General features: G+C 45.4%; 52 protein-coding genes (2 of these 52 only partly in view). 23 read left to right on the top strand and 29 right to left on the bottom strand.

Annotated elements, in window-relative coordinates; translation table 11 throughout:
- A protein-coding gene (locus MD536_RS13035) for a coiled-coil domain-containing protein (protein WP_239600565.1) crosses the window boundary here: on the bottom strand, positions 1–668 show its 5' portion. Its footprint begins 397 nt before the window's first position; only the first 668 of its 1,065 coding nucleotides appear in the window; the start codon lies at positions 666–668; the stop codon falls past the left edge of the window.
- Positions 669–831: 163 nt separating this feature from the next.
- Complete coding sequence (gene pyrH, locus MD536_RS13030) at positions 832–1,557, bottom strand: UMP kinase (protein ID WP_239600563.1); 726 nt, start codon at positions 1,555–1,557, stop codon at positions 832–834.
- 52 nt (positions 1,558–1,609) lie between these two features.
- Between pyrH and MD536_RS13025 the strand changes: the two genes are divergently transcribed.
- Both MD536_RS13025 and MD536_RS13020 read left to right on the top strand, forming a co-directional pair.
- On the top strand, positions 1,610–2,425 hold the full coding sequence (locus MD536_RS13025) for an ABC transporter ATP-binding protein (protein ID WP_239600558.1): 816 nt from the start codon (positions 1,610–1,612) through the stop codon (positions 2,423–2,425).
- Positions 2,418–4,094: a hypothetical protein gene (locus MD536_RS13020; protein ID WP_239600556.1), complete on the top strand. Its 1,677-nt coding sequence runs from the start codon at positions 2,418–2,420 to the stop codon at positions 4,092–4,094. Before MD536_RS13025 ends, MD536_RS13020 begins: the two co-directional genes overlap by 8 nt.
- A gap of 58 nt (positions 4,095–4,152) precedes the next feature.
- Here the strand turns inward: MD536_RS13020 and tsf are convergent, their stop codons facing one another.
- The 4 genes from tsf to rplM are packed head-to-tail and all read right to left on the bottom strand — an operon-like array spanning position 4,153 to position 6,784.
- Positions 4,153–4,989 carry a translation elongation factor Ts gene (gene tsf, locus MD536_RS13015; protein WP_239600555.1) on the bottom strand — a complete coding sequence of 279 codons (837 nt, stop codon included), beginning with the start codon at positions 4,987–4,989 and terminating at the stop codon, positions 4,153–4,155.
- 28 nt (positions 4,990–5,017) lie between these two features.
- A complete protein-coding gene (gene rpsB, locus MD536_RS13010) occupies positions 5,018–5,878 on the bottom strand; it encodes a 30S ribosomal protein S2 (RefSeq protein WP_239600553.1) in 861 nt (286 codons plus the stop codon).
- Positions 5,879–5,920: 42 nt separating this feature from the next.
- Entirely contained in the window at positions 5,921–6,310 is a 390-nt protein-coding gene (gene rpsI / locus MD536_RS13005) for a 30S ribosomal protein S9 (protein WP_239600551.1), read from the bottom strand.
- A gap of 30 nt (positions 6,311–6,340) precedes the next feature.
- Positions 6,341–6,784, bottom strand: a complete 444-nt coding sequence (gene rplM, locus MD536_RS13000; protein ID WP_234866746.1) for a 50S ribosomal protein L13 — start codon at positions 6,782–6,784, stop codon at positions 6,341–6,343.
- A 174-nt stretch (positions 6,785–6,958) separates the two neighbouring features.
- Here rplM and MD536_RS12995 point away from each other — a divergent pair, with 174 nt between their 5' ends.
- On the top strand, positions 6,959–7,564 hold the full coding sequence (locus tag MD536_RS12995) for an HD domain-containing protein (RefSeq protein ID WP_239600543.1): 606 nt from the start codon (positions 6,959–6,961) through the stop codon (positions 7,562–7,564).
- 39 nt (positions 7,565–7,603) lie between these two features.
- Here MD536_RS12995 and MD536_RS12990 read toward each other — a convergent pair whose 3' ends face one another.
- From MD536_RS12990 to MD536_RS12965, 6 genes are all read right to left on the bottom strand, one after another.
- Positions 7,604–8,752: a SusE domain-containing protein gene (locus MD536_RS12990; RefSeq protein WP_239600541.1), complete on the bottom strand. Its 1,149-nt coding sequence runs from the start codon at positions 8,750–8,752 to the stop codon at positions 7,604–7,606.
- Between the two features lie 26 nt (positions 8,753–8,778).
- Positions 8,779–9,603: a SusE domain-containing protein gene (locus tag MD536_RS12985; RefSeq protein ID WP_239600535.1), complete on the bottom strand. Its 825-nt coding sequence runs from the start codon at positions 9,601–9,603 to the stop codon at positions 8,779–8,781.
- A 22-nt stretch (positions 9,604–9,625) separates the two neighbouring features.
- Entirely contained in the window at positions 9,626–11,227 is a 1,602-nt protein-coding gene (locus MD536_RS12980; protein ID WP_239600534.1) for a RagB/SusD family nutrient uptake outer membrane protein, read from the bottom strand.
- 18 nt (positions 11,228–11,245) lie between these two features.
- Positions 11,246–14,212 carry a SusC/RagA family TonB-linked outer membrane protein gene (locus tag MD536_RS12975; RefSeq protein WP_239600532.1) on the bottom strand — a complete coding sequence of 989 codons (2,967 nt, stop codon included), beginning with the start codon at positions 14,210–14,212 and terminating at the stop codon, positions 11,246–11,248.
- 234 nt (positions 14,213–14,446) lie between these two features.
- On the bottom strand, positions 14,447–15,151 hold the full coding sequence (locus MD536_RS12970) for an NUDIX hydrolase (RefSeq protein WP_239600523.1): 705 nt from the start codon (positions 15,149–15,151) through the stop codon (positions 14,447–14,449).
- A 10-nt stretch (positions 15,152–15,161) separates the two neighbouring features.
- Entirely contained in the window at positions 15,162–18,059 is a 2,898-nt protein-coding gene (locus MD536_RS12965) for an alpha-amylase family glycosyl hydrolase (protein ID WP_239600518.1), read from the bottom strand.
- Positions 18,060–18,129: 70 nt separating this feature from the next.
- Here MD536_RS12965 and ligA point away from each other — a divergent pair, with 70 nt between their 5' ends.
- The 4 genes from ligA to MD536_RS12945 are packed head-to-tail and all read left to right on the top strand — an operon-like array spanning position 18,130 to position 23,400.
- On the top strand, positions 18,130–20,223 hold the full coding sequence (gene ligA, locus MD536_RS12960) for an NAD-dependent DNA ligase LigA (protein WP_239600516.1): 2,094 nt from the start codon (positions 18,130–18,132) through the stop codon (positions 20,221–20,223).
- Positions 20,224–20,276: 53 nt separating this feature from the next.
- Complete coding sequence (locus MD536_RS12955; RefSeq protein WP_234866737.1) at positions 20,277–20,840, top strand: NUMOD4 domain-containing protein; 564 nt, start codon at positions 20,277–20,279, stop codon at positions 20,838–20,840.
- A gap of 48 nt (positions 20,841–20,888) precedes the next feature.
- Positions 20,889–22,730 (top strand): UbiD family decarboxylase, encoded by a 1,842-nt coding sequence (locus MD536_RS12950; protein WP_239600515.1) that lies wholly within the window; start codon positions 20,889–20,891, stop codon positions 22,728–22,730.
- A gap of 4 nt (positions 22,731–22,734) precedes the next feature.
- The gene (locus MD536_RS12945; RefSeq protein WP_239600513.1) at positions 22,735–23,400 is read left to right on the top strand and encodes a DUF2461 domain-containing protein; all 666 of its coding nucleotides are present in this window, start codon (positions 22,735–22,737) and stop codon (positions 23,398–23,400) included.
- A gap of 49 nt (positions 23,401–23,449) precedes the next feature.
- Here MD536_RS12945 and MD536_RS12940 read toward each other — a convergent pair whose 3' ends face one another.
- The gene (locus MD536_RS12940; RefSeq protein WP_239600511.1) at positions 23,450–24,445 is read right to left on the bottom strand and encodes an aspartate-semialdehyde dehydrogenase; all 996 of its coding nucleotides are present in this window, start codon (positions 24,443–24,445) and stop codon (positions 23,450–23,452) included.
- A gap of 231 nt (positions 24,446–24,676) precedes the next feature.
- Here MD536_RS12940 and MD536_RS12935 point away from each other — a divergent pair, with 231 nt between their 5' ends.
- Positions 24,677–26,377, top strand: coding sequence for a lamin tail domain-containing protein (locus tag MD536_RS12935; protein WP_239600480.1), 1,701 nt, complete (start codon positions 24,677–24,679; stop codon positions 26,375–26,377).
- Between the two features lie 13 nt (positions 26,378–26,390).
- On the opposite strand, the gene MD536_RS12930 is transcribed toward MD536_RS12935, so the two are convergent.
- Complete coding sequence (locus MD536_RS12930; RefSeq protein ID WP_239600478.1) at positions 26,391–27,317, bottom strand: PfkB family carbohydrate kinase; 927 nt, start codon at positions 27,315–27,317, stop codon at positions 26,391–26,393.
- Between the two features lie 151 nt (positions 27,318–27,468).
- Here MD536_RS12930 and MD536_RS12925 point away from each other — a divergent pair, with 151 nt between their 5' ends.
- From MD536_RS12925 to MD536_RS12870, 12 genes are all read left to right on the top strand, one after another.
- Complete coding sequence (locus MD536_RS12925; RefSeq protein ID WP_239600473.1) at positions 27,469–28,059, top strand: TetR/AcrR family transcriptional regulator; 591 nt, start codon at positions 27,469–27,471, stop codon at positions 28,057–28,059.
- A gap of 2 nt (positions 28,060–28,061) precedes the next feature.
- A complete protein-coding gene (paaE, locus tag MD536_RS12920; protein ID WP_239600471.1) occupies positions 28,062–29,138 on the top strand; it encodes a 1,2-phenylacetyl-CoA epoxidase subunit PaaE in 1,077 nt (358 codons plus the stop codon).
- A gap of 52 nt (positions 29,139–29,190) precedes the next feature.
- The gene (gene paaA, locus MD536_RS12915; protein ID WP_239600464.1) at positions 29,191–30,147 is read left to right on the top strand and encodes a 1,2-phenylacetyl-CoA epoxidase subunit PaaA; all 957 of its coding nucleotides are present in this window, start codon (positions 29,191–29,193) and stop codon (positions 30,145–30,147) included.
- Positions 30,144–30,506 (top strand): 1,2-phenylacetyl-CoA epoxidase subunit PaaB, encoded by a 363-nt coding sequence (gene paaB / locus MD536_RS12910; protein WP_369075805.1) that lies wholly within the window; start codon positions 30,144–30,146, stop codon positions 30,504–30,506. The genes paaA and paaB overlap by 4 nt, the downstream gene beginning before the upstream one ends.
- A 122-nt stretch (positions 30,507–30,628) precedes the next feature.
- Entirely contained in the window at positions 30,629–31,426 is a 798-nt protein-coding gene (paaC, locus tag MD536_RS12905) for a 1,2-phenylacetyl-CoA epoxidase subunit PaaC (protein WP_239600460.1), read from the top strand.
- Between the two features lie 39 nt (positions 31,427–31,465).
- Entirely contained in the window at positions 31,466–31,954 is a 489-nt protein-coding gene (gene paaD, locus MD536_RS12900; RefSeq protein WP_239600453.1) for a 1,2-phenylacetyl-CoA epoxidase subunit PaaD, read from the top strand.
- Between the two features lie 44 nt (positions 31,955–31,998).
- Positions 31,999–32,775, top strand: coding sequence for an enoyl-CoA hydratase-related protein (locus MD536_RS12895; RefSeq protein ID WP_239600447.1), 777 nt, complete (start codon positions 31,999–32,001; stop codon positions 32,773–32,775).
- Between the two features lies 1 nt (position 32,776).
- Positions 32,777–33,193 carry a hydroxyphenylacetyl-CoA thioesterase PaaI gene (gene paaI, locus MD536_RS12890; protein WP_239600440.1) on the top strand — a complete coding sequence of 139 codons (417 nt, stop codon included), beginning with the start codon at positions 32,777–32,779 and terminating at the stop codon, positions 33,191–33,193.
- A gap of 6 nt (positions 33,194–33,199) precedes the next feature.
- Positions 33,200–33,790, top strand: coding sequence for an acyltransferase (locus MD536_RS12885; RefSeq protein WP_239600435.1), 591 nt, complete (start codon positions 33,200–33,202; stop codon positions 33,788–33,790).
- Between the two features lie 30 nt (positions 33,791–33,820).
- Positions 33,821–34,825 carry a GTPase ObgE gene (obgE, locus tag MD536_RS12880; RefSeq protein ID WP_239600433.1) on the top strand — a complete coding sequence of 335 codons (1,005 nt, stop codon included), beginning with the start codon at positions 33,821–33,823 and terminating at the stop codon, positions 34,823–34,825.
- 10 nt (positions 34,826–34,835) lie between these two features.
- Positions 34,836–37,262, top strand: coding sequence for a hypothetical protein (locus tag MD536_RS12875; protein WP_239600428.1), 2,427 nt, complete (start codon positions 34,836–34,838; stop codon positions 37,260–37,262).
- Positions 37,263–37,296: 34 nt separating this feature from the next.
- Positions 37,297–37,680, top strand: coding sequence for a hypothetical protein (locus tag MD536_RS12870; protein ID WP_239600426.1), 384 nt, complete (start codon positions 37,297–37,299; stop codon positions 37,678–37,680).
- Here the strand turns inward: MD536_RS12870 and MD536_RS12865 are convergent.
- On the bottom strand, positions 37,677–38,282 hold the full coding sequence (locus tag MD536_RS12865) for a DNA-3-methyladenine glycosylase family protein (protein ID WP_239600420.1): 606 nt from the start codon (positions 38,280–38,282) through the stop codon (positions 37,677–37,679). The two genes, MD536_RS12870 and MD536_RS12865, sit on opposite strands and share 4 nt — an antisense overlap.
- A gap of 28 nt (positions 38,283–38,310) precedes the next feature.
- Between MD536_RS12865 and mnmC2 the strand changes: the two genes are divergently transcribed.
- Positions 38,311–38,985, top strand: coding sequence for a tRNA (5-methylaminomethyl-2-thiouridine)(34)-methyltransferase MnmC2 (mnmC2, locus tag MD536_RS12860; protein WP_239600414.1), 675 nt, complete (start codon positions 38,311–38,313; stop codon positions 38,983–38,985).
- Here the strand turns inward: mnmC2 and MD536_RS12855 are convergent.
- The 5 genes from MD536_RS12855 to MD536_RS12835 form a co-directional block, all read right to left on the bottom strand.
- Positions 38,982–39,686: a hypothetical protein gene (locus MD536_RS12855; RefSeq protein ID WP_239600412.1), complete on the bottom strand. Its 705-nt coding sequence runs from the start codon at positions 39,684–39,686 to the stop codon at positions 38,982–38,984. The genes mnmC2 and MD536_RS12855 overlap by 4 nt on opposite strands.
- 10 nt (positions 39,687–39,696) lie before the next feature.
- Positions 39,697–40,419, bottom strand: a complete 723-nt coding sequence (locus MD536_RS12850; protein ID WP_239600410.1) for a LytR/AlgR family response regulator transcription factor — start codon at positions 40,417–40,419, stop codon at positions 39,697–39,699.
- 8 nt (positions 40,420–40,427) lie between these two features.
- Positions 40,428–41,447: a sensor histidine kinase gene (locus tag MD536_RS12845; protein WP_239600404.1), complete on the bottom strand. Its 1,020-nt coding sequence runs from the start codon at positions 41,445–41,447 to the stop codon at positions 40,428–40,430.
- A gap of 87 nt (positions 41,448–41,534) precedes the next feature.
- Positions 41,535–42,476: a fasciclin domain-containing protein gene (locus tag MD536_RS12840; RefSeq protein WP_239600400.1), complete on the bottom strand. Its 942-nt coding sequence runs from the start codon at positions 42,474–42,476 to the stop codon at positions 41,535–41,537.
- Positions 42,477–42,586: 110 nt separating this feature from the next.
- On the bottom strand, positions 42,587–43,564 hold the full coding sequence (locus tag MD536_RS12835; protein ID WP_239600398.1) for a fasciclin domain-containing protein: 978 nt from the start codon (positions 43,562–43,564) through the stop codon (positions 42,587–42,589).
- Between the two features lie 136 nt (positions 43,565–43,700).
- On the opposite strand from MD536_RS12835, the gene MD536_RS12830 reads away from it, so the two are divergent.
- Positions 43,701–44,492, top strand: coding sequence for a M90 family metallopeptidase (locus MD536_RS12830; RefSeq protein ID WP_239600395.1), 792 nt, complete (start codon positions 43,701–43,703; stop codon positions 44,490–44,492).
- On the opposite strand, the gene MD536_RS12825 is transcribed toward MD536_RS12830, so the two are convergent.
- The 4 genes from MD536_RS12825 to MD536_RS12810 form a co-directional block, all read right to left on the bottom strand.
- A complete protein-coding gene (locus MD536_RS12825) occupies positions 44,449–45,048 on the bottom strand; it encodes a LutC/YkgG family protein (RefSeq protein WP_239600393.1) in 600 nt (199 codons plus the stop codon). The genes MD536_RS12830 and MD536_RS12825 overlap by 44 nt on opposite strands.
- Positions 45,045–46,415, bottom strand: a complete 1,371-nt coding sequence (locus tag MD536_RS12820) for a lactate utilization protein B (RefSeq protein WP_239600358.1) — start codon at positions 46,413–46,415, stop codon at positions 45,045–45,047. The genes MD536_RS12825 and MD536_RS12820 overlap by 4 nt, the downstream gene beginning before the upstream one ends.
- Positions 46,408–47,151, bottom strand: a complete 744-nt coding sequence (locus MD536_RS12815; RefSeq protein WP_239600356.1) for a (Fe-S)-binding protein — start codon at positions 47,149–47,151, stop codon at positions 46,408–46,410. Before MD536_RS12815 ends, MD536_RS12820 begins: the two co-directional genes overlap by 8 nt.
- Positions 47,152–47,641: 490 nt before the next feature.
- The gene (locus MD536_RS12810; protein ID WP_239600348.1) at positions 47,642–48,421 is read right to left on the bottom strand and encodes an oxygenase MpaB family protein; all 780 of its coding nucleotides are present in this window, start codon (positions 48,419–48,421) and stop codon (positions 47,642–47,644) included.
- Between the two features lie 74 nt (positions 48,422–48,495).
- On the opposite strand from MD536_RS12810, the gene MD536_RS12805 reads away from it, so the two are divergent.
- The gene (locus tag MD536_RS12805; RefSeq protein WP_239600346.1) at positions 48,496–50,871 is read left to right on the top strand and encodes a S9 family peptidase; all 2,376 of its coding nucleotides are present in this window, start codon (positions 48,496–48,498) and stop codon (positions 50,869–50,871) included.
- Here the strand turns inward: MD536_RS12805 and MD536_RS12800 are convergent.
- From MD536_RS12800 to MD536_RS12780, 5 genes are all read right to left on the bottom strand, one after another.
- Entirely contained in the window at positions 50,851–52,167 is a 1,317-nt protein-coding gene (locus MD536_RS12800; protein WP_239600344.1) for an FGGY-family carbohydrate kinase, read from the bottom strand. The two genes, MD536_RS12805 and MD536_RS12800, sit on opposite strands and share 21 nt — an antisense overlap.
- Before the next feature lie 9 nt (positions 52,168–52,176).
- Positions 52,177–53,451, bottom strand: a complete 1,275-nt coding sequence (locus MD536_RS12795; RefSeq protein WP_239600342.1) for a sugar isomerase — start codon at positions 53,449–53,451, stop codon at positions 52,177–52,179.
- 41 nt (positions 53,452–53,492) lie between these two features.
- A complete protein-coding gene (locus tag MD536_RS12790) occupies positions 53,493–55,613 on the bottom strand; it encodes a bifunctional aldolase/short-chain dehydrogenase (protein WP_239600336.1) in 2,121 nt (706 codons plus the stop codon).
- Positions 55,614–55,635: 22 nt separating this feature from the next.
- Positions 55,636–56,718 carry an L-rhamnose/proton symporter RhaT gene (rhaT, locus tag MD536_RS12785; protein WP_239600334.1) on the bottom strand — a complete coding sequence of 361 codons (1,083 nt, stop codon included), beginning with the start codon at positions 56,716–56,718 and terminating at the stop codon, positions 55,636–55,638.
- An 85-nt stretch (positions 56,719–56,803) separates the two neighbouring features.
- A protein-coding gene (locus tag MD536_RS12780; RefSeq protein WP_239600332.1) for a TonB-dependent receptor crosses the window boundary here: on the bottom strand, positions 56,804–57,671 show its final stretch. Its footprint extends 1,499 nt past the window's final position; 868 of the gene's 2,367 nt are visible here — the last part of the coding sequence; its start codon lies off the right edge, out of view — the gene reads right to left on this strand; the stop codon is at positions 56,804–56,806.

Genomic DNA, 57,671 nt, shown 5'->3' with positions numbered 1-57,671 from the left:
TAATCTGCGTAGACTTTTTCCAGTCGCTGTTGCATTTCCTCACCCAGGCGGTTCTGCTGACGCAGTCCGCGTATCTCTTGTTCTTTCTCTACGAGGCTCACGCGCATTTCACTCACCTGGCGATTCAGTGTTTCATTTTGTAAATTCAGCTCCTGGTGTTTGAGTTCCATCGCCTTGAGCTGATCTATTTGTCCGAGTAACTGTGTGATATGCTGATTGTACTGCTGAACGTGCTGTTGTGTTTCGCGCAGCTGCCCAAGGTAATCCAGTTGATTTTCTTCTTTTGGTGCGGCAGCTTGTGAAAGTGTAGCCTGGGTTTCCAGTAACTCTTCCCGCTCAGCCCGAAGTGATTCAATTTCTAAGGAAAGAAACTCTTCGTTTTCCTTCACCTTATTTAATTCATGCTGATACCTGGCAAGGTCCTGTTGTTGTTTCTGAATTCTCTTTTCCAGTTCTTCCGTATCGTTGAAATATTTCAGCTTCCATTCATCCGCCTCCTGTAAGGCAGACCCGGGGCCTGTTTCGCCGATCTGAAGTTTGGTATTTCTACGTGAGGTAATAAATAAATGAATAGCAAACCCAAGCGCGATAGCGCCCAGCTGGAAAATAATGATTTCAGCTATTCCCACGGAAATGTCGGTTACCAATAAATTCAATAACGTCCTCATAATGGTCGGAGTTTTTCGGAGTACATCCTAATTCGTGGGCTTCCAGAGGATCTTGAGACGCGGGATTAAAAAACCACCCTTGTCAGGTGGTTTTTCAGTATGCAAAATAGCATGCTTCCTTCAATTATGCAAGCCGGGCGCGGCTTTCGAGTAAAACTACGTATTAACCCTTAACCAGGGTGCCTACTCCCTCACCCATTACCACCCGCATCAGGTTGCCCGGTTTGTTCATATCAAACACGATGATCGGCAGGTTGTTCTCCATACAGAGCGTAAAAGCTGTCATGTCCATCACTTTAAGATTTTTACTAATACACTCTTTAAAAGTGATGCTGTCAAATTTGGTAGCGGTAGGATCTTTTTCAGGGTCGGCTGTATAAATGCCATCCACGCGGGTGCCTTTCAGGATCACATCCGCCTTTATTTCAATTGCCCGCAGAGAGCCGGCTGTGTCGGTGGTGAAATAGGGGTTACCGGTTCCGGCACCAAAAATCACGATCCGGTGTTTTTCCAGGTGGCGGATGGCGCGTCTGCGGATATAGGGTTCCGCAATCTGCTCCATTTTAATAGCACTTTGAAGACGGGTGAAAAGGCCTTCTTTTTCCAATCCGGCCTGGAGGGCCATCCCATTGATGACCGTAGCCAGCATGCCCATATAGTCGCCATGAGCGCGTTCAATACCGGTTTCCGCTTCATTCATACCACGATAGATATTACCACCTCCAATTACCAGGGCCACTTCTACTCCGGCTGCAGCAACCGCTTTAACTTCTTTGGCATACTGGGCGATGATGGCTGAATTCAGGGGCTCGTAACCATTGGTGCCGGCCTCCCCCATCAGGGCTTCGCCCGATAGTTTCAATAGGATTCTTTTGTACTTGGGTTGCATGTGCGCTCTTTTTACAGTGTGGTGCAAAGAAAGGAATTTTTATCTTTCCGAAATGACGGAAACAGGTAATGAATCAGTGAACCCCGTGATCAGGATCAGCGGGTTGAGCAAGTCGTATGGCGCCAAACAGGTATTGAACAATATTGATTTAGCCATTTACCCCGGACAAGTGATCGGTTACATAGGCCCGAATGGTGCGGGGAAAAGTACTACGGTTAAAATTTTATGCGGACTCATTTCCGATTTTGAAGGCGAGGTACTGGTAAATGGAGTGAATATTCAGCAGGATCCGGTAGCGGTGAAAAAAATGATCGGATATGTTCCTGAACTTGCAGAGCTGTACGAAGTTTTGACACCGTTGGAATTCCTGGAATTGATGGCAGGACTGTACCAATTGGATCCGGCAGTAAGCCGGCCGCGGATGGAAAAAATGTTACAGGCATTCGGACTTGGAGCAAATTTGCAGCAGCGGATGGACAGTTTCAGCAAGGGCATGCGGCAGAAAGTATTACTCATCGCAGGTATACTTCACGATCCGTCGATTATCATATTAGATGAACCACTTAGTGGATTGGATGCCAACAGTGTAATCATCGTGAAAGAACTGATCAGCCGGCTTGCAAAAGAAGGGAAAACCATTTTTTACTGTAGCCATATGATGGATGTGGTGGAGAAAGTGAGCGACCGGATAGTGCTCATCAACCAGGGCAGCATACTGGCCGATGGCAGTTTCGAATCACTGCAGCAACAAATGGGAGCAGGCAGCCTGGAACGGATTTTCTCACAACTAACGGCAACGGATAATCTAAGTGATACTGCTTCTGAACTGATAGGTGCTTTTCGCAAAGAGGGAGGTACGCATGAATAAGATCAGTGCCTTTTTTTTCTGGCTGGCAATGTTGCCTGCTAAGTTATATGAGCAAATGGGAGCCAACAGGGCACAACTGGCTATGATCCTGCGTTACAAGCTGATTATGGATGATCGCCGGCCCAATACCTTTCAGCAAACACAGGTCAACCGCAAGAAAGAAGGGGTGAGCAGGGCCACTTATGGCACCATGCTGATTGCGTTGTTTATGGGGCTGCTGAACCTGATTGCATTTGCCATGGGGGCGGATGATATCACCTATTTTACCATTTACTTTTCCTTTTTCCTATTCCTGTTATCGGCTACCCTGATCAGTGATTTTACCTCGGTATTGATTGACCCGCGGGACACCCAGATATTGTTACCTAAACCGGTAAATGACCGAACCTTCTTACTGGCCCGGATCCTGCATATTATGGTGCATCTATTCAGGGTGATTGTACCGATGCTGCTTCCTGCAATTGTTTACCTGGCAATTGATTACAATTTAGCAGTGGTAACCAGGTTTTTGATTTCAGCTGCACTGGCCAGCCTGATGGCTATCTTTTTTATCAATGCTTTGTACCTGTTGATCATTCGTGTTACCACCCCGGAGCGATTTAAATCCATCATTGCCTGGTTCCAGATCGGGTTTATGATCCTGATATACGGAGCCTACCAGGTAATGCCCAGAGCCACTGCGATGGAGAACCTGCAGCAGTTTACGGTATCGGATTACAATTATGTGCGGTTCCTGCCACCCTACTGGTTTGCAGCTTCGGTTGTGCATGCCTGGTGGTGGCTACTGGTTAGTGCGATAGTCAGTCTGCTGAGCGTTTGGGTCGTAATCCGGTATTTGGCTCCACGGTTTAACCAAAAACTGGCGATGCTGGGAGGCAGTTCAGAAACTTTGGTATCGCAGAAAAAAAGCACGGGCACATTAACTAGCGAAACTGGTTATGTGAAACGACTCGCGGGAATACTAACACGTGGAACGGTAGAGCGCGCAGGTTTTTTATTTACCTGGAAATGGGCTTTGCGAAATCGGGGATTCCGGATGCGTGTGTACCCCGCAATAGGATACATACTGGTTTGGTTTGTGATCAGTATTTACCGGAATGTATTTCAGCTGGGAGAATCAGGTGAAAATGTTTTAAAGGGGAGTGCTGCAGGATTACTCGGAATTATTTACCTGAGTTGTTTCATTTTTATCAGCGCTATTCAACAGATAAGCCAGGCTGATGAATACAAAGCCTCCTGGATCTTTTACAGTGCACCGGTTTCAGCACCCGGGCCGATCCTGCTTGGCATGTTGAAAGCCTTATTGGCGCAATTCTTTCTGCCGCTGGCTATAGTAGTTACGGGACTTGGATTTGCCTGGCAGGGCTGGGTAGTATTGCCAAATCTGTTATTGGGATTCTCCAATATTCTGTTGATATCGGGATTCTTACTATTAATTAATTATAAAAAACTACCCGCTTCTCTTCCTTCAAATAAAGCAGATGGTACCGGGAATTTTTTGCGTGGTTTACTCATGCTTGTTTTCAATGGAGTATTCGGAGTGGCGCATTATTTCGTTTATGGATTTCCGATAGTAGTCCTGATTTCTGTGATATTGAGTGGTGCAGCGATTTGGTTGGTTTATCAGCGAATTGCCAGAATTTCCTGGGTTGAAGTTGCTACAAATTAAAAGGGGCTGTATGGAATTAACCGTACAGCCCCTTTAGAATTTATAAACCGAAGTTGGATTAACCTAAAGCTACGCGCTTGAATTCGGTAACCACTACATCACCTGCTTTTTTCAGGTAATCACCTACACTCATACCACCATCTTTAACGAAGGCCTGTGCAGAGAGGGTATTTTCCTTGAAGAAAGCTCCCAGTTTACCTGCAGCGATCTTTTCGATCATTTCTGCCGGTTTACCAGCCATTTTTGGATCAGCAGCAACCTGCTCGGTAATGATCGCCTTCTCACGGGCAACGATATCAGCAGGAACCGCATCAGCATCAACGGCTACGGGGTTCATGGCCGCGATCTGCATAGCTACATCCTTACCAGCCTCAGCAGCTTCCTTGTTCAAACCTACCAGTACACCCATACGGTTAGCGCCATGGATATAAGAGGCAACATAAGGAGCATCCACGCGCTCAAACTTGGAAATACCAATTTTTTCGCCGATAGAAGCCAGTTTGTCGTTTACGAGATCAGCTATTTTCTGACCATTGATTGCCACTTCATTCAGTTCTTCTGCAGATTTAACATTGTTCTCGATCGCTGCATCCATGATGCTTTGAGCGAAGGCAACGAAATCAGCATTCTTACTAACGAAATCAGTTTCACAACTAACGCAAACAGCGATACCTGTTTTGTTATCGGCAGTAGTTTTTGCCAATACCACACCTTCTTTCGCTTCACGATCGCTACGCAGGGCAGCTACTTTCGCGCCTTTCTTACGTAACCAGTCGATCGCTGCTTCAAAATCACCATTGTTTTCGGTCAGTGCCTTACGACAATCCATCATACCTGCACCGGTTGCCTGGCGTAGTTTATTGATATCCGCAGCTGTAATTGTTACAGTAGACATTGTATAGAAGTTTTATATTGTGAATATCTTATCTCGCTCCGGTCCGCTTTGGACTATTTGGAACACGACGCTTGGGAGCGTTGGTTCCACGAGTGCGGCCACCACGGGCTGCTTCAGCCTGTGCTTCTGCTTCCAGGCGAGCTGCACGTCTCTCGTTCTCATCGCTGCTTTCTTCCACATCAGAATCTTTTGCTTCCTGTCTTTCAGCAAGACCTTCAGCAATAGCTGCTGTGATGTATTCAACGATAATAGCAATTGACTTAGTAGCGTCATCGTTCGCAGGGATCGGGAAGTCAACTTTATTCGGATCGCAGTTGGTATCTACCATACCGAAAGTATTGATGCCCAGGCGCTTTGCCTCCGCTAATGCGATGTGCTCATGACCGATGTCGATGATGAACAAAGCAGCTGGTACACGGCCCAGTTGAGCGATACCACCCAGCACTTTTTCCATCTTCTCTTTATCGCGGGTCAGTGTCAGACGCTCTTTCTTGGTGATGTTGTCAAGCGTTCCGTCGCCCAGCATTTTTTCGATGCTCTGCATTTTCTTCACACTCTTACGAACTGTGTTGAAGTTGGTGAGCATACCACCCAGCCAACGCTCAGTAACATAAGGCATGTTCACACGCTGAGCGCATTGGGTAACGATTTCTTTCGCTTGTTTCTTCGTACCTACGAACATGATCTTCTTACCGCTGCGGGCAATCTGCTTCAGAGCAGCTGCTGCTTCCTGCAAACTTTCAGTAGTCTTGTTCAGGTCGATGATATGGATACCTTTCTTCTCTGCGAAGATGTAAGGCAACATTTTAGGATTCCACTTCTTCTTCAGGTGACCGAAGTGAACACCTGCATCGAGAAGTTGCTGTTGTAAGGATGTATTATTTTCCATCGTAGTCTTATTAAAATTTGTTTGAAGGTTGAAGCAGACAGATTAACGTTTGCTGAACTGGTAGCTTCTACGTGCTTTTTTACGACCTGGTTTTTTACGTTCAACACCACGGGGATCGCGGGTCAGAAAACCTGCAGCCTTAAGAGTTGGACGATATTCCGCATTTACTTCCAGCAGTGCACGGGCAATACCGAGTTTAGCAGCTTCCGCCTGACCTTTCACACCACCACCGGTAGCGTTGATTACCACATCAAACTTGTCAAGGGCTTCAATCGCCTTCAACGGAGCTTCTACCTGGTTTTGCAGGTAAACCAGTGGAAAATATACTTTATAGTCTTTATCGTTTACTGTGATTTTGCCTTCGCCTTTACTGAGGAATACACGAGTTACTGCTTCCTTACGACGGCCTAATCCATTTTTTTGCTTTTCCATCTATTTGGAATTTGAGATAATGATTGGTGATTAGAATTTCAGTTCTTTGGGTTGCTGAGCTGCATGCGGATGCGTGTCTCCGGCATAAACAAACAGCTTCTTGTACATTTTGCGACCCAGGCGATTTTTCGGTAACATACCTTTTACAGCACGCTCGATGATTACTTCCGGACGACGCTTCAACAGGTCTTTCGCAACTTCTTCTTTCCGGCCACCAGGATAGCCACTGAAGTTCTCATACACTTTCTGATCCAGCTTCTGTCCTGTAAACTGAATTTTATCAGCATTGATAACAATGATGAAATCTCCGCAATCTACATGGGGAGTGAAATACGCTTTGTTCTTACCACGAAGTACGGCCGCGATTTTGGCACACATGCGTCCTACGGTTTGATTGGTACCATCTACAACGTACCAGTTACGCTGTACGGTAGCCTCGTTCGCATGCTTGGTGGTGAAATGTAATTTGCTCATTTAAACTTAATTTAGTCCGTTACCGCCATCCCGGTAACTGGAATGATGAAATAATTCGGAGCGCAAAGGTAGGTTGATGTACTGCATTTCACCAATTATTTAGGATGAATTTTTTGTAGCACCTTTTACAATCAATTGATAATCAATAAATATTTTTACAATAATTTTTAATAGATGGCAAATTTACAGCTCGGAAGGACCCAATTTGGAGATCCTGCCAATAGTGGGAAGGTGTTAACAGAAGCAGAAGCATTGCAATTATTGGAAGATTGGGTACCTAATGAACGGCTCCGCCTGCATATGCGGCAGGTAGGTGCTTTGCTGAAAACCTGGGCCCTGGAGCGGGAAAGCCTGGAAGAAGCTGATGCGCATAAATGGTGGCTGGCCGGGGTATTGCACGATGCCGACTGGGAGAAATACCCGGAAGAACATTGCCGGCGTATTATAGAGGAGCTGGAAAGAAGAGAAATTGATCCAACGATAATCCGAACAATTGCCTGCCATGGTCCCCGGCATTTTGGGGTGGAGCCGGAAAGCGCGATGGAAAAAATGATATATGTATTTGACGAACTATCGGGCTTTATACACGCTGCAGCCCTGATCCGGCCAAACCGGTACGAAGGAATGGATGTGAAATCCGTGCTTAAGAAATTGAAGACCCCTTCTTTTGCGGCCCAGGTAAACCGGGAAGAAATTCAGGATGCAATTAGTCGCACAAATCTTACACTGGAGGAAGTGATCAACTTTATAATAAAAATTCAGCCGGATGTCAGTTTGTAACACTGAGATCCGGCTGAATAGCGCATCATGTTTATATCCTTAGAGCCGGGTCACCTTGTAACGGTGTGTTGCAAAATTCACATTGATCTTATAGGTACCGGTAGTAGTTGGACCAGGAATGTTAGCAGGCAGATTGTATCCCATTTCTCCTCCTTCACGTAAACCTGCTACGGAGTTATCAGCAACTGAATATTTTTTATTCCAGTTGCCATTTTCGGGAAGCAGCAGGTATTCTCTATCACCAGTCAGATCAACGGTAATTTCAAATTCTGCTGAATTCAGCCTGGTAAATTGCTGAGACGGTACAGGAACCGGATTGCTCCAATCGCCTGCTGTTGCATTTCCTACAATAAAGAGTGAGGATGGTAATTCAGCATCTTTAAAAGGAGTAACTACAAATTTTCCAGCCTGGAAATCCAGAACAATTAAATAGATACCATCCGCGGCAGGACCCGGAATGTTATCATTCAGACCGAAACCAAAATCTCCACCCTCTGCAAGGCCTGCCAGATTTTTATTGGCCACTGAGTATTTCTGATCCCAAAGACCGTTCACTGGCAACACCAGGTATTCATTTCCTCCTTTCAGATTAAAAACACCAGCAAAAGTAGTTTCATTCAAACGTGTGAATTCCTGTTCCGGAGTCTGAACCGGATTGTTCCATCCGCTACCTGTTGCACTTCCAACCAGGAATAATTTACCGGAAGAGGGAAGTTCAACACGGGGAGGAATTTTATACGGAGTCATTTTAATGGGTAGCACATTGGAAATAAGCCGTTCATTATTATTGGAATAAGAGGAGATCACCCGCACTTCCATATCATAGGCAGTGCCAAATTCAAGACCCTTATCAAGCAGGATAGTATTCAACTCTTTATTCAGATAAGTTGTACTCAATGAACCTGTAATTACACGCTGAGCAGCGTTTGCAAAACCATTTCCGGCCTGGTCAATTTCTACCACATATTTATAGGTAGCAGAATCCGCAGCGTAGGAAGGGTTCGTCCAACTCAGCGTAAGACCTGCTGCCAATGAATCAGCAGGAACGGGTGCAATGGTACTCGCAGATGCAGTTACTGCCGGGACTGTACCATTTTCGTAAAAAGGAAGGTCATCCGCTTTCTCACAAGCTGTCAGCAAAATGGCTGCCAGCAGCGTATTAAATAGAATTTTAGATAAATACTTCATAGCAAAATGCTTTTAGTTCTGGTTAATTACTGTTTTACCACGGTGAATTTGCCACGTTGAAAATCAACCGTGATTTTGTAAGTACCTGCAGCAGCCGGACCGGGAATATCCTTACTGCCTTCGCGGAAGAAATCACCTCCTTCTGCAATACCAGGAATGGTATCATCATTCACATTGTATTTTGCCCACTGTCCATTGGTTGGAATCAACAGATAGGCTCCACCACCAACCATATCAAGCGTAATCTCATACAGCGTTTCACTAACCCTGGTGAACTGCTGACTTGGTACGGGCACCGGGTTATTCCATCCGCCAGGTGTTGCACTTCCCACAATATAAAGGGCTCCAGTAGTTGGTGGGGCTATTTTGGGAGGCAGCGCATAGGGAGTTGCCTTTACAGAGATTGAGTTGGAAAATACTGCGGTAGCCGTATTTCCGATAGAAGCACGAACCCGTACTTCAAGATTGTGTTCTTTACCAGGTGCCAGCAGCATGGTATTCTGCAAAATATCATTGAGCTGGGAAACTGTGAAGCTGCGGCTCAACTCACGGTTAACACTAACCGAAGCTTTGGTTGGCCGGCTGAAATTAGCTCCAGCCGTATCCATTTCAAGAATATAATTCACATCCTGTGAACTTATCCCGGTATTGAATTTATAGTCCGGGTTCGTCCAGTTAAAGCGAATAGCTTCCTTATCACTGTCTTCAAATCGTAAAACTGGTGAAGCATTGTTCACTGTTAATGCAGGGGGAGTACCGCCTTCGAAATAAACGCGATTCTCTTCTTTTTCGCAGGACCAAAGGCTGGTCAGCAAAACACCCAGAAGTAAAAAAATTGACAAGCGTTTCATATCTCAGATAATTTTTTTTGAATTAATAACCAGTATTCTGACTAAGGTTCGGATTTGCAGTACGATTGGTTGCCGGAATCGGGAAAAGATTGAATTTTTCATCCACTGCAGTTCCGGACGCAACACCCCCTTTCCAGGGCCACAGGTACGTTCCTGTAGTCAGCTGATTGTAGCGAACCAGGTCGGTACGACGATGACCTTCCCAGAATAATTCACGTGCTCTTTCATCGAGAATAAATTGAAGGTTCAGATCTGAACTCAGGATTCTTCCCACATCATTCGGACCATAGCTCTGTCCATAAGCACGGAAACGGATTCTGTTTAACTGTGCGAGCGCTGTTGCAAGATCGCCACCGCCGCCGCGTAAATGCGCTTCAGCATAAATCAGGATCATTTCAGACAAACGGAAGACCGGGAAATCTACGTCTGAAAACTCGCGGTTAACATCACTTACCTGTCCGCCATCGGAACGAATATTCACATACTTGCGAACCCATACTCCCTGGTTGAAATCACTCAGTGCATTGATGGTAGCATTGCTCAGGTTAGAGAACATGGCACGCTCATCCGTATTGCCAGATAAATCAGCAAATTTGTTTGTCAACGCAGCAGTTGCACGATATCCATACCAGCCACCATTGGTTCCATAGTCGGCAAAATTATCACCAGCTGCCGCATGAATAAAGAAGGTGGTATTTCCATAACTCTGTGTTCTCAGTCCGTCACAGTTGATTACATACATAAATTCGTTGGCAGCCTTGTCGTTATCTGCCATGAAAACCTCCCGATAATCAGGATGTAATTCATACCCTGCATCGATTACTTTCTTGGCATAGGTAAGCGCATCTGCATAACGGCCTGTACCCGTATATACTTCTGCATTCAGGTACAAACGAGCCAGCAATGCCCAGGCTGCACCCTGGTCTACCCGACCATATTCAATGGATCTTGCCGGTTGGAGTTCTGTTTCAATTGCTTTCAGTTCGGTTTCGATGTAGGCAAATAATTCCTCCCGGGATATTTCTCTTGGAAGCGCTGTACCGATCTGATCTGCCTCTGTTACGAAGGTTGATTTTCCAAACAAATCCAGCATCACCCAGTAATTAAAAGCGCGCAGGAATCGAACCTCAGCACGGGTATTCGCGATTTCCGTGGCTGCTGCACCTGTAATGCCACGGGAAGCGATTTTTTCGTCTGTTGCTTCTCGTAAGTATTCATTCGAGATGGTGATATTATATACAGGGCGTGCATACATACCCAGTAAAAACGGATCACCGGCTGTCCAGCGAAGCGCATGAAAATCCTGAATGGTCTGGTCGTTCCAGGCAACCACCGCTTCATCTGTAGGCAGTTCCTGGCAATTAAAGAACCCACGGATAAAGGATGCCTGTGAACCTTCATCCAGGCCCTGGATATCGGAAGCTCCAGCCGGACCAGCATTACCTGTAGTAGACATACCACCGTAAATTTTCGCCAGTACCGCTTTGTAGCCTTCCGGAGTTGCGTAAGTAGTTTGAGGAGTTAAATCATTTGTTGGAAAGAGGTCGAGTTTTTTGGCACAGGAGACCAACAATGTTGCTCCCAACGCCACTATCGTAAATTTTGATATGATCATCTTTTTCATACTGCAAACAATTGTTGTTTAAAAATCAAGGTTCATACCCAGTGAATAAATTCGGGGACGGGGATAGATGGTATTGTCTACACCATCATTTGCCAATTCCGGATCGAGACCTGAGTATTTGGTAATCACGAACACATTCTGAATACTTACACCCAGGCGCATATTCGCCTTACCCTGCAATACCTTACCAACTGTATAGCCAAGGTTGATGTTGTCCAGACGGAAGAAAGATGCGTTCTCAATGTAGTGATCTGATAAATACTGGTTATTAAAGAACCCGGTATTGAAATAGCTACGGGTAGTATTCTGAACAAAGTTGATCGGATTCTGAACATTACGGAACGCAGCTCTTTCAGAATTTACGTTATTGTAGATATAGTTACCAGTAGTTCCATGACCTGCTAATCCAAACATAAAACGCTTGTAGTTAACCTGCGTATTAATGCCAAAGAGGAAATTGGGTGCTCCCTGTTGAGTCAGGTAGCGATCCGATTGGTTAATAACACCATCGCGGTTCAGGTCTTCATACAAGCCTTCAATAGGTTTGTTAGTTTCCGGATCATACACCTGCTTATACACGAAATACGTATAAGGTCTGTATCCAACTACATGTTTCGCGATGGTATTTCCGGTACCACCCTGAATACCCAACACATCAATTCCGGTAAACGCAGCATCTTCCTGTTTCAACAGATTGGTGATTTTGATGTCCTGGTAAGTTACATTGAAGCCAAAATCCCAGGTGAGATTGTTTGTCCGAACCGGCACCGTATTCAATACAAATTCAACACCCTTGTTATCAATATTACCTACGTTGGTAGTAATCAGGTTTACAAAGTTGGAACCGGGAGCAACCGGAACAGTACTCAGGAGGTCCCTGGTTTTTTTCTGATATACATCCACACTACCGGAGATGCGATTGTTCAGGAAACCGAAATCCAAGCCAAGGTTATAGGTTTCAGTTGTTTCCCATTTGATATTCGGATCATAGCCGGCAGGACGCAGGAAAGAAAAGAAACTGTTTCCAAATTGGTATTGTGCAGTCTGGTTACTGGCCGTATAACGGGGCAGGTAGGAATAGAAATCACCAATATCCTGCTGACCGGTAACACCCCAGCTTGCACGAAGTTTCAAGTCGTTCAGCGTATTGCTGTTGCGGAAAAACTCTTCGTTGATTTTCCAGGCTACAGCTACTGCAGGGAAATAACCTACGCGGGTATCAGGAGAGAACTTGGAACTCGCATCCCGACGGATAGATGCAGTGAGCAAGTATTTATCTGCCAGGGTATAGTTCAACCGTCCCAGGTAGGATTCCAGTCTGTAACGGGGCTCATCAAAAGGAAAGTTTGGAGTAGTACCGGGAATCTGTCTGCCATCCTGTCCAAAGGCAGCAAAATTGTAATTCTTAATCAGGAAATCCTGGTAGCTATGTCCAACCAATACATCCAGCTTACTATTGATGGAAGAGAGGTCCTTTGTATAGAAGAGTGAAACATCTGCCAATTGGTTACGCTTCATCTGGCGATATTCAGAAACACGTCCATTAGTACGGAAATTAGTGGCAGAACGGCGGTCAAATATATCACGCCCTTCTCCTTCATTGTATTCAACCCCCAGGTTAACCAACACGTGCAGATCAGGGAAGAAATGCAGTTTATAATCTGCCTGAACGTTACCGATAAAACGAAATACATTGGAACGGTTATCCCGAAGATTTAACAAGGCAACCGGGTTACGGGTTGCCAGGTTAATGGGTAATCCATCACTTTGAAGCCACTCATAATAACCACCCCATTCCTCTTTACCACTGAATACGGGTTGAGTTGGATCAAAAGTAACGGCTGCCCCGATGGCTCCTTCGTCTGCAAAACGATTGGCTGTAGTGGCAGTTTTAACTGCAACGTTTAGCGTTAAATGGTCATCAAAAAATTTGGGGTTCAGGTTCAGTGAAGTGGAGAAACGATCAAATTCATTGGTCTTGAGCGTACCTTCCTGGTTCAGGTAACCTACAGATAAACGATAGGGTAATTTTTTACCAAGCGAACCGCTAACATTAAAGTTGTTATCAAAACCAACAGCATCCTGGAATATCTGATTCTGCCAGTCTGTATTAGCTGCACCCAACAAACGCAAAAAAGATTCATTGCCCTCGTCCTGGATAAGACTTCTTAGCTCACCTGCAGTTAGTACATCAACTTTATCAGTTAATTGCCCCAACGAAAGCGTAGAGTTGAAATTGAATTTGGGTTTACCACTGGTGCCTTTTTTTGTGGTAACAATCAATACCCCGTTGGAAGCACGTGAACCATACAGGGCTGTAGCTGCTGCATCTTTCAACACGTTCATCGACTCTATATCATTGGGGTTGATCGTATTCAGGATATTGGCGGAACCTGCCACACCACCCCCATCAAGAGGTACTCCATCAATTACAATCAGGGGATCATTGCTGGAGTTAAGGGAGGCCCCTCCACGAATCCGGATCCGGCTTCCGCCACCAGCAGCACCACCACCGGTTGTGATTTGCAAACCGGCAACTTTACCAGTCAGCAATTGTTCCGGGGAATTAATCACACCCTTTTGAAATTCCTTCGCAGTTACCGAGGTAACAGCACCTGTGAGATCTGATTTTTTCCGGGTTCCGTAAGCTACTACCACCACTTCACCAAGGGCTGCATTATCAGGCCCAAGCGCAATCGAGAAACTCGCTGCGGAAGTGGAAATTTCCTGGCTGGCAAAGCCTACCGAAGAAATAACCAGCGTTTTGGCAGATGCCGGAACAGTAATGGTAAAGGATCCATCAGCACCCGTTTGTACACCAGAGCTGGTTCCTTTCACCAGCACAGTGGCACCAACAATGGGTGAACCATCCTTACTGTCTGTAACCTTACCGGAAATAGTTTTTGTTTGTGCATAAACGCCCTGCTGCAGAAGTGTTAGGAACAACAACGGCAAGGCAATCGTAAGCAGACGTTTCAATGACATAATCGTACGTGTTGCGTTTTTTATAATGAAGAAATCGTTAATCCTACTTTGTGTACTTTTTACATATTAAAATGTGTACAAAGTACACAAACATATAATTATTTTTTCTTGTTGTTAACTTTTGTGTAAGATTTTTTTTAGCCAGAATAGCCTGTAGAAGGGCGCTTTCAACAATATTTTTCCAGATTGTTGAAAATCAAGTTATCAGGATGAAAACGTGGTCCCGCCTATTGTTTAAGAAACTTTCTTTGCCTTTTTCGCAAACTTGGCAGCATTAAACTTGTAGAGTTTTCCAGGGCGGTGTGGTACATCTTCCTCCAGTTCATTGAGATCAATCAGCCAGTCCATCATGAAAAATTTCTTTCGGAAATTACGGCGATCCAACTCACAATTGAGTACCGCTTCATACACACTCTGAAGTTCCCTAAGAGAGAATTTTTTTGGAAGCAGATTAAACACTACAGGGTGATCCTGGATTTTTTCCCTCAAACGTTCCAAACAGGTATCCAGGATGTTCTTATGATCGAAGGCCATCTCGGTAATTTCCTTAACCGGATGCCAATGCAATTCGTTATCGGATAATTTCAACTGGTGATCCTTGATGTTTACCAGTGAAAAATAAGTAGTGGTAATTACCCTTCCCGCAGGATGCCGATTTACCTTTCCAAAAGTTTGAACCTGCTCCAGGTACACATCATCCAAACCGGTTCTATCCTTCAAAATTCTGTAGGAGGCGGAGTCCAGGTCTTCATCCGGCCTTACCAGGTCTCCCAACAAGGACCACATGCCTTTGTATTCCTTGATATTACATTTTATCACCAGCACTTTTAATTCACCATCCTCGAAGCCAAAAATTACGCAATCCACAGAAAGGGCTATCCGGAAATAATCTTTGTCGCTCAATTCACCAAAGTGACTGAATCTCGAAATCTGTTTCATGTTGTTGTTATTACTGCACCAGCAGTTTTATAATTTTTCGCTTGTCGTTTACCGTTAGCTGCAACAGGTACACACCTTTTCTCAAACTTCCAACCAGCGCCGGATCCAGCCTGGCCTGGTGGGATCCCATCGCCCTGCTTCCAACCGGCAGTGTACCTATGGTTCTTCCATTCAGATCCATCAGGGTAAACTGAACCCTTCCTGCTTCCGGCAATTCATAACGGATAATGGAGCTGGCCTGAACCGGATTTGGACTCATCCGCAAGCGGAATACGTCTGTTGTTTCAATATCCCGAACCGGTGTGGGTGTGGTTCCATTGAGATTCCTGTTAAGGTACACTTTGTAGCCACCCGCCGGCAAATTTATGCTTTGTGCTCCACCAGTAGCTGCAAATGGTTCGCCTGTGAATAATTCATACCAAATCCCCGCCTGCGGGAAGGAAATCTGCACCGGAGCCTGGCTGGTTCCGAAATTTCCAACTACCACAATTTTGGAACTGTCGCTGGTTACACGAAGCCATTTGGTGGCATTTGCCAGGTCCTGCTGCACATCTCCGGCAATAAACAGCTTTTCAAAATACGGATTGTTCCGCAGGTCCAGCATGGCTTTGTACACATTTCGCAACTGAACCCGGTTGGCGTTCTGGTAATAATTCCAGCGAATGGGTTTGGGATCAGTACGGCAATTGTTGTTTACGGTTCCATCCGGACAATAATTGATCGATAAATCATAACCCAGCTCCCCAAACTGCCAAATCAGTTTCGGGCCAGGCATAGCCAATAAGAAACTTGCCGCCAACTCATTTCGTTTCAGGGCGATGGCTTCATCACGGATATTGTAACCGCTTACGCTAACGCCCTCCGTTTTGCATTTTACCATGGAGCGTTCCTCATCGTGACTTTCCATATAACTGATCAGGTGCGGCTTTTGCCAGTTACGAACCGTATGCAAAGCGCCACTGAAATTGGAATTGGGGATCTGGCCTTTCGCCGCCTCTGTAAAGTTATAATTCATGTTGCCCCATAACATCATACCATAATTCGACAATTCATTTTCCTCATTATTGACACCCAGGTGTTCAAGAATGACATAGGAGCCGGGAGCTTTTTGTTGCAAGGTATCATAATAGGCTTTCCAGATGGCAACACGACTGGCATCATAGGCACTCCATCCGTTTACATCACAGTTGCCGCCATTGTCGTCACAGGTTTTGGTTTGCGTAAAACCTTTCGATAAGTCGAAGCGGAATCCATCCAGTTTGTACTCCTGCAACCAGAAAGCACAAACGTTACTGAAGAAACGTTTGGTGACCGCCGCCTCATGGTTCATATCATATCCGACATTGAATGCATGTTTGGCAACGGGATTGAACCAGGGGTTATTAGCAGCCGGGCGATTATTAGCTCCATCAAAATAGAGTTGTACCATGGGCGACTGACCGAAAGAGTGATTTAAAACCATGTCCATAATTACTGCTATCCCGTTTTTATGGCAGGCATCTATAAACGCTTTCAGCGTGTTTTTGGGACCATAATATTTATCCGGTGCGAAATAGTAAGATGGATTATATCCCCAACTGATATTCCCTTCAAATTCGTTGAACGGCATCAGGTGAATGGCATTTACACCCAACGATTTGAAATAGTTAATCGAATCTTTCAGCGTGTTCCAATCGTGTTTTTCAACAAAATCACGCAGCAACACTTCATAGATCACGAGTTTTTCTTTAGCCGGCCGCTGGAAATTGGTTACTTCCCAATTATATACCGGCGCATTGGATTGAAGTACACTAACAATACCGGTAGTTTTACCCGTCGGGTAGGCTTTCAGATTGGGGTAGGTGGTGGCAGCAATAAATGGATCATTCCAGGGATCCAATACTTTTTCACAATAGGGATCACCAATTTTAATGGTTCCATCTACCAGGTATTGATAGCCATATTCAGTGCCAGGGGTCAGCCCGGTTATTCTGAGCCAGAAATAATTTCCGTCCGGCGTTTTATTCATCTGGTAAGGGAGAGATTCCTGCCAGTTATTAAAGTCGCCAATCACATTCACACGGCTTTTTCCAGGCGCGAATAAAACCAGCGTAGCAGCTGTACCTCCGGTTTCATAATTGATGCCCTCTTTTACACCTGCGGGCAGTGGGGCTTCCGTTGTGGGAGGAGCAACATAGACCCGAAAGGTATCACCAGGAACTGTTGCATTATCAGGGTTGCTTACAATAAAAACATGCTCACCGGCAGCTGGAATCGTTGCAGTGTGCCGGATAATGGTATCGTTATTAACGGTTGCAAGTGTATTCCCGTTTCGCTGCAAAACCAATTTCTGGTATTGGTTACTGCGCGCTTCGATTTCAATGGTTGAACCAATGCTCAGATTCAGCGGACCGAGGAAAGGTTTGTACCTGGCCTCAAATTCAGGTTTGGTATAACGGATGGCTGCCTTACCGGACGGGTATACATCCCAATAAATATTTCCCTGGTCAACAGCCAGATCAGATGCTTTTCCCTCCAGTGCGTTGCCGGTTGGATTATACGACCGGAAAACCATCGCAATCTTCAAAATGGTTTCGCCTGCTGGGACATTGTAATACGTCCGGATATTCGGAATCGTGAATTGATAGGTAGATCCTGAACCTTTTACCATTCTGGCTGCAGCATCATTGGTATTCCAGGTGGTGGTTACATATTTCCAGTCGGTATTACTGGTACTTTTATCCGTGATAACTCCGGTATGAATATAAACATCTCCGGTATGGTTCAATAACCCCCTGTTGCCTTTAGCCGCATCATAAGTTATAATTACACCTTTGTCATCCGTTGGAAAAAAAGGATTCACTGAGATCTGGCCCTGAACACGGCAAACCAGGAATAGTAATAAAAAGAGATAAGCTGTCTTTCTCATGGCAAAGCAATAATGTGTTAAAAATACACATTAAAAATTTCTAACCAAATTTTGTTGAAACTTTACCCCTATGTATACGGAACAACAAACAATTGATCTGCAGAACAGGACCAATACGTTACTGAAACAAATACCAGCCATAGCGGAGTCGGAAGTGGAAGTAGTAAGAGATGTGCTGCGTTTTCATGAATACCGGTATTATGTGTTGGATGCACCGCTGATAGCAGATTATGAATACGATCAATTGTATAAGGCACTGGAAGCAATTGAAAAAGCCCATCCACAGCTGATTCGGCCTGATTCGCCTACACAACGGGTGGCAAGTGGTTTAAACAGCGCTTTCCCTACGGTATCCCACCTGGTACCCATGTTGTCGTTGGATAACTCTTACAATGCGGAGGACCTGGTCGACTGGGATCGTCGGGTGCGGGAAGGTGCTCGCAGGGATATCATTGAATACTGCGTAGAGCCAAAATTTGATGGCGCGAGTATTTCATTGATTTACGAAAATGATATCCTGGTACGCGGCGCAACTCGGGGGGATGGTGTACAGGGAGATGATATCACCACCAATATTCGGCAGATACGATCCGTACCCTTATCTGCTAAATTTTCGGAATACGGCATTACACAAATAGAAATCAGGGGGGAGGTACTGCTCACAAAAAAGCATTTCAAGGCTTTCAATGATAAACTGGCGGAACAGAATTTACCTCCCTTGGCCAATCCACGGAATGCAGCTTCCGGTTCCCTGCGCATTAAAGATCCGGAAGAAGTAAGGCGTCGCAACCTGGAAGCTTTTTTATACCATGTAAGTTATCATGTAGATCAGAACAATCTTCCACCAGAAGCCTTGCTTAGCCATAGTGGGGCGCTGGATTTGCTCTGGGAGATGGGATTCCGTAGTCCGGCTAAAGAAAAACGCGTTTTCAACGGAATTCAGGACGTGATACAATACTGCCAGGATTTTGAGGCAGGCAGAGATGATCTGCCCTATGAAATTGATGGTATGGTAATCAAGGTCAATAGTGTGGAGTTGCAGGATCAGTTAGGCATGACTACCCACCATCCGCGATGGGCTATTGCCTATAAGTTTAAAGCAAGGCAGGCTACCAGTAAATTACGGGGGGTTGAATTCCAGGTTGGCAGAACGGGAGCCATTACACCGGTTGCTAAAATAGATCCGGTTCCCATTGGAGGTGTTACGGTTGGATCGATTTCACTGTTTAACGAAGATGTGATTAGGGAGAAAGACCTGATGATCGGCGACACCGTTTTGGTTGAGCGTGCCGGGGATGTGATCCCCTACATTGTGAAATCCATGGCAGAACTGCGTAACGGGGAAGAACAACCGATTCTGTTTCCGAGGAATTGCCCGCGTTGTGAATCGCCGCTGGCCCGTGAAGAAGGAGAAGCAGTTTGGCGTTGTATCAATATTGACTGTCCGGCCCAGGTAGTAGAGCGTATTATACATTTTGTTTCCAAGGATGCAATGGATATCCGGAGTTTCGGGGAAGCGAATGTGCGCAAGTTTTATGAGTTGGGCTGGCTGAAAGATATCCCGGGTATTTACCGACTTCCCTTTGATGAAATGAGAAAGCTGGAAGGGTTTGGAGAGAAATCCATCAACAACCTGCAAACGAATATTGAGAAATCCAAGTCGCAGCCCCTGCACCGGTTAATATTTGCCCTGGGCATCCGGTATGTTGGGGAAACTACGGCAAAGACCCTGGCTCAATCGATTACGCACCTGAATGACCTGAGCCGGATGAGCCTGGAAGACCTGCAATCACTGGAGGATGTGGGAGTGAAAGTAGCCAACAGTATATACCAGTTTTTTAAAAATCCCTCGAATGTGGAGTTGATCCGGGAGTTGGAAAGCCTCGGACTTTCCATGCAAACAGAGAAAAAGGGACAAGTGGAAGGAGGATCCTTATCCGGACAAACCTTCCTGTTCACGGGTACCCTTAACCGATTAAAACGATCAGACGCGGAAGAGATGGTGGAAGCACATGGGGGAAAGTTGCTCAGCGGGGTGAGCAGCAAGCTGAATTACCTGGTGGTTGGGGAAGATGCAGGTTCAAAATTGGAGAAAGCAAAGAAGATTCCCCAGATCAGGATCCTCACGGAAGAAGATTTTTTAAAAATGATGGAGGAAGAATAAACGCATAAGAATTTTGGGTCATATCTTTTCGTAACTTTAAAAAAAAGGGTACGATGATCAAATCAATATCTGGCGAAGTATGGAAGCCACTTCAGTTTCCGGGATGGAAACACCTTCGCAAACAGTATGCCTTGTCTTCTAACGGTCGCATTGCCAGTTATTCTGAAAATGTGCTGGAAGATGGTAAACTGTTGAATGGTTCCCTGACCACCGGTTACAAAACATTGAACCTGCACCGTCCGGGAAATAATGGCACCTTATACGTACACCGTGAAATTGCGCGCCTCTTTCTCAAGAAACCTTCTCCGAAACATCGGTATGTGATTCATTTGAATCACAACAAAACTGATAATTCTGTTAAGAATCTGAAATGGGCAACGCTGGAAGAAATGATTGAACACCAGCAAAGCAGTCCGGCTAAAGTGGCTTATAAAAAAGTCCAGGCCAACCGCTCCAACGGCTTAAAACTGAATGCTACACAGGTTCGTTCCATCAAGAAAACATTGGAAAGTAAGAACCGTAAACTAACCATCCGCCAGCTTGCTGAAAAGTATGGGGTTAGTGAAATGACACTCTATCGCATTAAAAGTGGCGAAAACTGGTCCAAGGTGAAGTAAACAAGATGCCTGCGATTCTGTTTTACCTTTGCACATTCAATCAATCGCATGGCATATTCTTCGCTGGAAGCAGCACTATTGGATTTGGAGCGAACCGGGCAACTGGTTCGGATTCGGGAGGAAGTGGATCCTTACCTGGAAATGGCCGCTATTCACCTTCGGGTATATGAAGCAGGCGGACCGGCACTTCTTTTTGAACATGTGAAAGGCAGCAGGTTTCGGGCTGCTTCCAATATATTTGGAACTCTGGACCGAAGCCGCTTTCTTTTCAGGGAAAGCCTGAACGAGGTACAGCAACTCATAAGGCTTAAGAACGATCCCTTAAAAGCGCTGAAGCATCCCTTTCGGTATGCGGGTGCGGGATGGGCAGCATTAAAAGCATTACCACTAAAAAATCCACTCAACAAGCCGGTTTTATACCAACAGATACGTATAAGCGAAATACCGCAGATACAACACTGGCCCATGGACGGTGGTGCTTTTGTTACACTACCACAGGTATACACTGAAGATATTGATCAACCAGGTATTATGAAAGCTAACCTGGGTATGTACCGTATCCAGTTAGCCGGAAATGAGTATGTACAGGATAAGGAAATCGGGCTGCATTATCAACTTCACAGGGGGATTGGCGTACACCAGACCAAGGCTAACAGGAAGGGACAACCGCTTAAAGTATCTGTATTTGCTGGCGGGCCTCCCTCCCACACCGTATCGGCCGTTATGCCCTTACCGGAAGGTATGAGTGAAATGACATTTGCAGGGTTGCTGGGCAGCAGACGTTTCAGGTATACCTATCGGGATGGGTTTTGTATCAGCACCGATGCAGACTTTGTCATAACCGGAGAAGTATATCCGGAAGAGAATAAACCGGAAGGACCTTTTGGAGACCACCTGGGTTATTATAGCCTTCGGCACGATTTCCCCCTGATGCGGGTAAAAGCTGTTTATGCAAGGCAACATGCGATCTGGCCATTTACCGTGGTAGGTCGCCCTCCCCAGGAAGATACCAGCTTTGGACAATTGATTCATGAAATCACGGGAGATGCCATTCCCCAGGAGATACCTGGATTAAAGGAAGTGCATGCCGTAGATGCAGCCGGTGTACACCCCTTATTGCTGGCTGTTGGAAGCGAGCGGTATACGCCTTACCTGCCAACCAAACAACCAGCAGAATTGCTCACCATCGCCAATCATGTGCTGGGTACCGGACAGTTAAGCCTTGCCAAGTTTTTGTTTATAACAGCCGACGAACAGAACCGGGTCAGCACCCATCATGAGCAGGCATTTTTTGAATATCTGCTGGAGCGGATTCATCTCGACCGAGATGTTCATTTCCATACCAATACCACCATTGATACCCTCGACTATTCTGGCACCGGTCTGAATACCGGCAGTAAGGTAGTATTTGCTGCTTATGGTGAGCCGGTTCGAACGCTTTGCCAATCAGTGCCGGAGATGATAAGCAGGTTGCCTTTTGTGAAAGATGCCCGATGGGTACTACCTGGTGTGGTGGCCTTTCAAACCACCGCCTATTCTGGAGCGGTAGCCGCAAGAGAAACCATCCAGGAAATGGATGCTTACCTGCGGTCATCAATAGATGAATTAAGCGGACTGCCACTGATGATCTGGTGTGATGATGCCGCCTTCACGGCTGCCAATCTCCGGAACTGGCTCTGGGTAAGTTTCACCCGCAGCAATCCCTCACATGACATATATGGCATAGATGCCTTTACAGAAAATAAACACTGGGGGTGTCGCGGACCCCTGATCATTGATGCCCGTATCAAACCGCATCATGCGCCGGCGGTGGAAGTTGATCCTGATGTGGAGAGAAAAATAAATCGCCTGTTTGATAAAGGAGGAAGTTTGTATGGCGTATTAAACTAATTCTATGATACAACAAAGCACCTTATCCTTTCTGAAGGGATTGAAAAAAAACAATGACAAATCCTGGTTCGACGAAAACCGTTCGGCTTATGAAGCAGCCCGAAAAGATGTAGAGCAATTTGTACAATCTATCATTAATGCACATGCGAAAAAAGATCCGGGCATCGCGGAACTGGAAGCGAAAAAATGTATGTTCCGTATAAACCGGGATGTGCGCTTCAGTAAAGACAAATCTCCCTATAAAACGAATTTCGGTGCCAGTATCAATGAGGGCGGAAAGAAAGCGCTTGCAGGTGGATACTATATCCACATAGAACCGGGTAACAGTTTTGCTGGTGGAGGAATTTACATGCCGATGCCACCAGAGCTTAAAAAAGTACGGCAGGAAATTGATTACAATGCAGATGAGTTTGAAAAAATAGTGAAATCAAAGTCCTTTGTTTCAACTTTTGGTGGCTTATCAGACAGCGAGGGAATGAAACTTTCCCGCGTGCCGCAGGGGTTTGATAAAGACTCTCCCGCAGCCGATTACCTGGTGTACAAAAGTTATGTAGCTATGATGCCGCTTGCAGATAAGGAATTAACTGACCCTGCCATCAGTAAAAAAATACTGAAGTCCTTTGAAACGCTTCAACCGCTCCTGACATTTATAAAGAGAAGTCTGGAGTAATAACGGTAAAGAACAGCCGAACCCGCGCAGAAAGGTTCGGCTGTTTATATTATCTGGACAATAATCCTTTTTGCTGAAGATATTCAGCAATCTGAACCGCATTGGTGGCGGCACCTTTGCGCAGGTTATCGCTGACGATCCACATATTCAGTGTATTGGGTTGAGATTCATCCCTACGCAAACGACCAACAAAAACTTCGTCCTTTTCGTGTGCATCCTTTGGCATCGGATATTGTGCGTTGGCAGGATCATCTACCAGTACAACACCAGGTGCAGAAGAAAGCAAAGAACGTACTTCGTTCAGATCGAAGTCCTGCGCAAATTCCACATTCACACTTTCAGAGTGCCCACCCATTACCGGAATCCGTACCGTTGTAGCAGTAACACGGATAGCATCATCGCGCATGATCTTTTTAGTTTCATTCACCATTTTCATTTCTTCCTTGGTATAACCATTGTCAAGAAATACATCGATTTGGGGAATGACATTGAGATCAATCGGATATTTATAAGCCATTTCACCCTGAATACCGTTGCGCTCATTCATTAACTGGTCAACTGCTTTTACACCGGTACCTGTTACACTCTGGTAGGTGGATACCACCAGCCGTTTGATACCATATTTTTTATGAAGCGGATTTAATGCAACTACCATTTGAATGGTGGAGCAGTTCGGATTGGCAATGATTTTATCTGTGGCAGTAAGAATATCTGCATTCAGTTCAGGAACTACCAGGGGTTTGGTAGGATCCATACGCCAGGCGGAAGAGTTATCGATAACAGTAATACCTGCAGCTGCAAATTTGGGAGCCCACTCAAGGGAGGTGCTTCCGCCGGCGGAAAAGAGCGCCACTGCGGGTTTGGCTGCGATGGCATCTGTCATGCTAACCACTTTGTATTTTTTACCCTGGTACTCCACTTCCTTTCCCACTGATTTTTCAGAAGCTACTGGAATCAATTCGGTAACGGGAAAATTCCGTTCAGCCAATACTTGTAACATTTTGGTACCTACCAGTCCGGTGGCCCCTACAACTGCGACTTTCATTGCGTTTTTGCTTGCATTTTGGTTATAAAAAAAGCCTTCCCAACTTGGGAAGGCCTGTGTTATTTAGTGAACATATACGAGATCACACACCTTCCACTTGTGGGAGCTGTTTCTTGGTCTTCGTAGTATGTTTCATTGTAATCATGGTGCACGAAATTAATGCGAAGGGTATTTTCACCCAAATAATTATTTGGGCTTGATAATAGTTGGCGGACTGAGTAGTTTTAGATCATGTGGAAATGGGTGCATTGTGCGGTGTTGGTAATTTCTTTTGAAACCCTTTACGGACAAGGGTTTCCGGTTGTTATTACAGAGATCATGGGGGATCCTTTACCAAGTGTGGGGTTACCTGCTGAAGAATTTGTGGAACTAACCAATGTTAGTACAATTGAGATCAGCTTGAGTGGCTGGAAACTTACCAATGGTAGAACAATCGGAAAGTTTGGTGATAGTGTTCGTATGGCTCCCGGTGAAATAGTGATTCTTTGTCCGGCCAGGGCGATTAACCTTTTTACTTCCTATGGGCGCACCATCGGTCTAAGCCCTTTCCCTGCAATTTCAAATGCTGGCGATACCCTGTTTTTGTTGAATGAAAAGGATGAACTGGTATTTGCAGCCGCCTATCTTCCTTCTTTATTGAAAGACGAGAAAGCAGATGGAGGCTGGTCCCTGGAAATGGTGAACAAAGACAAAGCTTGCAGATATTTAAACAACTGGTATGCCAGTCTGGATACGTTAGGAGGAAGTCCGGGCAGGTCCAACAGGCATTCGCCATCAGCTGCTACATTACCCGTTGTGGATCCAATTCATGCCTGGTGCCCGGATGCGTATACGATTCGAATAACCTTCACCGATAGAATACACCGGATGGTTGCCGAACGGGCTGGGTTGTATAAGCTGGAGGCTGGACCGGAAGTGGAAAAAGTGGAACTGCTGGCACCTTTCCAACAGGAGTTGCTGCTACATTTGCGAAACGCCCTTGAGCCAGGAAAAATTTATACACTGCAAATAGCTGCTATACCGGGATGTGATGAAGATCCTGAGCAGGGGACGGGGTTCAGTAAGTTAAAAATTGGTTTAGCAGATACTACGGAGAAAGCCATCATTATAAATGAGATTTTAGCAGACCCAATCATTGGAGGCAGTGATTTTATTGAACTATTTCATGTTGGTAAGGCGCCGGTTCAACTCGGGGGGTGGCAGCTTGCCAGCAGAAACAGCAATGGAAATTTATCAGGTCTCAGAGCATTGGTTCCTGGTCCCCGTTTCTTCTATCCGGGAGATTTCCTGGTTGTAACTACGGATGCGAGCTGGTTACAGAGGCAATACCTGGTGAAACAGCCCAACAGTTTGGTACAATTGGGCTCACTGCCCTCCTTCCCGAATGATAAAGGAACAGTCGTACTCCTGGATTCGATGCTGCAAGTGATTGATGAGGTTCAATACGATGCCGCCTGGCACCATGAGATGCTTCGGAATACGGAGAATGTTTCATTGGAACGCAGGGATCCGGCAGCTTCCAGTTTGTCAGCTTCTAACTGGGCATCTGCGGCTGCGCATGCCGGTTATGGAACGCCAGGTTATGAGAATTCACAAGCAGGTATTCCGGATGATCCGGACCGGGTGTTTTTGAATGAACAGTTGATAAGTCCGGATGGTGATGGCCACCAGGACTTCTGCGAAATAAAATACGAGTTTGCACAACCAGGATACCAGGTTAGCATCCGGATCTTTGACCACTCGGGACATCCGCATCGAATGTTGATTAACAATGGTATTTGTGCAATGAAAGGGAGTTTCAGATGGGATGGGAGGAATGATAATCAGCAGGTTTTAGCTAATGGTTTGTACATAATCGTGGTGGATGCCTGGCATCTTTCCGGAAAAACAAAACGTTACCGGCTGGCGGTAACGTTGGGTAAAAAATATTAAACCGAGCCAAGCTTTATTCTGCAAGTTTGATCTCGAAGTTCACCAGGTTCACAAATTGCTGAATGCGCTCATCAATTTGAGCTGCACTGATTTCCTTCATGCGGGTGGTGCCAAATTTTTCAACACAGAAAGATGCCAGCGCAGAACCTTTAATGATGGCCGTTTTCATATTGTTGAAGGAGATATCCTGTGTAGCTGCAAGATGGCCCACAAATCCGCCTGCGAATGTGTCACCAGCTCCCGTTGGGTCAAACACTTCTTCCAGCGGCAATGCCGGTGCAAAGAAAACTTCGTTCTCGTGGAAGAGCAGGGCCCCATGTTCGCCCTTTTTGATGACCAGGAATTTTGGTCCCATTTTCATAATTTCCTTGGCTGCTTTTACCAGGGAGAACTGGCCGCTTAACTGGCGCGCCTCGCTGTCATTCACCATCAGCACATCCACTTCTTTCAGCACAATTTCCAGGTCAGCCATGGCTGTATCCATCCAGAAGTTCATGGTGTCCATCACGATCAATTTCGGACGGTTTTTCAATTGACGGATCACGCTCAGTTGAAGACTGGGCATCAAATTACCGAGCATCAGGAATTCCGATCCCTGGTAGGCGTCCGGTACTTTTGGTTCAAAGCTGGCCAGTACATTGAGCTGGGTATCCAGGGTATCACGGGTATTCATATCGAGATGGTACTTACCGGCCCAGAAAAAGGATTTTTCGTCTTGTTTCACCTGCACGCCATCCAACTGAACCCCTCTCCCTTTCAATTCATCCAGTTCCTCTTTTGGAAAATCATACCCAATTACGGAAATCTGGTTTATGGGCTTCACAAAATTGGAAGCAGCATAGGCAACATAAGTGGCGGAACCTCCGATGATCTGTCCGCTTTTTCCAAAGGGCGTTTCAATGGCATCAAAAGCCATCGTACCAACAACAATTAAAGACATATATGTGTGTTTTTTACTTCACTTTTCCCCACCCGTCCGGTGGCACCGGACGGGTGGCACCGGACGGGTGAAGTGTGAACGGGCGCAAAAGTACCCGAAATTTTTGAAGCCGGATGCACTAACGTTTGTTCGTATGTATATTTGGGGTCATATGGCGAAGATCAAGAGCAAAAACAACGGCACTAAAAAGGAAGTGATCGTAGAAGCTGCTATGCGGTTGTTCCGCGAAAAAGGCTTTAAGGCTGCTTCCATGCGCGATCTGGCGGAAGCTGTAGGGGTAGAAGCAGCCAGCCTGTACAATCATATACAATCAAAGGAAGAATTGCTACAGGAAATCTGTTTCAAGGTGGCCAATACCTTTAATCAGCACCTGGAGATGATTGAATCCAGTGAACTGCCGGCGATCCGAAAAGTGGAAGCAATATTGCGGTTTCATATCCGTCAAATGCTGGAACAGTATGAACTGGTGCTGGTGGCGGATCGCGATTGGAAACATCTGTCTGACCCCTATCTGTCCAATTTTCACAACCAGCGCCGTACCTATCGCAAACGCCTGGCTGGAATTATCGAGAAAGGAATCCAGACCGGCGAGATCAAACAAGTTGACGCCCCCACTGTTGTACTAATAATGCTGCATGCCGTAAATGGTATTGAAAGCTGGCATCGAAGCAGGGAAAAAATCTCTGCCAAACAACTCGAAGAAAATATGGTGTTGATCATGATTGAAGGACTGAAAGCATGAGCATGCATTTTCATAAGCTGACCATCAGCGATATCCGGCCCGAAACGAATGAATGCGTATCTATTGCATTCGAAATTCCAGAAGATCTAAAAGAGCAGTATCGTTTTCGTGAGGGGCAGAATATCACCCTGCGAGCTACCATCAATGGTGAAGAAATAAGACGTTCCTACTCCGTATGCAGCTCACCGTTAGAAGGTGAATTACGTGTTGCAGTAAAAGCAATTGCAGACGGACGATTTTCCAATTACGCCAATACACAACTTAAAAAGGGCGATCGTTTGGATGTATTACCACCCACCGGAAAATTCTATACGCCTATTGAAAGTGCCGCATCCAAAGAATACATGGCATTTGCAGCAGGCAGCGGCATTACACCCATTATTTCGATAATTAAAACAGTGCTTGCTTCAGAACCAAAGAGCCGGTTTACCCTGGTATATGGAAACCGTCACCGGGCATCCATCATCTTTCGGGAGCAACTCGAAGCATTGAAAAATAAATACATGGATCGGTTCCGGCTGATTCATATTCTGAGCCGGGAAAAAACCGATGCTCCTCTATTGCATGGACGCATCGATGCTGCTAAATGTGAAGCACTGGGAGATAAACTGCTGGAATGGAAACAGGTGGATCACTATTTTCTATGCGGACCCGAACAACTAATCTTTTCGGTGCGGGATTACCTGCAGGGAAAAGGGGTAACAGGGGATCGCATCCATTTTGAGTTATTTACCACGCCCGGTCAGGATCAAATATCCAAAACCAGGCAAATAACAACATCCACCGAACCTGGGCAACTCGCAAAAGTGACCATTAAAGCCGATGGCCGCTCGCTTGAATTGCGGGTACCTTTCAATGGTCCGGCTATCCTGGATGCAGCCCTCCAGGCAGGCGCCGACTTGCCCTACGCCTGTAAGGGAGGGGTTTGTTGTACCTGCAGAGCCAAACTGGTGACGGGTGAAGTAAGCATGGATACCAATTATGCCCTGGAACCCGATGAAGTGGAAGCAGGTTTCATCCTCACCTGCCAAAGCCATCCAAGAAGCACAGAGCTGTTGATCGATTTTGACCAGAAATAAGCAATCGCCTAACAGTTGTTAGTTTTTACGCTTAAAATGCTATTTTTACGTTATGGAAAAGCAGGCAACTATCAACCTGGAGCAGCAGTTCCAGGATCGTGTTGATCAGGATATCCGCATTGAGCCAAAAGACTGGATGCCGGAGAAATATCGTCAAACCCTGATCCGTCAGATTTCCCAGCATGCGCACAGCGAGATTGTAGGCATGTTACCGGAAGGTAACTGGATAACGCGTGCCCCATCACTGCGCAGGAAAGCAACCTTGATTGCCAAAGTACAGGACGAAGCGGGTCATGGACTCTATCTCTACAGCGCTGCAGAAACCCTGGGAATCAGTCGCGCTGAAATGATCGACCAATTACACACCGGTAAAGCAAAATATTCCAGCATATTCAATTATCCTACGCTCACCTGGGCCGATATCGGGGCAATTGGCTGGCTGGTAGATGGAGCTGCCATCATGAACCAGGTTCCACTTTGTCGCACTTCCTATGGACCCTATGCCCGTGCGATGGTACGGATTTGCAAGGAAGAAAGTTTTCACCAGCGCCAGGGGTTTGAGATCTTGCTGACTCTGAGCAGGGGCACTGAAGCACAAAAAGCTATGTGCCAGGATGCGATCAACCGCTGGTGGTGGCCCAGTATCATGATGTTCGGTCCGGCCGATGACGCATCACCCCATACTGCTCAGAGCATGAAGTGGAAGATCAAACGCTTTACCAACGATGAACTGCGGCAAAAATTTGTAGACATCTGTGCAGAGCAGGTCAAAATTCTTGGCATGCAATTACCAGATTCTGAGTTGAAATGGAATCCTGAAACAGGACATCATGATTTTGGAAAAATCAACTGGGAAGAATTCTGGCAGGTGATCAGTGGAAACGGCCCTTGTAACAAGGAGCGGATTGCCGCCAGAGTAAAAGCACACGAGGAAGGTGCCTGGGTGCGGGAAGCAGCAACTGCTTTCGCAAGTAAACAAGCTCAAAAACAAAGCGCAGCAGTAGCATGAAAACATTCATTCAGATACAGCGATACGGCGATTATGGCGATCGCGAACCGGTAAAAGCGGAAGGGGCAACTCAAAACCAGGCCGACTGGCCATTATGGGAAGTATTCATCCGCAGTAAAATGGGGTTGGATCACAAACATGTGGGCAGTTTGCATGCGGCAGATGCACAGATGGCCATTGAAAACGCAAGAGATGTATATACGCGTCGCCAGGAGGGGATCAGCATCTGGGTGGTAGAAAGTAAATATATCCACGCCTCCAATCCGGATGAAGCTGCCAGCTTCTATGATCCAGCCAATGATAAAGTGTACCGGCACCCGACATTTTATGATTTGCCGGATGAACTAAAAGCAATGTGAGACGTGAGATGTGAGATGTGAGACGGGACACCAATCCAAAATCTCACGTCTGACGTCTCACATTTGACGTCTCACTTCCTCACTCATACTTCATACTTCACACTTCCTAATTCCTACTTCAAATGTTTCTTCTATCCCTACATCTGGCCGATGATGCCTTAATTCTTGGACACCGCAATAGCGAATGGACAGGACATGGGCCGAACCTGGAGCAGGATATCGCCATATCCAATATTGCATTGGACCAGATCGGACAGGCAAGAAATTTTTATCAATACGCTGCGGAACTGTATAATGCTAACAAAGATGCTTACACGAAAACTTTCAGTTCACCAGCTTTTCATCAGGTAATCGGACCAATTGACGAAGACGATCTTGCCTACCTGCGGGATGCGAAAGAATTTCGCAATCATCTTATGGTGGAGCTGAAAAAAGGGGATTGGGCGGTAACCATTACCCGGCAATTTTTCATGAGCCTGTACCAGCAATTGTTGTATTCGGATCTCCAATATTCAGCTGATAAAAGGCTGGCTGCTATCTCAGAGAAATCATTGAAAGAAGTGCATTATCATGTTCGCTGGAGCGGTGAGTGGGTGATTCGTCTTGGAGATGGTACGGAAGAAAGCCATCGCCGCATGGAAACCGCCATCGATCAGCTCTGGCCTTATGTGGGAGAATTGTTTATACCTGCTGATTTTCAACTGGAGGCGGCAGCATCGGGACAGCTAAAAAACCCGGAGTATTATCGCGAGCCCTGGTTAGAAAAAACAGCAGCCGCATTTGATCAGGCCGGATTAGCAATGCCTGCGCTAAATTGGTACCAGAAAGGAGGCAAACTGGGAATCCATACAGAGCACCTGGGTTACCTGCTGGCCGAAATGCAATACCTGCAGCGCAGTCACCCCGGTGCGCAATGGTAAACATCCTCCCGTCGGGTACCCGACGGGTAATGAAAAGATATGTCAATTGAATCGACCATATGGAATTTGCTGGAGGAAGTGAAGGATCCGGAAGTACCGGTTTTGTCGGTAGTTGATCTGGGCGTTATCCGGGATGTAAAACAAACTGAAAACGGCCTGGAAGTTACCATCACTCCCACTTATTCCGGATGCCCGGCAATGGATGTGATAGCGATGCAGATCAGAATGGTACTTGCTGGCCATGGTTATGCACCTGTAACCATAAAAACAGTACTCTCACCGGCATGGACAACCGAATGGATGACCGAAGCAGGAAAACAAAAGTTACTGGCCTATGGTATCGCGCCTCCAAATCCCAAGCAGCAGGTATGCACACCGGGATATTTTCAGCAGGAAGAAGCGGTTCAATGTCCGCATTGCCGATCCTTTCATACCCGGCGGATCAGTGAGTTTGGCAGCACTGCCTGTAAAGCATTGTACCAGTGTGAGGACTGTAAAGAGCCTTTTGATTATTTCAAATGTCATTAACTGTGCCGCACTAATTGTTTAGGTTTGTGGTAGAAACTCAATCTATGGCTGAATCCATTCTTTTTTCAATTGAAGACGGTATTGGAAAAATTACCCTTAACCGTCCGGATAAACTGAATTCCTTTAACCGGGAAATGGCCCTTCAATTGCAGGCAGTATTAAAGGAATGTGAGGCTCCTGAAATCCGTTCCGTATTTCTCACCGGCGCAGGCAAAGCATTCTCTGCGGGCCAGGACCTGGCAGAAGTGGTAGATCCCAATGGACCCGGCATGGCAAGAATTTTATCGGAGCATTACAATCCCATTGTGATGGGCATCCGCGATTTGAAAAAACCTGTTGTAGCTGCTGTAAATGGAGTGGCAGCTGGCGCAGGGGCCAATATAGCGTTGGGTTGCGATATCGTGGTAGCCGCGAAATCAGCCAGTTTTATTCAGGCATTTTCTAAAATCGGATTGATACCAGACAGCGGGGGAACCTTCTACCTGCCCCGATTGATTGGTCATCAGAAAGCCAGTGCCCTGATGTTATTAGGGGAAAAAGTGAGTGCAGAAGAAGCAGAAAGATTGGGCATGATCTATCAATTTTATGAAGATGACCAGTTTATAGAGCAGGCTTTAAGCATTGCAGCGAAACTTGCCACCATGCCAACCGTTGGACTGGCTTATACCAAAAAAGCCTTGCAATGGTCGTTCACACATGCCCTGATTGAACAATTGGCGAATGAAGACAAACTGCAGCAACGAGCAGCCAATACAGAAGATTTCAAAGAAGGCGTCCAGGCCTTCCTGGAGAAACGTGCCCCTGTATTTAAAGGAAAATAAGATGGAAAAATCGTCCTACGAAAAAGTGGTTGATCACATGCTGCAGCAGGACGCATTCAGTCAGTGGCTGGGTATCGAATTGCTGGAAATCAGGGAAGGGTATAGCCGCATCAAAATGATTGTCCGCAAAGACATGGTAAACGGCTTCGGCATCGCCCATGGAGGTATTGCATTCTCGCTGGCGGATAGCGCTTTTGCATTTGCCTGCAACAACCGTAACAATTTATCGGTTGCGCTTGATACCAATATTTCATTTACCAGGGCAGTGCAGGTTGGTGATGTGTTAACTGCCGAAGCAACGGAAATCCACAATGGCCGAAGCACAGGAGTCTATTCCATTGGCATATTCAACCAGAAGGATGAACAGGTTGCCCTTTTTAAAGGAACCTGCTTCCGGACCGGTAAAACGCATATTTGAGATACTATGTTTATTTCATTCAAAGGAATTATACCTGTAGTACATCCCAGTTCCTATGTACACCCACAGGCATGCATAACCGGAAATGTGATCATTGGTAAAGATTGTTATATTGGTCCGGGTGCGGCTTTACGTGGCGACTGGGGAGGCATCATACTGGAAGCCGGCTGTAATGTACAGGAGAACTGTACAATCCATATGTTTCCAGGGTATACGGTTCGCCTTAAAGAAGGTGCGCATATTGGTCATGGTGCTATTATTCATGGCGCACAGATTGGCCGTAATTGCCTGGTAGGAATGAATTCGGTGATCATGGATCGTGTTGAACTGGGTGATGAGTCCATCATAGGAGCGTTGAGTTTTATTAAAGAAGGAACCATCATTCCTCCCCGGAGCCTGGTAGTGGGAAACCCCGGAAAAATCATTAAGGAAGTAAGTAACGAAATGCTTTCCTGGAAAACCAGGGGTACCGCCCTATACCAGGCATTACCCAAAGAAATGCAGCAATACAGCGAGATTTGCGAACCATTATCGGAGCTTCCGGCCGACCGTCCAAGCCAGGAGATCCTGTATGAAACATGGCAGTTGTCCAAATGAACTACCTTCGCGGATTAACAGCGTATAACCGTGTCAGAGAAATCAAATTTTGTTGACCAGATCCGCGTCTTTTGCCGAAGCGGTCATGGCGGAGCCGGAAGTAAACATTTCATGCGAACCAAGTTCAACCCGAAAGCCGGTCCCGATGGGGGCGATGGCGGCAGGGGAGCGCATATCATTTTACGTGGTAACAAAAACCTATGGACTCTTCTGCACCTGCGCTATCACAAAAACATCCTTGCTGAAAACGGTGAAAGCGGAAGCGGCAATAACTCCACGGGTCGTAGCGGAAAGGATATCTATATTGACGTTCCGCTTGGAACCATCGCCTTTGACGAGGAAACTGGCGAAAAAGAAGCAGAAATCCTGGAAGATGGACAGGAAGCCATCCTGATGAAAGGAGGCCGTGGCGGGCTCGGAAATGCCCGTTTTGCTACTCCTACCAACCAGGCACCTGAGCATGCCCAGCCCGGAGAGCCCGGTGTAGAGGGCTATAAGATTCTGGAATTAAAAGTGCTGGCAGATGTAGGATTAGTTGGTTTTCCGAATGCAGGAAAATCCACCCTGCTGAGTGTGATCACCGCTGCCAAACCCAAGATCGCGGATTATGCCTTTACGACGCTGAGCCCTCAACTGGGAATGGTAGAATACCGGGATGGAAAATCTTTCTGTATTGCCGACCTGCCCGGCATTATTGAAGGGGCCGCAGAAGGACGCGGACTGGGGCACCGGTTCCTGCGACATATTGAACGTAACTCCGCCCTCCTGTTCCTGATTCCTGCCGACAGCAAGGATCACCGCAAGGAATTTGAGATCTTGCTCAACGAACTGGAAGAATACAATCCGGAGCTACTGGAAAAAGACATTGTAATTGCTATCAGTAAAAGCGATATGCTTGATGAAGAGTTAAAAGCAGCTATCAGCAAGGAACTGCCGGCGGAATATCCGCATCTTTTCATATCTTCTGTAACCCAAAAGGGACTGAAGGAATTAAAAGACCAGCTCTGGCAAATCCTCAACCGGCCGGTGGACTAAACCTTTTCATATGCGTACAGGAAGTATTTTCTTATCGATCCGACTCAGAAAATATCCCTTTTTACGATTCCTGTCGAACCTGCTCCGGAGTTGCTGGCTGTTTTTCCCATCGCTGGTATTCATCATCCTGGCCATGGTGGCATTTTCTCAACTTAGCCAGGGACAGGATATACTGATTTCCTTCACTGAAACTGCAGGCGCTTTTGGTCATGTTCTGGCCGCCAAGATGATCTTCCTGGTAGCGATTTTTTTCTGGGTTTATGTCAGCTGGTATTCATCCCGGATGGTTGCTTACATAAAAAGCTGGCAACACCGGGAAGCAGTACGAATCATAGATCCAGTGTTAAGTGACCAGGCCTATGCGTCCTTATACGATATGGAATTGCGGTTTCTGCACCGGTTTCCCCGCATTATCGGTTATGGATGTCTGTTAGTAGTAATGATTGTTCTGAGCCTGCTCCTTTTTCCCGGTAGCTGGGTCCAGGAACAGCCTTTCCTGGTGCTGATTGGTGCTGCCTTACTCGCCTGGTTGGCTGATCGAACGCTGATCCGGCTGGTACAAATTCCGGGTAAATCCGCCTTATTAAGAAACATTGCCTGGGTGCTGTTCGGGTTGGTATTGCTGCTGCCGGTTTTATATGTAAAGTATGATCTCTTCAGTAGTATACCCTATATTCTGCTGCTTCTACTGCTCCTGTTTTTTCTATATATGCTGTACATCAATGTACGCCGGCAACACATGATCAGGGAAGGATCGAAGGCAGGGCGAATAACGGGCATTCATCCCGCCAAACCTTTTGAAAAGCTGGTGGAACGATCCATGAAATTTTTACACCTGCCGAATGAAGAAAAAAGTTATTTCGCCGTTTTTAACCTGGTGGCCGCAATTGGTTTATGTTTTTACCTGCTTGCGATTAACTCCCTGGCAGCCAGTGTTCAAATAGGACCTTTTGCTGTTATCCTGCTTGCATTCGCAGTTCTCCTTGGTTTTGGCAATATGTTATCCGCCCTATCCTGTAAATTCCAGGTCAATTTTCATTTTTTCATTTTCCTATTTGCTGCTTTTCTTCCAACACCGGATCATCATATCGTAAGAACAGGAAGTTTATCAGAGCGGCAATTGGATCCGGCGATTTATGAAAAGCGGCAACAGTTATCCGAATATTTTTATCACTGGATAAAATCAAGGCCGGAAATTGATACGGCCAGTTCCTATGATATGTACCTGGTATTGGCGAATGGAGGCGCTTCCAGATCAGCCTATTGGGTAGCATCTGTTTTGGGAAAATTGGAAGATGCGTCCTTACAGAATCCCCGCGGCCGTTTTTCGCGCCATTTGTTTTGTTTATCGGGTACATCTGGAGGCGGGTTGGGAATTGCCAATTTTTACACCACCTTATTACACCAGCAAAAAAAGGAACCGGTAAAGGGATTTGAAGCATCTGGCCGTGAGTTTCTGCGCCAGGATTTTTTGAGCTTCACACTGGCAAGGATGCTGGGACCGGATTTCTTCAACTACATTCCCTTACTTAACAAGTTTGTACCCAATGAAGACCGCGCAGAAGCATTGGAGCAGGCCATTGAAAGAGGTATTGATGCCTCCTATTATCGGGTGGGCTTCGACAGTACCTGGTTTGATCAGTGTCTAACCCAAACCGGCGTACCGCATTCATTGCCGGTGTTGTTTATAAATACAACCCGGGTTAAAGATGGAAATCCCGGAGTGGTGTCAAACATTCACATCGCTCCGAATATTTTCAACCGCAGGGTAGATGTTGCGGCTCTTTTGCCCAGGGATCAGACAATCCGCTTAAGCACTGCCACGATATTGGGAGCCAGGTTTCCGTATATAAGTCCCGCAGGACGCATCAACCAGCTCAAAACCCCTTCCACCCCCAACGGTATAGACACTACCAGGGCGCATTATTTCGTAGACGGGGGGTATTTTGATAATTCCGGAGCCGGTGCAGTGCAGGAAATGATCCGGACGCTTTTGAAACTGGCAGCTGCCAGTCCGGATGATGAAATCCGCAAACGATCCGCAAAACTGAACATTCGGGTTATTCAGATAACCAACAGCCCGCAGGGGACTGTTCCATTAAAACCGATCGGTCCATTTGTCAACGATCTGCTCTCGCCGTTGCTCACCATCACCGGTGCATTTGATATGCAGACAACAGTGAATGACCGCCGCTTTATCACCTATATTCAGGACCTGCAGCAACAGGCCCCAAAAGGCGTTTTTCGGTCTTTTGAATACATCCCCATCCATTTGTACAATGATCCGGACGTACCGGGTGATACGCTTTCCAAAGGTCCCTATGCCATGAACTGGTTTATATCGGATAGTGTCCGGAATCAAATGGATCGCAGATTAGTGAACCAACCCCGGCTGATCGCGTTGTTAAAAGAGTTTGATTTGATAACAGGGAATTAATTTTTGGGTAACTTTAAGGAGGTAGTTTTCACGCATGAAAAATTGTACTACCATAGGAACAAGCATCTTTTTTCTATTGGGATTTTTTTTCGCCTGTTTGCTTTCAGTAAACGGGCAAACAGCAACTAGTGCAGCTTCAATTGAATTTCTAAAAGCGGAAGATGGTTACCTGTTTTTCAAAGCGAGGTTGAATACTTCAAAAAAAGAAAAGACCACTTTATTCGTACGTGATCAGGAAGGAGAGTTGGTATATGAAGACAAGATGGTTGGCTCCAGCTTTGAAAAAGTATATAAAATCCCTTCCTCCTGTGCGGATGAACTGGTTTTTGAATGGGTAAAACCCCAGCGGATCCTGTTAAAAAAATTCAAGGTGATCCGGAATGAAATTAGTTATGTAACGGTTACCAAAATGTATTAGACAGCCGGCCCATTATCTTTCCATTTCCAGAGATGTACGCAGGCATAGGTTCGGTAGGGAGCCCATTTCTTAGAGATCTTCAGCATTTTTTCCCTGAAATTTTTCCGGTCAGCATCATCGAGGCGATAGAGTCTTTTCATCGCCATCTGTATGCCCAAATCATCAATAGCAAACACATCTTCTCTTGCCATTGCGAACATAAGTAACATTTCGACCGTCCATCTGCCAACACCCTTGATTTGTGTCAGATAAGCGATTACTTCTTCATTGGAAAGCTTGTCGAGTTTTTTGTAATCCATCCCTTCTTCAAGAGCGAAACGCGCCACATTTTGTACATAGTTTACTTTTGCATTGGACAAACCGATTCCCCGTAATGTTTCAAAAGGCGTTTCCAGGATCTGTTGCGGATGTGGATGCTTATCATCATACAGTGATAAAAATCGCTGCTTGATTACGGCAGCTACTTTTACAGATAACTGTTGACTCATAATAGAGCTGCACAGGTAGAAATCCAGCCGCTTTTGTTTTTTAAGCACGAAGGGTTCTCCATCAAGGATGGAAGCCATCTTCTTATCCAGTGAAAGGTGATCTAAATAAGACATACCCGAAAGTAGTAATTAACTTCGCAGTATGGAAAGAATCCTGGAGGCAACAGCGGATGGCAGTCATACTATTTCGATACCTGAACTTCAGGTTACCTATCATTCCAAACACGGTGCAGTGCAGGAGTCAATGCATGTATTCATTGAAGCGGGGTTGCGCTATAAAATGCAGTCTTCCCCTGGTGCATTAACTATTCTTGAAATGGGTTTTGGAACCGGACTGAATGCCTTGCTCTCGTTACTGGAAGCTGAAGGCCGGGAAATCTGGTATGAAAGCCTGGAAGCTTATCCGGTTTCACTTGAAATGGCCCTGCAACTGAATTACGCAGCATTATTAAAAAAGCAGGATGCCGTTGAACATTTTAAAGCCATGCATCTGGCAGCATGGAATGAGTGGGTGAACGTTACTCCGGAATTTTACTTGTATAAGCGGGAAACTGCACTTGAAGCTTTTCATCCCACCGGCAACTATGATATTGTATATTTTGATGCATTCGCACCAACGGCCCAACCGGAATTATGGACCGAATCCGTATTCAAGAAACTGTTTGATAACATGAAGCCGGGTGGCATACTTGTCACCTACTGCAGCAAAGGCATCGTCAGAAGAGCCATGCAGGCAGCGGGATTCAGCATTGAAAAAATTCCTGGTCCGCCTGGTAAAAGAGAAATGGTACGAGCCACTAAACCAATGACAACTTAAAGGAAAAAGCCCGCTCGGATGGCCAGGCGGCGGTACTTCGTATCGATCTCATCCTGGTTGCGGATTGATTGGGTTGCCTGGTAACGGTACCCAATGCTCAGCAAAAAGCCGGCAGAACGATTGAACGGAATTTTTACACCGAGTCCGGCAGCATATAATAACCCTCCTTTAAAATCTTCACCGGCCTGTGAATCCTGGGTAATATTCGCTCCATATCCTGCATCGATAAAATAAAACGGAAGCACGGTACCGTTGGTAGCGATATCTCCCCGGAAACTGGCGAAAAGCGGAACGATTGTTTGGGTGGCATACAGATCCACACCGGTACCAAAACCCAGCATGGCAAACTGGTTGAACTTATACCCGTTAACCGTTTGAAAGGAAAAGGCGGCAGTAGTTACACCATCAACCGTTGTTTTCCCTGCTACAAGCGGACCAAGTTCACTGAAATGTGCAAATCCTTTTGTTTTGTATGCAAAATTCCGATAGCGTTTTTCGGATCGGATAGAGTCGAGTTCAGCTTTATTGAAAGACCATATGGAACCATCCTGCGTAAGGATGCGGGTCTGCTGATCTGAAGAACCAACAAGCTGGCCACGGATAACAGATCCGTTTTTCAGATATAGTACATCTTCCTTTTTACCCTGGGCCACTGCACCAACAAAAAACAAGACAAACAGAATGAGCAATGAAATTCTCATAAGCAATAAGTTAACTCTCAGCCCATTCGCGGAATGCCGGTACCCGTTCTCTGCTAACAATCAGTTCATCCAGGTTGGAACCAGCTTTCACATTGAGTTTGAGTCGGCTGTTGATATATGGTTTAATGTGTTGAATGGCGGATGCCTGTACAATGATACTTCTGTTTAGCCGGAAAAACTGTCGTGGATCCAGCACCAGTTCCAGGCTTTCCAGTGTATAGTCTACAATGTAACGAGTACCGTCATGCGCGTTTAAATATACAATTTTATTGTCGGCGGAGAAATAAGCGATATCGGCGGCATCTATAAAGAAACTGCGACTTCCAATCCTGGCGAGGAACCGTGATTTATAGGTCTTAGGAAGGATGGTATTCTTCCCCGACAGAAGATCCAGTTTATCGAGGGCCTGTTTAAGTGCAGATTTAGAAACAGGTTTGAGTAAATAATCAATACTCAGCAATTTGAAAGCATCCATCGCATAAGAATCAAATGCGGTAGTCAGAATGATGGGGCAATCTGATTTGATTGTTCTGAAAATTTCGAAAGAGGGACCATCTGAAAGCTGAATATCCATAAGGATCAAATCAGGCGATGGGTTTTCATTCAGCCATTGAATGGTTTCTGAAATACTATCCGTGACAGCCGCTACAACTGCAGACGGGCGCAATTGTTGGAGGAGTACTGTCAGACGTTCCGCAGCCAATGGCTCATCTTCAACAATAAGCGTTCGCATAAACGAGATTAGGTTATTAATGGTAAATGAACACTGAAAATCCGGTCGTCCTTTTTGATGCTGATCGTCTGGCCTGTACTTAATTCATATCGCTGACGGATATTATTAAGTCCAATTTGCGTTGACGGTTCAACGGGACTTTTGATTTGCAGGTTATTACTAACAACCAAACTGTTATTTCCGTTCACTGAAATATCAATAACCAGTGGGAATTGTTTAGACAATATATTATGCTTGATCGCATTCTCGATCAACAACTGTAAAGCGCCAGGTACAATTCGCTTGTCTTTTTCGCCTTCCTGAACATATAGGGAGATGGATAAACTTTCGGGGAATCGTTTGGTTAAAAGGAAGATATAAGGTTGAATAAATTCGAGTTCAGACCGAAGAGAAACCAATTCCTTATCCTGATTGCTTAATAAATAGCGATAAACAGCGGCAAAAGACTCAACAAATTCATTAGCCTCCGGGTTGTTTTTAACGAGTAATCCTGATAATACATTCAGGTTATTAAAAAGGAAATGGGGATTGATCTGGTTTCGGATTATCTGAAGTTGTGCCTGCGCAGTATTTCTTTTGAGCGCTTCCGCTTCCACTTCTTTTTGCCGGAGGTTACCAATGAAAACAAACAACGCATTAATGATATGCAAAAACAGGTTGATCCTGGTAGCATACATAGTAGTCAGCTTCATGGGAAGAGAAACAGCTGCGCCTCTGAGTCCTGCAAGGCCCCTTGCAGTAATGGCAATAATAACCAATGCGATCAATACAGATGCGATAGTTCCCGCAAGGAAAGAAATACCGATACGGGTGAGTTGTGTTTTGTTAGCCCAGGATTTTTGAATTCGGTTATCAAGTAATCGGTTGGATTCCCAAACTCCCAGGGTAACGAGTAAAATGGTGAGCAGGCTAAGGTACCAGGGAGCCTGAATCTGGTAATAGGTATAGACCTCTGCATAGAGCGTATTCAGGTAAGAATAGCATCCAAGAAAAAGGGCAAACCAGAGTCTGTATTTATGGGCAAACATGGGTAGAGGTTAAGTAAGAAGATAGTTCCGGCGTTAAAGCCGGAACTATCTAGCCATCCCCGCAGTATCAAAACTACTACAATCTTTCTACAGGATAACGCGATCGATCACATGAACCACACCGTTGGTGGCAGTGATATTAAATGTGGCTCCAGGGGTAGTGGTAACTACATTGCTCGCAGTACTGCTGCTGCCGGTTACTTTTACGCTGGGAGGATTTGTACCAATGGTAAGTGTTGCAGCTGGATTTAATGTAGGAGCAGTTCCGTTATTGATCAAATCACTTGCGTAAACGTTTGTACCAATTACGTGCTGTCCGACAATAGCAGTTACTTCAGCAACAGATAGGGCATCAATAGTTGCCTGAGTTACACCGGCAGCCTGGAAGGCAGCGTTTGTAGGTGCAAATACGGTATACTTACCAGGGCTGCTGATTGCATTTACCAGTCCTGCTTTGGTAACAGCAGAAACCAGGATGGAGAAATCAGGAGATCCTGTTGCTATACCCGCAATTGTTTGCGTTGGTGGAATCAGTACATTGCTGATTACATGAATTACCCCATTGCTGGCAGCTACATCCGCAGTTTTTACAGACACTCCATTCACAAACACTCCATTTGCATTTCTGGAGGCAAAGATTAATTTTTGTCCCAGTGAACGCACGCTGTCACTTGCAGGCACGTTTGCGGAACCAACTCTTGCACCTACTACATGGTACAGCAGGATATCAGCCAATGCCTGTGGAGTTGCGCTGTTGATAAAGGCCTGGTTGATACCGGCAGCCGCGAAAGCTTCATTATCAGGTGCAAATACGGTCAGATTGCCGGGAGCAGCCAACTCGTCTGCTAAACCTGCTTTGGAAACCGCAGCCAGGAGCAGTGAGAAGTTAGGATTGGTAGCAACCACATCTGTAATAGTTGGATCTGCCGGCTGATTGTCATCATCATCATCAGAACAAGCTGAGAATGTAAATACACTGAATAAGGCCACCGCGATCAGAAGTAAGCGGGATGTTATAAATTTTTTCATGATGCTAGATTTTCCTTTTGTAACAGAATCGAAAGGCAAAAGATGAACAGAATGGAGTGAGTTGTTGAATGAATGGAGTGAACTGTAAATTATTTATTGGGAATGCTATTTTATGGGAGCAATACCTGGTCAATCACATGTACCACTCCATTAGTAGCGAGCAGGTCTGTGATGGTTATATTGGACGCTGTAGCATTTGCATTGCCCTTTACTCTTGCACCGGATCCCAGACTGATTTCCAACGTGCTACCCTGGAAAGTGGGTACATCAGCGCCATCAACTAAATCAGAACTGAATACACGGGCACCTGCAATCACATGATAGGCCAGCACATTTAAGAGGAAGGCCGGATCAGCATTGTTAATAACCTCAACTGAAGTTAATCCGGCTGCGGCAAATGCCTGGTTGGTGGGGGCGAATACGGTAAACGGGCCATCACTGCTGAGGATAGCAGCAACATCGGTACCAGAAGCACCAGCGCGAATTACAGCTGCTACCAGGAAGCTGAGATTTGAATTTCCGGCTGCCAGCGCAACAATATTACCCGGAGCAGGAATCAATACGCGATCCACAACATGAATCACTCCATTAGAACAATCGATATCAGCGATGATTACTTTAACACCATTAATAAATACATTTCCTGCGCTTGTACGGGTAACATATAAGGGTTGACCATTCAGACTGGGAACCGGAGTATTGCTAGCCTGCGGAATTTCAGCAGCAAATACTTCATCACCAACAACATGATACAATAAGATAGCCTTCAGCACATCAACGGGAGCTTTTGCGATGTCAGATACAGTTCTGAAACCAGCCGCTCTGAATGCATCATCTGTAGGCGCAAATACGGTGAGGTTCGCCTTTTTATCGTTCAGTGCAGGAACCAGGCCGGTACGGGCTACTGCCGCTTTAAGCAGACTGAAACGTCCGTCTGATGAAGCAACTTCCCAGATTGTTTTTTTCTTCGCCTGGTTTTTCCATGGCGGAGGAACAGGACCCATTTTCTGACAACTGGCGAGAAATAAAACAGCAAGCAATGGCAGTGCCCATGTACGGGCAAATTGTAAGATAGTTTTGTTTAGCATAACAAAGAGTTTGAGATATTACAGTTAGCACAATTGTTAAGATTTTAACAGGGGAGTGAATTGTAGATTTTCGGGCGTGAACTGCTTTTCTGCTTACCCTACCCGTCGGTTACCCGATGGGTAATTACATTTGTATATGTTTGGACTTGTATTTTTTGGAGCGCTGATACTGGTACTGGTCTGGTGGAAAAAGGCAGATCGTAAAAAACAGGCCGCTACACCCCTACCAGCCAATATTCCCGGGATTCTTGAAAAGGAAGTAGCCTATTACCGCTCCTTACCAGAGAACGATAAACTGCGATTTATAACTGAAGTGGAAGATTTCCTCCGTGAGACACGCATAACACCTGTAGGAACGGAAATCGAAGACTCTGACCGCGTACTGGTTGCTGCCAGCGCCGTTATTCCCATCTTCGGATTTCCTGAATGGCATTACAGCAACCTTACCGATGTGTTGATTTACAATGATAGTTTTGACCAGGAATTTGATACCCAATCCCGCGACCGGAATATCCTTGGTATGGTGGGATCGGGTGTTATGAATCATAAAATGATTCTCAGTAAACAGGCCTTACGGGAAGGATTCTCCAACAAAACAGATAAACACAATACAGCCATTCATGAATTTGTACATCTGCTTGACAAGGCAGATGGCGCTGTCGACGGAATTCCTGAAGCACTGCTCTCCAAACAATATTGCCTGCCCTGGCTGAAGCTGATTCACCAGAAAATACAGGAGATAAAGGAAGATGAGTCAGATATCAATCCTTATGGCGCAACCAGCCAAACAGAGTTTTTTGCAGTAGCCGCCGAATACTTTTTTGAACGCCCGGCATTATTAAAAAGCAAACATCCCAGGCTGTACGAAATGCTGGAAAAAATTTTTAAACAGGCACCACCAACCCGGATTTCAGGATCAAAACAGTAAGTGCTACCGGACCATGTGCGCCAATTACCAGCGATTGCTCAATATCTGCTGTTTTAGATGGTCCCGCAATAAAAACACCAAAGCCTTCCTGGTTGATCCGGATACGTTGATACGCGTCATGCATGGTGGGAACGAGTTCCTCTTCGCGCAACACTAATACAAGCTCCTGTGCAATAAATGGTAAAATTCGGTTACCCATTGCCGTTTCCTCCACCCATATTGCACCATTCTCTGCAACACCCAGACTTGCCCGGACATAAACCCGGTCGAGCTTCTCCAATTCGGCAAGGTCCGGTGAAATCTCATCCAGAGTGGAAAATCCATTCAGCCTGTTTAAAATTATCTGGCCTTCCTGTCTTGCATTTTCAATTTCCAGGGTAAGATCAGCAGACTGATCAACGAACCGAACCCTACCACCAACAGCATTTACAAATTGTTCAAAGGAGGAGATCAACTCTTGGATGGGTGTGACCACCGTATAATCCAATACTGGCAATGGTTTTATTGCTGGTTGTGCGTTTTTAATGGCTTCCAGTATCTGATTTCGGCTACTCATGAACGTTGTTGATTTATATACCATTCCTGAAAACTCTGTTTGGGTGCTTCCGGCATTTCCCGCTGTTTGAACCAGGGGTTCCAGGTTTTATTTTTTACCAGGAAGGGAAGATTTGAAATCACCCATCTGGCAGTCTTACCTGCAAAACGATAAATACCTGGCCGAGCCAGTACCCAGGCCATCAGTTGCATGCCCAATTTTTTTGAAGGTGCTGTTAGTCCTTCTGCGCTGATTACCTGCCTCCATTTCCAAAGTTGCTCGTGAATATTGATTTTAACCGGACAAACATTCGAACAGGAACCGCAGAGCGTTGAGGCAAATGGAAGATCTGCATTTGCTTTCATATCCAGGTTGGGATTCAGGATGGAACCGATCGGTCCGGCAACTGCCGTATGATAACTATGCCCCCCGCTACGTCTGTAAACCGGGCAGGTATTAAAGCAGGCAGCACAACGGATACACTTTAAGGAATTTCGAAAATCCTCTCTGCCTAATTGCCGCGATCGCCCATTGTCGACTAATACAATATGCATTTCCTTACCAGGTGCGGGCCGGTGAAAATGACTGGTATAGGTGGTGATGGGCTGCCCGGTTGCACTTCTGGCAAGCAGTCGCGTAAATACTCCCAAATGTTCTGCTTTGGGAATGATTTTTTCAAACCCCATGCAGGCAATATGAACCCGGGCCGCATGAGCCCCCATATCGGCATTGCCTTCATTGGTACATACTACAATACCACCTGTTTCGGCAATCGCGAAATTGACACCGGTAATGGCAATATCCGACTGGATAAACTTCTCCCTGAGATGCAGGCGGGCGGCATGTGTCAGGTATTGCGGATCATTATTCCCTTTTTCTGTACCCAGGTGCTCATGAAAGGTATTACTGACATCTTCCTTTTTAAGATGTATAGCAGGTAAAACAATATGGCTGGGTGCCTCTTCCCTGAATTGTACGATTCGTTCACCGAGGTCGGTATCAACTACATCAATGCCTTTACCCTGCAGATAAGGGTTGAGGTGACATTCTTCCGTGAGCATGCTCTTGCTCTTGACGATGTGATCGACACCAGCCTTTTGCAGAATTTCGTAAATAATCCGGTTGTGCTCTTCGGCATCTGTCGCCCAATGAACAAACACTCCGTTTGCCAGTGCATTTTTTTCAAACTCCAGCAGGTAGGCATGCAGATTCGACAAGGTATGATCCTTTATGTCGGATGCCCATTGCCGAAGTTGTTCCCATTCAGGAAGGGTATTGGCAGCACGGTCCCGTTTCTGACGAACCCACCAAAGCGTTTGATCATGCCAGTTAGTGCGCGGTTCATCGGCATTGAATTGTTCGGCTAATTGAGCGTGACGACTACTCATATCCGGCATTTAAAATTTCAGCAATATGCATTACCCTAACCGGACTTTTTTTGCGTTTTAAAATACCTTCCAGGTGCATCAAACAGCTCATATCACCTCCGGTCAGAATTTCCACCTGGTTTTGTTCATGTTCCCTGATCCGGTCCTTACCCATTTTTACACTAACCGCTTCTTCAAACACACAGAAGGTACCACCAAAACCGCAACACTCATCTGATCGTTCCGGTACTACTAATTCAAGTCCGTTGATTCGCTGCAGCAAATCCGCGGGCTTTGAAAAAACCGGTGCTACCAACTCAGACATAGAAGAAAGATGCAGGCCACGTTGCCCATGACAGGAATTGTGTAAACCGACACGGCGTGGAAAGGATCCTTTGAAGCTGGTCAGTTTTAATACATCTGTGAGGAATTCAGTCAGCTCATAGATGCGCTGTTGAATCCGCGTCGCTTTGTCCGGAAACTGTTCACTGTGGAGATGTTCTTTAATATGAAGGGTGCAGCTACCGGAGGGACAAACAATATAATCCAGTTCATAAAAATTCTGAATGAAATTAGCATCACAACCTTTTGACAGGCTGGCAAAACCACTATTGGCCATTGGCTGACCGCAACAGGTTTGGTTTAAGGGAACCACCACTTTACAGCCCAGTTTCTCCAACAGTTGCAGGCTTGAAATGGCCACCTGCGGGTAAAACTGGTCTATATAACAGGGAACGAATAGGCCCACCGTATACATGGAAAACATTTTAGCGAAAATGGGAAGATATTGTTTCAGATTTTATTTAATTTTTACCCGATGCTAAAGGTAAATTATCTGATCATACTAACTATCCTGCTCGTTTTGCTCACTGGATTTGAAAATCACCAGCTGAAAAAATTATCAGATGGCACTTACAAAGTTGTATACAAACATTCTACTTTATCGAAAATAAAAACATTAGAAATAACTGGAGATCTATTTCAATCAATATCAACAAATGGGCTCCCGGGGCGAGGCAAAATACGTTGGATCAACGAAAGCAGATATTCTCTGGAATACGAAAATACAATTCCAGACTCAAGCAGTTTATTTTCAAATATTCTAACTAGTTCATCAGGGTTTCCAGTTTATGAAATTTACAACCAGAAGGCTGACAGTTTCTATTTCAAAATCTCCGCTTCAGGAAACCTGAATATAGAAATAGCAAATGGTGTATTAATTCGGCAATAGAATATACCAGTTAACCTCATTTTGATGGTCTGGGATGCGGAACAATATCCAGCCCCTGAATCTGCTCCTGGTAAGCCCCGGGTAGTAATATTTTTTTCAGCATCCAGTCCATTTTCATGAGCCGGCTGACTTTGTACAATGGAACAACAGGTGTCAGCAATGAAAAATCACTGAACTGTAATAATTCCTTTACCCGTTGTGGCACTACCAGTTTCTGTGCTTCAATTAATACGCGGAATCTCATATTCCCCAGGTGCTTTCGATATTGCTTGAATAGATCTTCGGTATAAACCGATTTCTCCAGGTCCTGTCCTAAATGAGTTTCCCGAACAGGTAACCATTCTTCATAAGTTGCAGGTAGTTCTTTTACACCCATGCGTGATCCCATCCGGTAAAAAACATCATACACTTCCTGCTTTTCCTCCTCAGTCAGTTTCCGCTCCAGCAATTCGTAAGCAGCGATTGAATAATAAATCAGCATGAACAATACATCTCGATAGGACCAATCCGGAATCTGGCTACCTCTCTTTTTCTCCAATCCTGCATGGATGGCAGCCATGGTATCTATCGCTTTATGTGCTTGCTGAGTTGGTGTGAATACAATCTTTCGGGCATATTCAACTGTAGAAAATAGCCGGCCAATCGGATCTGCCGGAAGTTTCCCGGTATAGTATAACCAGTCCACCGCTTTATTGAGTGCAAACTCAGCAGCAGCGCCTGCAAATATGAATAATATAGTATCGCTCTTACCCCAGATTTTTCTTACAATGGAGTCCTCAGACACAAAAAATTCCATGGAGAACCTGATTTATACTAAGGTAAGTTATAACAGGTATTCATCCCCTATCTTAGCAGTTAAAGTCGAATGGCATGAAAAAAATCGCTATTGTTGTTTTACTTTCCCTATCCACCGGATTATATGCACAAATCCAACTGGGAAAACTGACCATAGATAAAATTATGGCAGATCCCAAATGGATGGGAAGTTCGCCATCCAACCTGCAGTGGAGTGCTGATGGTTCCATCCTGTATTTTGAATGGAATCCGGAAAATGCAGCAGCCGATTCGACTTATTTTATCACAAAGGAAAATCGTACTCCCCAAAAACTGGCCAGCTCACGAAAAAACCATATTCTCTACTATCGTAACCTGGTTTTTAACCTGGCTCGCAGTCAGGCTCTCTATCAAAAAGACGGTGATATTTTTCTACTAGATACCAAAACAGGAAAAACCAGGCAGATAACACAAACAATTGTCTCCGAAATGAATCCGGTTTTTTCTTTCAATGAAAAGAGGATCGTTTTTCAACTGCAGCAGGACCTATATGCCTGGGATCCTGAAACCGGTCAGCTGCAACAACTGATCAGCGTTCAGAAAACTGCCCCTGCAGAAAGTAAACAGCGTTCGGGTTCACAGGAGGAATGGTTAAAAAAAGATCAGTTTGAATGGATGGAAGTTATCCGGGAACGTAAAGAAAAAAAAGAAGCTACCGAAGCCTTTACCAAATCTTTGCCTAAGCCACAACAGGTTCGGCAACTGTATACCGGTGATAAAATGATGCGCAATCTACAGATCAGTTCAGATGGTCGTTATATCAGTTATACACTTTTCAAGCCGGATCAAGGTGGCAAGCGAACAATTGTCCCCAATTATGTTACTGAAACAGGTTTTACGGAAGATATTCCGGCAAGAACCAAAGTGGGCAGCCCTTCGGGAACCAGTGAATTATTTGTATACGATCGGGAAAAAGACAGTCTTCACACTGTTTCATTGGATTCAATTCCGGGTATTGAAGATCTTCCTGACTATCTGAAAGATTATCCTTCCAGGTTGTCAGCTGCAAAAAAAATAAAACGTCTGCTTTCCATTGGCCGGCTGAGCTGGTCGCCTTCCGGCAGCAATGCCATAGTTGAAATCTATTCACAGGACAATAAGGACAGATGGATCATGCAATTGATTCCATCAGAAGGAAAATTGAAACTTGTTGACCGGCAACGGGACGAGGCCTGGATTGGTGGCCCCGGTATTGGAAGTTTTGGTGCATCCGCCGGTTGGATCAATGAATATGAGTACTGGTTCCAGTCAGAAGTTACCGGGTATTCACATCTTTACAAGTATACTATTCAAACCGGTAAAAAAACAGCGCTTACACAAGGGAGTTATGAAGTGCAATCTGTACAAAAATCAAAAGACGGAAAGTATTTTTTCCTAACCACAAACGAAGTTCACCCCGGAGAAAAACATTTTTATCGGTTGTCCGTTACAGGTGGAAAACCAGAACGCATCACACAGCTTACAGGAGCTAACCAGGTAGTGATATCCCCAGACGAAAAACAGTTGGCTATATTATATTCCTATTCCAATAAACCCTGGGAACTTTATTTGCAGGATAACAACCCTAAAGCGAAAGCGCAACAAATCACCAATAGGGGCCAATCTGAATTATTTGCCTCTTATTCCTGGCGCGATCCGGAGCTGGTACAGGTTCCGGCTGCAGATGGAGCAATGGTTCCTGCCAGATTCTATCGTCCGGCAAATCCTGATCCTTCCAAGCCGGCCGTAATCTTTGTTCATGGGGCAGGGTATTTGCAAAATGCACACAAATGGTGGAGCAGTTATTTCAGAGAATATATGTTTCATAACATGCTGGCCGACCAGGGATACTATGTGCTGGATATGGATTACAGAGGTAGTGCAGGATATGGCCGCGATTGGCGGACTGCCATCTATCGTCACATGGGAGGTAAGGATCTGACTGATCATATCGATGGGGCAAAATGGCTGGCAAAAGAACATAGAGTGGATGCCACACGGATTGGGATTTATGGCGGATCCTATGGCGGTTTCATCACACTGATGGGCTTATTTACCTCTCCCGGAACATTTGCAGCAGGTGCAGCGCTTCGCCCTGTTACCGACTGGGCACATTATAACCATGGATATACTTCCAATATTCTAAACACGCCAGCAGAAGACAGCATTGCCTACAGAAGAAGTTCACCGATCTATTTCGCAGCCGGCTTACAAGACCACCTGTTGATTTGCCATGGTATGGTGGATGTCAATGTACATTTTCAGGATGTAGTGCGGCTTAATCAACGGCTCATCGAATTAGGCAAAGAAAACTGGCAGGTAGCCCTGTATCCGATGGAGGATCATGGATTCGTTGATCCCTCTAGCTGGGCGGATGAATACAAACGAATATTCAACCTGTTTGAATCAATACTAAAGAGAAGAACGAACTGAATCCTTCACCAGCAGCAGCGCGCCCAGCGCAGCAACCTGTGCATTCTCACCTAACTGAATAGTCAGTTTGGGAAATGCCCGTTTAAGAAAGTGTAGGAAGAGTTCATTTTTCGCAAAACCACCTTCTAAAAAAAGAATACGAATATCTTCATTAACAACCAAACGAATGGATACTGCCTGTAAAGTAATCAGATCAACCATTAATTGATGATAGGCTTCTGAAGCTGTAGCAAATCCCTGCAAGGAACGATCGCGGAAGGCGAGCTGTTCAATCAGGGAACCGGGTGCAGGAGTAAAGGACGATGGTATCGGGGTAAAGTTTTCATCAACAGAAACAGATAATATCTGCTCAACTGATTGTTGAAAATGATCGGCTATACGTTTGACCTGGATTTCATGTTCATGGCCTCCAAAGAGCCGGCTTGCTTTCACTGGTTTACCTTCGCAACTCAGGTAGCAAAGACAATCCAATGCCAGCTCCTGAGGGGTGAGCGGATCTTCATTAAACGGATTCAATGTAATACACCAGGTGCCTGTAGAGAGCAATGTAAATTTTTTATCCGCCTGCTGAAGATAGGGAACAAGAGCGGCGGAACTATCGTGCATGCCAATTCCACACCAGAAGGCCTGCCCCTTGTATCGAACCCGTTCTTTATAATTGCCAGGGAAAAGGGGAGCCAGTTTTTCGGTTAAGCCTTCCTGTTTTACCCATTCATGATAGTCTTGCATTTCATAATCCCATAAACCTGTATGACAACCAATGCTGGTTGGATCCGAACTGTGAAGGCCGGTTAACAAATAAGAGCAATACTGCGGTAAATGAAGAGCGAAATTTACCCGTTTGAACAATTCCGGTCGTTCTATTTTTAACCGGTAAAGCTGTAAGCCGGAATTCAGACTTCCGAGGTAGGGCGAAGCAGTTTCCCGCGACCAGGATTCCTGTCCTCCATATTTTTCAAATAATGCATTTGCAAGTTCTTCAGGATATGGTTTTAAATAATTGTAGAGCGGTGTAATTGGCTGGCCATTTTCATCCAGGTAAACCAGGCTAGCTCCATAGGCAGAAAAATTTACTGCCTGCAGGTTCCAGCCAGGGTTCTCTATAATTCTATCGAGAGCCGCAAAAATGAAGCGACGAATCGCCAGCAAGTCATCACAGGGGAAACCATCTTCATCGGTTAATTCCCCGATGCGTTCTGCATACTGATCAACTATCTGCTGTTGCTCATCAAATAACAACAGCTTCTTATTAGTTTTACCAATATCAAAAATAGCAGTTACAGCTATAGGAATCATGCACTCTGGTTATAATCCGGTTGCTACCGTTTTTTCTCCTCTTTTTTTAATCAATGTATTTCTTATCGCTTCTGACCGGAAAAGTTCAAGAGGTTCCAACGTCCCGCCCTTTCTGAATCGCGCTTCCGCAATAAGTGGTCGAAGATCTGTACGATAAGCAGCCTGTAAGATTTCCTGGCAACGAACTACATCATTGACGGCCTGTGCCTGTTTTAGCACAGTCGTGTCAATCAATAAAGCTTGCGCATAGGCAATAAGAATGGCTTCAACAGATTGTATCAGATCTTCCAGCGGATCTTTCACATTGTGTGACGCGTCAATCATCCAACCCAGGTCTTTGGCATGATTCATATTTCTTGCATTCATCCCCTCAACCAGTTCGTTGAATATTAAAAACAACTGGTAGGGATTGATACTACCAACCGTAAGATCATCATCTCCATATTTGCTATCGTTAAAATGAAACCCTGCCAGCTTACCCTCCATCAAAAGCAAGGCAACTATCTGTTCAATATTCGCGTTGGGCAGATGATGTCCCAAATCCACAAGCGTATAGGCTTTGGGGCCAAGCTTCGATGCATAGAGTAAGGATTGTCCCCAATCCCCTACGGTCATACTGTAAAAATTTGGCTCGAACGCCTTGTATTCGATAAAGATCTTCCAATCCGCGGGCAATGCCCCGTAGATTTCCTGCAAACTTTCCAGTGTGCGTTCAAATGCTCCTCTGAAATTTAACTGGCCGGGAAAACAGGATCCATCTGATAACCATACCGTAATAGCTTTGGAACCAAGTTCAACACCATGTTTAATCACTTCTATATTATGGTCAATTGCCTGTTTTCGTACGGCCTTATCTACATGTTGTAAGGACCCGAACTTATAACTAAGTGCCTGTTGCGGTTGATCCTGAAAAGTATTTGAATTAACTGCATCGAATGATAAACCATATTCCTGAGCCAATTGTCTGATAGCAGCAGGATCTTGCGGAACATCCCAGGGAATATGTAATGAAATTGCACCACTTGCCCGATTGAGCTGATTCAGTAATCCAACATCTTCCATCTTTTCTTCCAGCGAACGGGGCTCGCCTCCTTCTGAAAAACGACCAAATCTTGTACCACCTGTCCCTAGTGCCCAACTGGGTATCGCCACCTGAAATGCTTCGATCTGCCGGATGATCTGCTCTGTTTCTGGGAATTCATCCTGCAGTGAAGCAAGTTTAAGTTTATGCCGGCGAAGTCGCTGTTCATTATGTTTTTCAATTGTAGAGCCTTCCAAAAGCATAGTCAATCGTTTTTTGTAAGTTATTTCTTTTCAAACAAATCCTAGCGAAGGAACGCCATTCCTACTCCTCCATCCACATTGAGTGCATTACCGGTTGATTTTTTCAATAACCCACCCACCAATGCAAAACAGGCATTGGCAATATCTTCGGGAATAATGATTTCATTCAGCAAGGTTCTTTTTGCATAATAGGCTGGCAAGTCCTCAACAGAAATACCATAAGCTTTAGCTCTTCCCTCTGCCCATCCGCCAGACCAGATATTACTGTCGGCGATAACGGCATCGGGGTTAACAGCATTCACGCGAATTTTATCCGCACCTAATTCAGCCGCCATTAATCTTGTCAGATGTGCCTGCGCTGCTTTAGCGGATCCATAACCCGGATTATTCGGGCCAGCCACTACAGCATTTTTGGAAACAATGTTCACAATATCTCCCCCCATTCCCTGTTTTCGGAGAATGGCAATACCTTCTTTTGATACCATGAATTGCCCCTTTACCAGGATATCAAACAAACGATCCCATTCTTCCAAACTATGTTCAGCTATAGATTTAGAAATACTGATCCCTGCATTGTTAACGATGATATCCACTCCACCGAATTGGAGGATGGCATTTTCATACGCGGAATAAATGGATATACTATCAGTTACATCAAGCATTACCGATCTTACCTGGTCTTTTCCAAATTGCTGAACAAACTCAGTTTCTGCATTTTTCAATCGTTCTTCATTCAGATCATTCAGCACCACACAGGCACCTTCTTCGGCGAATTTTTTTGCAATGGCTTTCCCAATACCCCCTGCACTTCCGGTTACCAGTGCAATTTTTCCTGTCAGTACTTTTGGCTTCGGCATTCGCTGCAGTTTGGCTTCTTCCATTAACCAGTATTCGATATTAAATGCTTCCTGTCTTGGTAATGCAGTGTATTCACTGATTGCTTCTGCACCACGCATGACATTGATCGCATTAATATAAAATTCCGCTGCTACCCGGGCTGTTTGTTTATCCTTAGCAAACGTGAACATTCCGATTCCAGGATACAATATCACTACCGGGTTGGGGTCTCGCATTGCCGGACTATCCGGATGCTTACATCCTGTATAATAATCAGCATACATTTTTCGGTATTCTTCAAAAGCAGGAGTTAACTTTTGTCGAAGCGATTCCGTATTGCTCAAATCTGCATCTGGCGCTATTTCCAGTACAAGCGGACTGATCTTGGTTCTCAGAAAATGATCCGGACAACTGGTACCCATTGGTGCCAAACGGTCAAGGTTAACCGAATTGATAAATTGAAGTACGCGATCATCATCCGTAAAATGCCCTATCATGGAAACCTGGCTGCTACAAAATCCACGAAGAACAGGTGCCAGCGCAGCCGCCTGTTTATTTCGATCAACAATTGAAGCAGCTTTGATTTTTTCACCTCCGAACGGAAGTCCTTTAGCCGTCACTTTTTCTTCAATATACCGGGCACATTGTTCCACCACTTCAAGGGTATTGATATAACATTCAAAAGCAGTTTCTCCCCAGGTAAACAACCCATGTGACCCCAGCATAATTCCCCTTATTCCCGGATTTTCGTTTAGACATTGCCGTAATTTCAATCCAAGATCAAAGCCAGGTCGCTGCCAATCCACCCACCCGATTTTTCCATTGAATAAATCCTCCGTTATCTTCCTGCCATCTTTTGCTGCTGCAATCGCGATGGCTGCATCCGGGTGCAGGTGATCGATGTGCTTAAAGGGCAGGAACGCATGCAGGGGTGTGTCAATAGATGGTGCTTTACTGTTCAGATCATATATGCAATGATTAAACAATTCCACCATCTGGTCCTCCATGTCAATTCCTTTGTAGACGGTTTCCAATTGATGCAGGCGGTTCAGATACAATGCCGCCAATCCGGATTTTTTCAACGTACCAATATCACCTCCGGAGCCTTTCACCCACATCACTTCAGTCTGCTCGCCAGTGAGGGGATCGGGTTGCAAAAGTTTGCAGGAGGTATTACCGCCACCATAGTTGGTTAGTCGCAGATCAGCACCCAATAAATTGGAGCGATATAAAAGCAGTGCAATTTCATCGCCCTCCAGGGAAGCTGCTTTATCTGCATCCCACAAATAGTTAACATATTTAAATTGATCAGTCGCAGTTGTCATATATAAGGTTTCAAATAAATGATCAGGTTCGAATTGAATTGCCATAACCTACTACCAATACGGAAAGTATAATCAGCAGAATTCCGATGATAACATTTTTACGGGCATTTACAGGCGTGCCTTTCCACTCACTAAGAACTAATCCCCATGCATTGGCTACCAATATGATAAAAGCCATATGAAGAATCCAGGAACTCGGACCATTCCCCAATTTGCTTTCACCCATTCCATAAAAGAAAAACTGCAGAAACCAGGTGGTACCTGCCAGTGCACAGAATAACAGATTTTTTGCAATTGGAACGCTTTTGCTGGAATAATCACCGAAGGTCTTATTGCGATAATTTAAAAGCAGGCACCACACCAGATTGGTGGTAAGGCCGCCCCACAATACCACTACATAAGTAACATTATTCTGAAAGAGAAATTCGCCCTGACCAGCATTGGCTGCTTTCCAAATTTCATTCGCCGTGTTTGCCATGGGTTTTCCAGCTTCCAATCCGAAATTAAAGCAGGCACTCAGGATGCCACTGATGATAGAAACCAGTAGTCCAATTCCAAATTTATATTCCTGGTTTGCTGTAGTATTGGTTGCTCCGGATTGAAGAAATTTCTCCTTTTGTGTACCGGCTTTGCCACACCAGATGATGCCGAGAATACAAATCGCCAATCCTGCCAAAATTGTAAGTCCCCAGTAGGTACCGGTTAGCATGCCAATGGTATCCTTGCTTTCACCCGGATTAAACTGGTAATAAATAGCCGGGATAAGGGCGCCGAATACCATACATAATCCCAGGATGATGCTGCTACCTAAAGACACACCCAGATACCGAACACCCAGTCCGTAAGTGAGTCCGCCAATTCCCCAGAGCAGTCCAAAAAAATAGGTAAGTGTAAGCGTTGAGAATTTTGTTTCTGCAATAATTGTTGCAAAATCAGGGATAGTGATCCAGGCAGCCAAAGGCGGAACGATCAGCCAGGAAAACAATCCTCCGATTAACCAGTAGGTTTCCCAGGACCAGCCTTTAACTTTTTTGTACGGTATGTAAAAACTGCCGGAGGCAAATCCCCCAATAAAGTGAAACAGTACTCCTAATATGGCTTGCATACCTTAAAAATACAGGACAGTTGCATTTCAACTGTCCTGCAGTCACCCGACCGGTGGCATCCGCCGCGGCGGAGTGAGGAGTATATCAATTTATGGAATACCGGTAGGTCAGCCCATAGGTGGCAGGGGGCGCAATATGAACCGCACCAAAATCATAGGCATAGGAAATATATTGCTGGTCGGTAATATTGCGGCTCCAGAAATAGAATTCCGAACGTCGCGTATAAATCCCTGCCCTGGCATTCAGCAACTGGTAAGGCGATTGCCGGATGCTGTTCGATAAATTAAAATATTGCTCACCGAGATAGGTCCATTCTCCCCGAACCCTGATACCCATATGTGCTTTGGGAAATACGATCCGCTCATACTGAGCAGCCAGCATAGAAGTAACCGCAGGAGTAAAGATCTGGCGTCTGCCACTCAGGTCCACTTCATCACCATTGCTGGATACCTTGAGTGAGCTGTATTTCGCTCGGGTGGTTCCGAAATTGTAATCAACCTGCAGGCCTTTAAATGGCTTGGAAGAAAGTTCGAATTCAAAACCGCGACTTACCAGTTTGCCGGTATTCCGGGTGATGGTAATTGCATCAGGAAGGACCAGGGTAGGAACCTGGGCATCCGTAAGTTCAGTATAGAATACAGTAATGCCTAACCGCAGTTTACGATTCCATACTTCCTGCCGGAAACCCAATTCCAGGTTCGAGCTGTATTCAGGTTTGTAGGAAAACAATGGAGGTTGGGAGGGATCCGATCCCAGGCTGGTTAAACCACCGGTTCTGAACCCACGGGTGAAATTGGCAAAAAACCTTCCCTGCTCATTCACTTCATAACTAATACCCAATTTTGGAGAAAACGCAGAAAAGCCCGCCTTCGCAGAAGTATCCGGACGGGTAACCATTGGGTCAGCGCCTTCCGGCTGGAATTCTCCCAATACATTCAGCTTCTTGGATTCA

The organism is Flavihumibacter cheonanensis, assembly GCF_022352215.1.
GTDB classification, from domain to species: Bacteria; Bacteroidota; Bacteroidia; order Chitinophagales; family Chitinophagaceae; genus Flavihumibacter; species Flavihumibacter cheonanensis.
The sequence above is the reverse complement of the archived record's forward strand: the minus strand, read 5'-3'. Positions and strand labels throughout refer to the sequence as shown.

Coding starts and splice junctions, on each gene's coding strand:
- MD536_RS12870 (WP_239600426.1), top strand. CDS start 37,297: ATGAAAAATTGTACTACCATAGGAACAAGCATCTTTTTTCTATTGGGA.
- paaI (WP_239600440.1), top strand. CDS start 32,777: ATGGAAAAATCGTCCTACGAAAAAGTGGTTGATCACATGCTGCAGCAG.
- mnmC2 (WP_239600414.1), top strand. CDS start 38,311: ATGGAAAGAATCCTGGAGGCAACAGCGGATGGCAGTCATACTATTTCG.
- MD536_RS12855 (WP_239600412.1), bottom strand. CDS start 39,686: ATGAGAATTTCATTGCTCATTCTGTTTGTCTTGTTTTTTGTTGGTGCA.
- MD536_RS12790 (WP_239600336.1), bottom strand. CDS start 55,613: ATGACAACTGCGACTGATCAATTTAAATATGTTAACTATTTGTGGGAT.
- MD536_RS12930 (WP_239600478.1), bottom strand. CDS start 27,317: ATGTCTTTAATTGTTGTTGGTACGATGGCTTTTGATGCCATTGAAACG.
- MD536_RS12850 (WP_239600410.1), bottom strand. CDS start 40,419: ATGCGAACGCTTATTGTTGAAGATGAGCCATTGGCTGCGGAACGTCTG.
- MD536_RS12955 (WP_234866737.1), top strand. CDS start 20,277: ATGATCAAATCAATATCTGGCGAAGTATGGAAGCCACTTCAGTTTCCG.
- MD536_RS12810 (WP_239600348.1), bottom strand. CDS start 48,421: ATGGAATTTTTTGTGTCTGAGGACTCCATTGTAAGAAAAATCTGGGGT.
- MD536_RS12950 (WP_239600515.1), top strand. CDS start 20,889: ATGGCATATTCTTCGCTGGAAGCAGCACTATTGGATTTGGAGCGAACC.
- paaC (WP_239600460.1), top strand. CDS start 30,629: ATGTTTCTTCTATCCCTACATCTGGCCGATGATGCCTTAATTCTTGGA.
- rpsB (WP_239600553.1), bottom strand. CDS start 5,878: ATGGAAAATAATACATCCTTACAACAGCAACTTCTCGATGCAGGTGTT.
- MD536_RS12990 (WP_239600541.1), bottom strand. CDS start 8,752: ATGAAGTATTTATCTAAAATTCTATTTAATACGCTGCTGGCAGCCATT.
- MD536_RS12985 (WP_239600535.1), bottom strand. CDS start 9,603: ATGAAACGCTTGTCAATTTTTTTACTTCTGGGTGTTTTGCTGACCAGC.
- MD536_RS12820 (WP_239600358.1), bottom strand. CDS start 46,415: ATGAGTAGTCGTCACGCTCAATTAGCCGAACAATTCAATGCCGATGAA.
- ligA (WP_239600516.1), top strand. CDS start 18,130: ATGTATACGGAACAACAAACAATTGATCTGCAGAACAGGACCAATACG.
- MD536_RS12885 (WP_239600435.1), top strand. CDS start 33,200: ATGTTTATTTCATTCAAAGGAATTATACCTGTAGTACATCCCAGTTCC.
- rhaT (WP_239600334.1), bottom strand. CDS start 56,718: ATGCAAGCCATATTAGGAGTACTGTTTCACTTTATTGGGGGATTTGCC.
- MD536_RS12825 (WP_239600393.1), bottom strand. CDS start 45,048: ATGAGTAGCCGAAATCAGATACTGGAAGCCATTAAAAACGCACAACCA.
- MD536_RS12970 (WP_239600523.1), bottom strand. CDS start 15,151: ATGAAACAGATTTCGAGATTCAGTCACTTTGGTGAATTGAGCGACAAA.
- rplM (WP_234866746.1), bottom strand. CDS start 6,784: ATGAGCAAATTACATTTCACCACCAAGCATGCGAACGAGGCTACCGTA.
- MD536_RS13020 (WP_239600556.1), top strand. CDS start 2,418: ATGAATAAGATCAGTGCCTTTTTTTTCTGGCTGGCAATGTTGCCTGCT.
- MD536_RS12925 (WP_239600473.1), top strand. CDS start 27,469: ATGGCGAAGATCAAGAGCAAAAACAACGGCACTAAAAAGGAAGTGATC.
- MD536_RS12995 (WP_239600543.1), top strand. CDS start 6,959: ATGGCAAATTTACAGCTCGGAAGGACCCAATTTGGAGATCCTGCCAAT.
- MD536_RS12800 (WP_239600344.1), bottom strand. CDS start 52,167: ATGATTCCTATAGCTGTAACTGCTATTTTTGATATTGGTAAAACTAAT.
- rpsI (WP_239600551.1), bottom strand. CDS start 6,310: ATGGAAAAGCAAAAAAATGGATTAGGCCGTCGTAAGGAAGCAGTAACT.
- MD536_RS12895 (WP_239600447.1), top strand. CDS start 31,999: ATGGCTGAATCCATTCTTTTTTCAATTGAAGACGGTATTGGAAAAATT.
- MD536_RS12845 (WP_239600404.1), bottom strand. CDS start 41,447: ATGTTTGCCCATAAATACAGACTCTGGTTTGCCCTTTTTCTTGGATGC.
- MD536_RS12975 (WP_239600532.1), bottom strand. CDS start 14,212: ATGTCATTGAAACGTCTGCTTACGATTGCCTTGCCGTTGTTGTTCCTA.
- MD536_RS12865 (WP_239600420.1), bottom strand. CDS start 38,282: ATGTCTTATTTAGATCACCTTTCACTGGATAAGAAGATGGCTTCCATC.
- MD536_RS12805 (WP_239600346.1), top strand. CDS start 48,496: ATGAAAAAAATCGCTATTGTTGTTTTACTTTCCCTATCCACCGGATTA.
- MD536_RS12830 (WP_239600395.1), top strand. CDS start 43,701: ATGTTTGGACTTGTATTTTTTGGAGCGCTGATACTGGTACTGGTCTGG.
- paaE (WP_239600471.1), top strand. CDS start 28,062: ATGCATTTTCATAAGCTGACCATCAGCGATATCCGGCCCGAAACGAAT.
- pyrH (WP_239600563.1), bottom strand. CDS start 1,557: ATGCAACCCAAGTACAAAAGAATCCTATTGAAACTATCGGGCGAAGCC.
- MD536_RS12840 (WP_239600400.1), bottom strand. CDS start 42,476: ATGAAAAAATTTATAACATCCCGCTTACTTCTGATCGCGGTGGCCTTA.
- MD536_RS12815 (WP_239600356.1), bottom strand. CDS start 47,151: ATGTATACGGTGGGCCTATTCGTTCCCTGTTATATAGACCAGTTTTAC.
- tsf (WP_239600555.1), bottom strand. CDS start 4,989: ATGTCTACTGTAACAATTACAGCTGCGGATATCAATAAACTACGCCAG.
- MD536_RS13025 (WP_239600558.1), top strand. CDS start 1,610: ATGACGGAAACAGGTAATGAATCAGTGAACCCCGTGATCAGGATCAGC.
- MD536_RS12835 (WP_239600398.1), bottom strand. CDS start 43,564: ATGCTAAACAAAACTATCTTACAATTTGCCCGTACATGGGCACTGCCA.
- paaD (WP_239600453.1), top strand. CDS start 31,466: ATGTCAATTGAATCGACCATATGGAATTTGCTGGAGGAAGTGAAGGAT.
- MD536_RS12940 (WP_239600511.1), bottom strand. CDS start 24,445: ATGAAAGTCGCAGTTGTAGGGGCCACCGGACTGGTAGGTACCAAAATG.
- MD536_RS12980 (WP_239600534.1), bottom strand. CDS start 11,227: ATGAAAAAGATGATCATATCAAAATTTACGATAGTGGCGTTGGGAGCA.
- MD536_RS12875 (WP_239600428.1), top strand. CDS start 34,836: ATGCGTACAGGAAGTATTTTCTTATCGATCCGACTCAGAAAATATCCC.
- paaA (WP_239600464.1), top strand. CDS start 29,191: ATGGAAAAGCAGGCAACTATCAACCTGGAGCAGCAGTTCCAGGATCGT.
- MD536_RS12935 (WP_239600480.1), top strand. CDS start 24,677: ATGTGGAAATGGGTGCATTGTGCGGTGTTGGTAATTTCTTTTGAAACC.
- MD536_RS12965 (WP_239600518.1), bottom strand. CDS start 18,059: ATGAGAAAGACAGCTTATCTCTTTTTATTACTATTCCTGGTTTGCCGT.
- MD536_RS12945 (WP_239600513.1), top strand. CDS start 22,735: ATGATACAACAAAGCACCTTATCCTTTCTGAAGGGATTGAAAAAAAAC.
- paaB (WP_369075805.1), top strand. CDS start 30,144: ATGAAAACATTCATTCAGATACAGCGATACGGCGATTATGGCGATCGC.
- MD536_RS12795 (WP_239600342.1), bottom strand. CDS start 53,451: ATGCTTTTGGAAGGCTCTACAATTGAAAAACATAATGAACAGCGACTT.